Raw genomic sequence first — 57,671 nt, forward strand, 5'->3', positions numbered from 1 at the left:
TGATTTATGAAAGAGATCTAATAAAAAACCGCCTTAAAAAAGGCGGTTTTTTGTAGAGATTACACAGCTTAGATATGAGCGCTGCAGCTTTGACTAATATTATTGATTACGCAAATTTTGCTGCTGGTTATCTTGTTGTGGCTGTTGCTGTTGTTGCTGATTGCGTTGCTGGTCCTGTTGGCCCTGCTGACGCTGTTGGTTTTGCTGTCCCTGCGGCTGTTGTTGCTGCTGGTTCGGCTGTTGCTGATTTTGATTCTGGTTTTGCTGACGTTGTTGGTCTTGCTGTTGCTGTTGTTGTTGGTTCTGTTGGTCTTGCTGATTTTGCTGTTGATTATTAGCCATGGTGTAACTCCTTACTATTTGCTTTAAATCGCCGATGATTAGGTTTCGACTTAATATTTACTCTACCTATTTTTAAAAATTCGCCAAGTTATTACCTGTTACATATTAATTCAATGTAAAAAAAGGTAAGTTAAGTAATTGAAGTCTGGATTTATAAGAAACATAAATTACTTTTAATAATAGAATGGACACATATTGAAAGCTTTCTATCTTCTATAAATTTTATTTTTCATTTAAAGTCATAACTTAATCAAAAAATTTTATATAAACTTAAATTTAAAATAAAATTTAGAAATACATTTTGATACTTATATAAAATATGATTATATTTATAAGGTATTGAATTTTATTAATTATTTAAAATTATAATTTCTTATACATGTTTAACCTAATTTTCTAAAAATTAGATCATTAAATATAAAAACGAAAAAAACCATTTTTAAATAGCAGACTATATTACATAGAATCACAAACAAGGCCTTTTCAGTTGCAAATTTACCTTGACTTTATATTTTTAAAATTATTATTAGATTTTTTATTAAATCTAATCAAATTCTATTTTAATGACCTTTATCTAATAAATAAGCCTCTTATTTTAAGAGGCTTATTTTCAATAAGTTATTTTTAGATTGCGACCACTTTTACAATAATGGTTTGGCTTTCTTCTTGCTCTTCGGCCAGATATAAACGCTTTAATTCTTTGCTTTTGACTTTAAACTTTAAATTCTGGTAATGAATGATGCTTGGGATCTGATCAAAATATTGACCATCTGCCTCAATTTCTTCCTGAAATAAAGGAGTACCCAGTTGATAATCTAGACTTTTTAATACGGAATACTTTACTGTGGTTTTCATTCTTACAACCTACTTTCCTTACGCACTTTATTTTTATTTTTACCACTGATCAGAGCAAGTTAAAACCATTAATTTCAAATATTGTCCAAGCATTAAGCAATCAGTTTAACAACTGCCAAACTTACGTTTGGAATACTAAAATTACAAAAAATATTTTACCTTTCATCATAATAAAGAAATAATCTCACAGTTGATACAAAAGCAAAATGGGACTACATTGGAATAAAGATTACCTTCTAAGACAAAATAGACATTATGATTAAAACATGTTGTGGCCTGCTGGAACAAAGAAACATCAAGATTGCTTTTATTGAAAGTGCAAGTTCTGGCTATTTAACCAGTCAGTTTTCAATTTGCAAAAATGAAGGTGCTGAAATCTTGTTGGGAGGTCTGGTATGCTACGATCCGTCCGTGAAGATCAATGTTTTGGGAATTTCTCCGAATCTAATTAGCACCCATTCAGCCGAATCTATGCCTGTAACGGTTGCTCTGGCTGAGGCAGGTAAAAAAATGTTTCAGGAGGCGGACTGGATTATTGCTTGTACAGGCTTGCTTAAACCAGGCGGTAGTGCAACACCTGATAAACCGGAAGGTACTTTCTTCGCCGCTGTTTATGATGGTCTTCAGACTCACCAGTTCCAGTATTATATTAAAGGCACACCACAGGAACGTCTCAATAAACTGGCAGCCGTCATCGCACATGACATGATTAATCTACTCAACACCTAAAGCCAAAACTGTTTATATAAATGCTGATCAAACTTCATTATTTCTACTGTATTTATAGTTAAATTATTTCTTATAAAAACACGTTGTTTCAATGAGGCCTGATCAGTGATGAAAATAAGATTTGCAGCCCTTTTGCTCGCACTTGGCATTCCTGTATCCGCTTTCGCCACTGTCGGTGGCCCACAGAATATTGAAGTTTTGGGGTATGAAGTCAAAGACCAGAAACTTTATCTGTTGCGGCATTATCTCGATGGTCGCGGACGCCTACCTCAACTGTATTATTATCATTTTAAATCCAAAACTCCGAATCAGCTAATTCAGGTGAACTCCCTGTATATCAATCCAAAAACCAAGCAGATTGACTACGATCAGGACAGCCGTAAGTTTGACCAGGAAATTGCCAAAATTAAAAAGCGTCTGATTCCGTTAGTACCTTTGCAAAAGCAAAACATTCAGCTCAAGCTATTAAAGACCAGCAAAGGTACTGCCCCTGCATGGCATGATCCTAAACAGAAAGTTCCAAAATGGACTTATCAATATCAGGTGCAATCTAGCCAGTATAAAAGTCCTGTTCAACAAGCAGTCAGTTATAAAGCAGATTTAAGATTAAGCCAAACTTATCAAGTACCGAAACAGAATAAAATACTGGTGACGGTAAAATACTTAGGCCTCCCATTCGAAACTGGTTATCACATTGAAGATCCAGCATTATTAAGTCGGTAAACCGACGTCAATCAACAATCAGCAAAAAATAAGGCCTCATGGAGACCTTATTTTCATATTTAGAATATCTCTGGCTTACGCAGCAGAAGTGCGCTCAGCAATTGGAACCACTTTACGCAACTCTGGACCAGTATAATCCGCGCTCGGACGGATAATACGGTTATCTGCACGTTGTTCCATCACATGCGCCGCCCAACCTGTGACGCGTGACATTACAAAGATTGGCGTAAACAGTTTGGTTGGAATACCCATAAAGTGATAAGCAGAAGCATGGAAAAAGTCCGCATTACAGAACAGTTTTTTCTCGCGCCACATGACTTCTTCACAACGCACTGATACTGGGTAGAGCACAGTATCACCTACATCTTTTGCCAGTTTTTCAGACCATTGCTTGATAATGCCATTACGCGGATCATTGTCTTTATAAATCGCATGACCAAAGCCCATGATTTTTTCTTTACGCTCCAGCATGCCCAGCATTTCGCGCTCAGCTTCTTCTGGAGATTTCCAGTTTTCAATCATATCCATTGCCGCTTCATTGGCACCACCGTGTAATGGGCCACGTAGTGAACCAATTGCACCGGTAATACATGAATGCAAGTCAGACAAAGTTGATGCACAAACACGCGCTGTGAAGGTTGAAGCATTAAATTCATGCTCTGCGTACAGGATCAGGGATACATTCATCACTTGCTCATGTAGCTGATTCGGTTTCTTGCCATGTAGCAAATGAAGGAACTGAGCACCTATTGAATCATCATCGGTATTTTCATCAATGCGTACGCCGTCATGGCTATAGCGATACCAGTAGCAGATAATTGCTGGCAACGTCACCAGAATACGGTCTGCGACATCCTGTTGCTGATCAAAAGACTGTTCAGTCTCAAGGTTGCCCAGCATCGATACGCCAGTACGCATCACATCCATTGGATGTGAATCAGCAGGAATACGCTCAAGTATTTCTTTCAGCGCTTGTGGTAGTACACGCAAAGATTTCAGTTTTGCTTTATAGGCAGCCAACTGTTCTGAAGTTGGTAATTCACCAAAGAAAATCAGGTAAGCGACTTCTTCAAACTGACAGTTTTCTGCCAGATCCTGTACGTCATAGCCGCGATAGGTCAGGCCTGCACCACTTTTGCCTACTGTTGAAAGTGCAGTTTTTCCTGCAACTTGTCCGCGCAATCCTGCGCCAGTGAGTACTTTTCCTTCAGCCATTGTTTTAATTCTCCTGCTTGAACAGTTTATCTAATGTGTTTTCAAAGCTGTGATAATCTAAAAATTCGTATAATTCTTTACGCGGTTGCATTTTATCCAGCACATGCACCTGTGTACCATTTTCACGCACTGAGCGCATCACTTCCAGTGCCGCCTTTTGCATCGCACGGGTAGCTGATAGCGGGTAAAGTACCATGCGAATACCCTGCTCAGCCAGTTCTTCAGTGGTGTAATATGGTGTGTCACCAAATTCCGTAATATTGGCCAAAACCGGTACACCAACTGCATCGCATACAGTACGATACATGGTAATGTCTGTCATCGCTTCAGCAAAAATGGCATCTGCACCTGCTTCGACACAGGCACAAGCGCGGTCAATCACTGCCTGCAAACCTTCTTTCTGAAGTGCATCGGTACGTGCCATCACTACAAAGTTTGAATCGGTTTTGGCATCGACTGCCGCCTTAATCCGGTCAACCATTTCCTGTTGGGTCACAATTTCCTTATTCAGACGATGACCACAACGTTTTTGTGCAACCTGATCTTCGATATGCACAGCAGCAGCGCCAGCAGCAATCATCTGCTTGATGCTACGTGCGATATTAAATGCACCGCCCCAGCCTGTATCTATATCAACCAGTAAGGGTGTATCTACACGTTCAGTAATGCGACGCACATCTTCCAGAACATTATCCAGACTCGTCATGCCTAGATCAGGTAGACCATAAGAATAGTTTGCAACACCGGCACCAGAGAGATAAATGGCTTTATAGCCGACCTGTTTGGCCATCATGGCAGCATAGGCATTCACTGTGCCCATAATTTGTAATGGTTTTTCGACTTCAAGCGCTTGTCTAAACTTTAAACCTGCAGACATTTGTTCTGTCATCTTCCTTTCCACAGTCTTGGCTATAATTATTGAGATCTGAGTATACCGATTTGAAACCATGATGCTATAAACCAATAGAATAAAAACTCTAAAACTTTAGTCAAACTTTTAAGTTTTACTTGATTCACTGAATAAATTCCGCCTTCATTCGGTGTGATTGTGAAATCTGCGGATATATTTGTTATGATGAACTACCAAGTTTATATAACCTGTTGATATACCATCCTCTATGCAAAACCTTGTTCATCTGGAACCACTCGCCAAAGATCTGCCTCAAACCAAACGTGGTCATGAGCGCTGCGTTGCGCTGTTGGTCTCTGCGACCGAACTGTTTCTGGAACATGGTTATGAGGCAGTTTCTCTAGATGATATTGTCCAGCATGCAGGCGGTTCCAAAGCTTCCATTTACAAGTACTTTGGCAATAAAGAAGGCCTGTTTGAAGCTATTTGTGATTATCGACGTACCAAGTTTTTTGAAGATATCAGCATTCCGATTGAACTGATGGCGCTAGATTTTCGTAGTTATTTGGTACAGACATTATTGACCTTCTACCGTCAAATCATGCAGCCGGAAAATGCAGCCTTTATGCGTCTGGTACTGGAACAAAGTCAGCGTAATCCTCAACTGGCCCGCAATATTCATGAACGCGGCCCGGTTCAGGTACAAAGTTCCATTGCTACCGCACTGGAACAGGCCCATGAACAAGGTTTGCTATATTGTGAAAATCCGCAATATTCTGCCCAGTTATATTTTGGTATTTTGCGTAATCTGGAATGGCGGATTCTAATGGGGATTACCATAGAGGAAGATGATCAAGAAATTGACAAATACATCAGTTATTGCGTGGATCGATTTTTAGACGGTCATCAAAAAGTCTAGTTTTTTTGCAATTTCCTGTTCATATAGTATATTAGCCGATTCCGTATTTTTTTCTTAAACTAACCAACAACTGATTGTTGATCGAGTTTTCGGCAATTATTGTGGAGTAACGAATGGCTCTCCGTCACTTTCTCACCTTACGCGATTTATCAACTTTAGAACTGAACCAGATTTTACAGCGCGCAATCGAGCTTAAGCGCAAACAGCACAATAATGAAGTGTTCCAACCCTTTGTTGGTAAAGTCATGGGAATGATTTTTGAAAAATCGAGTACCCGTACGCGTGTTTCGTTTGAAGCAGGCATGAGCCAGTTCGGTGGTAGTGCCATCTTCCTGTCTTCACGTGATACCCAGCTGGGTCGCGGTGAGCCAATTGAAGATTCTGCACGTGTGATTTCCAGCATGCTGGATATTGTGATGATCCGTACTTTCGGTCATGATATCGTAGAACGCTTTGCTTCTTATTCAAAAGTTCCAGTGATCAACGCTTTGACTGATGATCATCACCCTTGCCAGTTACTTGCTGACATGCAGACTTATCTGGAACATCGTGGTTCGATCGAAGGTAAAACTGTTGCCTGGATTGGCGATGGCAATAACATGTGTAACTCTTATATTGAAGCAGCGCACATGTGGGGCTTCAAGCTAAAAGTTGCAGCACCGAAAGGCTATGAACCTCAAGAACAGTTCCTGTCTGAATTCGCACATTGTGTAGAACTAGTCGATACTGCTGAAGATGCAGCAGTCAATGCCGACCTGATCGTAACTGACGTTTGGGCAAGTATGGGTCAGGAAGAAGAACAGAAAATCCGTGAGAAAGCTTTTGCGGACTATCAGGTGAATGAATGCCTAATGGATCTTGCACATCCAGACTGCCTGTTCATGCATTGCCTGCCTGCGCATCGTGGTGAAGAAATTTCTGAAAACATGCTGGATCACAAAAATGCTGTGGTTTGGGATGAAGCAGAAAACCGTCTTCATGCACAAAAAGCACTGGTTGAATTTCTGTTGAATGAAAACCTGAAAAAAGACTGATTTTCTCAAAAAAAATCTTCACAAATTAAGCACCAATCTCTGGTGCTTTTTTTGTTTCAGCTCTTATAATCAGAATTGAAACGACATAAAAAGTGATGCGATACAATGCAAAAAAAATATTGGGTTTTGGCACTCCTGGCAGGTTTTAGTAGTGCTGCTTTACCGGTGTATGCTTCTGAATTCGACCAGTATCTCCAAGGAAAAGGCATTCTAGACAGCAAGTTTAAAATTGAGAAAAAAGCTGAGCTGAACGAGCTGCTTACTGTCCTGAGTGCAGAAGATTCCAAGACTTTGCCGCTACAGATCGATCAGAATACAATCATAGAACAGTTACAACTTACTGCCAATAAAACCACACTTAAAGGCATGATCACTACACCCGACTTTAGTCAGTTTGAGAAAGACCTAGGTCGTAAAGAAGTCCTTAAGGTGATTCGTAATAATCTTCTAAATAACTGTCAGATCTTTTTTGAACATCGCTATCAAATCGTCAATCCTTATAAAATCGAACTTAGCCTTAGCTCCCAAACGCATACTTATAATGTAGATCTCTCCCAGAAAGACTGTAATGTAAAATAATCTTGTCCAGAATCAATAAAGGCAGCTATAGCTGCCTTTTATATTTAGATTAGTTCTAATTGCTAAACACACCTAGACGATTAACGAATCAAACCTTGTGGCTGTAAAATAATAATCAGCGCACCTAGAATGACCACCACTCCACCCAGCAGATCCCAACGTGAAAGGCTGACCTGATCCACGAATCTCAGCCACATCAACGCTGAGAAAATATAAATTCCCCCATAAGCGGCATAAATACGCCCAGAAGCGGCTGGATGCAAAGTCAAAAGCCAGACGAACGCAGCTAAGGCTAATGCCGCCGGAACCCACAACCACTGACTCTTAGCCTGATTTAAAATCAGGTAAGGAAAATAACAGCCCAAAATTTCCATCAATGCCGTTAATAAAAACAGAAAAAACGTAGTTAAAAGCTTGCTAATCTGGATATCCATATATTTCTCTAAATCAGAAACTTTTTAAACCAAGAGTACATAAATTAAGGGTAAATAAAACAACAAAACCCGTGAGAACACGGGTCTGATGATGATCTATTCAATGATTAAGCTGGTTCAGCAGTCTGGTCTTCGAAGACTTCAAGTTTCAGACCGACAGACTTACCATTTTCTTTCTTCACAGAAACTGAAACGTTACCACCATTTTCAGCCAATTCACCAAACAGGATCATTTCAGCCAGTGGTTTTTTCAGATGTTCCTGAATCAGACGCTGCATTGGTCGAGCACCCATCAAACGGTCATAGCCATTTTCAGCCATCCATTCGCGTGCGCTTTGATCCACCTCCAGCACCACTTTCTTCTCATCCAGTTGTGCCTGAAGTTCAGTCAGGAATTTATCCACGACATTTTCAATAATGGTATTCGGCAATGCCTTGAACTGAATTACACCGTCCAGACGGTTACGGAATTCTGGCGAGAAGGCTTTCTTCATCGCTTCCTGGTTGTCATTACTGTTGTCCTGTTCCATGAAACCAATGCTGACACGAGAAATACTTTCCGCACCAATATTAGTCGTTAGAACCAGCACCACATTACGGAAATCGGACTTACGACCATTATTATCCGTTAATGAACCATGATCCATGATTTGTAATAACAGGTTAAATACATCTGGATGGGCTTTTTCAATCTCATCCAGCAGCAATACACAGTGCGGATTTTTGTGAATTGCATCGGTCAACAAACCACCTTGGTCAAAACCAACATAGCCAGGAGGCGCACCGATCAGACGAGAGACTGCGTGACGTTCCATATATTCAGACATATCGAAACGAACCAGCTCTACACCCAGAATTTTCGCCAATTGCTTGGTGACTTCAGTTTTACCCACACCGGTAGGACCAGCGAAGACAAAACTACCCACTGGCTTATCTGGAGATTTCAAACCTGCACGAGACAGTTTGATCGCAGAAGCCAAAGCTTCAATTGCTTCATCCTGACCGAAGACCACACGTTTCAGATCACGCTCAAGGTTCTCCAGTACAGACTTGTCATCTTTAGAGACGGTTTTCGGTGGAATACGGGCAATCTTGGACACAATATCTTCGATGTTTTCAACCGTAATCAGGCTGTCATCTTGCTCAGCTTTCAAACGNNGCTGACAGCTCAACCGCAGAAACCAGTGCCTGATCGTCATACTGTACATGATGGAAATCTTCAAATTTAGATTTCAGGCCACGCAAGATATCAATCGTTTCTGTAATCGAAGGTTCATTCACATCTATTTTTTGGAACCGACGTGACAAGGCATGATCTTTTTCAAAGACCTGACGGTATTCCTGGAATGTGGTTGAACCGATGCAACGTAAAGATCCGTTCGCCAATGCTGGTTTGATCAGGTTCGATGCATCCATAGTGCTGCCCATGCTTGAACCTGCACCGATGATCATATGAATTTCATCAATGAACAGCACTGCATCCGGTTTTTTCTTCAAGGCATTTAATAGTTGTTTTAAACGCTTTTCGAAATCACCACGGTATTTAGTTCCCGCCACCAGCGCACCGATATCTAGGCTATAGATTTCAGCATTTTCTAGCGGTTTTGGTGCCTTACCATTTACGATCAACCAAGCCAGACCTTCAGCAATCGACGTTTTACCCACGCCTGGATCACCGACCAGCAATGGGTTATTTTTTCGGCGACGGCATAAAATTTGCGCTGCCCGCTCAATTTCTTTTTCACGGCCAATCAATGGATCTGTCTTGCCGCGTTGAGCTTCCAGATTCAGGTTTGTCGTATATAACTCTAGCGGACCAGAATTATTGGAAGAAGCCGATTCACCGTCCAGTTCTTCAATTTCTTCTTCAGACTGTACTTCGTCTTTACGCGTACCATGAGATAGGTACTGAGTTAAAGTCAGACGGTTAATCTGATGACGTTTAAGCAGATAAACTGCAAAAGAATCACGCTCAGAATACATCGCAACCAGAATATCTGCACCTTCTACAGTACGATCACCGCCACTGGATTGAACATGGAAAATTGCACGTTGCAAAATCCGGTCAAAACTTTCTGTAGGATGAGGTGCCTGATCACTATTTTCACCGAGTTTAGGGGTATGTTGTTCTACGTACTCTTCTAATTCTTTACGCAAAACGATAATATCTGCACCACATGCTTTTAAGGCATTCACGGCAGAATCATTGTCGAGTAAAGCTAATAATAAATGTTCTACGGTCAGGAACTCATGTCTCTTTTGACGAGCCATGCTGACAGCCAAACGTAGTGATACTTCTAATTGACGACTGAGCATGCAACCCCCTTAATCTTTCGGCTCAATCTGGCAAAGTAAAGGATGACCTTGAGATCGAGCGTAATTATTGACTTGGTTCGCTTTGGTTTCCGCAATGTCTCGAGGATAGACCCCAGCTACACCTTTTCCTTCATAATGTACAGTTAGCATTACTTGTGTAGCTTGGTCAAGATTCATTGCAAAGTATTGTTGTAAAATTTCAATTACAAACTCCATGGGAGTGTAGTCGTCATTCAATAACACCACTGCATACATCGGTGGACGCTTCAGTTCAGGAGGTGCTGTCTGGACTGCAAGGTCAGCGTCATCATCGTGAAAAGGCTCGTCTGTTAAACGCGGGCTAATATGCCAATCAACCATGCCGGACTCGTAAAAAGAATTTTTAATCTCACTTAAACATTTTGGACGTTTATTGCTTGGCATACGATTTCTATTTCACACTTAATTTGCATTTGCTTCAGTTTTTGGAATCTCTGACAGGACTGTTGACTGGCTTTCAACAGCTTTCCCTTGATCCCAGCTAAAACGGCGAATTACAGGCTTAGCACCTGAGAGACGCACTTCAATAAATTCTGGTTTAAAGCCTTTAGGCATGGTCCAGCGACCAGTCAAACGTTCGTAATTGTCGAAATTAAAGTTTTTATCTTCAAGCGGCACGACCAGAATTTCAGTGCCCTTAATCAAGCGCAGTTCCACTGTACCAGAGGCGCGATTTTTGCCCGGGCTGACCTGAACCAGATCAATCTGATATTCAAAAGCATTATCAGGTAAAGCTTTAATCCCCAGATGTTGAACTGTTAGTGCTAAACCACCGCGTTGACGCAAAATCTCGCGGTAGATCGTACCAACGCTTTCAGCCTGCTCTTGGGCATCACGCGCCTTATTTGCAGCCAGATAAAGATCATTAGCATTGCTAACGGCCAGATCACGTTCCTGAACCGCTGTATTCAGAGATTTATTCAGTGTTTCCAAACTGGTTTTCTGTTTTTGTACTACTTCAACCAGTTGTTCCGCATCCGCCTCAAAACCCACCGCAGTCAAACCTTGCCGATGCCCAACCGTATAGCCCAGCAAGCCACTACCCAGAATCAACACAGCAGCACCGATTACCAAAGGTGTATTGCCTTTCATCAATGGTTTCTTTGTAGAGGGTTCCTGGATCGTCATGTTTGACTCATTATTCGGCATTTTGATCTCTGTATACTTTGTTCAAGACACACATTTAAATCCAAATCTAAATGTGTGTGAAGTTCTAATACGTTTTTTTATGGTAATAAACCAATATTATTCAAGCCTGCATTTTCTGCAAAGCCAAACATCAGGTTCATGTTTTGTACTGCCTGACCAGCTGCACCTTTGACCAGATTGTCCTGGGCCACCAGAATCACCAGTTTGGTTGGTTGTGGCTTATACAGTGCGATACGCAACTGGTTAGCACCACGCACCGAACGGGTTTCTGGCGAACTGCCTGCTGGCATCACATCAACAAACTGTTCATTGGCATAGAATTGCTCGTACAGTGACTGCAAGTCAGCTTCCTGGCCTGCTTCAGTCAAGTCGATATAAATCGTTGATAACATGCCACGAATCATCGGCACCAGATGCGGCACAAACAAGATATGGTCAAATACGCCTTTTTGACCTGAAATGTTTTCCAATGCTTCTACGATTTCAGGATGGTGACGATGGCCTGCAACGCCATAAGCCTTAAAGTTATCAGCATTTTCAGAATAGATCATGCCCAGGCTTGCTTTACGACCTGCACCTGATACGCCTGATTTCGCATCGATAATAATGCTTTCTGGTTTTACCAAGGCTTCGTTTGATTTCAATACGGGTGCTAGACCAAGCTGAACCGTCGTTGGATAACAGCCCGGATTACCAATCACACTCGCCTGTTTGATCTGTTCACGATTAAGTTCAGACAGACCATAAACAGAATCTTTTAATACTTCTGGGCAAGCATGTTCCATGCTATACCATTTTTCGAATTGTTCTAGATTTTGCAAACGGAAATCTGCTGCAAGGTCAATTACCTTGGTATTAGCTGCAATAAGTTCTTCAGCATGTTTCATGGCAACGCCATGTGGTGTCGCGAAAAATACCACATCACATGATTTTAAAAGATCAAGGCTAAGGTCAGAAAATTGAAGATCCGTATGTCCACGCAGACTCGGGAACATATCGTCAACACGACGGCCTGCTTCAGTACGTGATGTCAGTGCTTTAACTTCTACATTCGGATGTCGCAGTAATAGACGTAAAAGTTCAACGCCTGTATAACCTGTACCACCCACAATACCCACTGAAATCACGATGATTACCTCAAACTAGATGTTTCCTTTATGGGCTGTAGTATGACAGGAACTTGAGGTTTTCTAAACTGTTTCACTAGGGATTGATGGTTTTTTATTTACGCTTCTATTTTGAGTGTTTTTAAAAACTTTAAGAGAATTATATCTTTTGCCTAGGCTATTTAGAAGTAAGTAAATACTATCTTCGTTCCTATAAAGATATTCTTAAGCTGCCCACCAATATGGCATGACAGTATTTTTCAGAATTTTGCGGTGAGTTAAATAGTTTGGATCATGCTTTGCCACTTCCGCCCAGAAACGAGCACTATGGTCAAAATGCCGGGTATGGGCCAATTCATGCACACATAAATAACGCACGATATTTTCAGGAAACAGAATGATGCCACTATTTAGCATGATGTCATGTTTGGCAGAACAACTGCCCCATCGTGTTTTCGGTTGGCGAACATTACAAATGTTAAATGATAATCCTGTTTCTTGGCTTACTTTATCCAGATAAACAGGCAACTGTTCTTTAGCATAAGAAATGGCAAAGGCTTTTAAATAGGTTTCAGGATGACGGTCACTGATCGATAGCTGTAATAATTTAGCATCAAAAACAAAATTCTGCTTTTGACTTTGATACACGATCTGGATTGGCTGAGCCTGATCGAAAAGCTGCAATTCTGCTGGTAAAGATCTATCAATACTTTGATTTTTTTCCTGCTGCAATTTCCATGTTTTCAGTAGCCAGCTTTCAGCTTGATCAATAAAATTCTGAATCTGTTTTTTGCTACAAAACACAGGTGCGGTTAAACGGATTTGATCACCTTCTACACGCAGTCTGAGACGTGTTGAGCGAACATTTCGAGTAATTTGAATTTCAGGTAGGTCGTTTAGGGTCATTTTTTATATTTAATCGTTATTTAAATCTTCCTCCTTGCGCAGCAGTGCTGCTCACCTTTTCAAAGGAGGGAGAAAGCCCCTCTTTTTTAAAGAGAGGTTTGGGGAGATTAGCTCTTCAATGAGTTAAAATTAAACAGCAGTACGCTCTTCAATACCATTATTGGTCGCAACAATCGCAATATCCGCTTTATTGATCGCGAAAATACCGTTACATACGACGCCTGGAATGTCATTAATCGTTTTTTCCAGCTCAAGCGCATTCAGAATATTCAGGTTATGCACATCCAAAATAACATTTCCATTATCAGTCACTACACCTTCACGGTAAGCAGGATCACCACCTAATGCCACCAACTTACGTGCGACTGCTGAACGTGCCATTGGAATCACTTCAACAGGTAGTGGGAAATCACGACCCAACTGCTCTACCCATTTCGAATCATCGACGATACATACGAATTTTTTCGCAATCGACGCCACGATTTTTTCACGTGTAAGCGCAGCACCACCACCTTTGATCATGTGCATATGACGGTCAATTTCATCCGCACCATCGACATAGGCATCCAGACCACCTACGCTATTCATATCGACAACTTCAATGCCTAATTTTTTCAGACGCTGTGCAGTCGCTTCAGAACTTGCAACAGCAGCTTCCAATTGCAGTTCAGGCAAAAGTTCGATTAAGAAGTTAACAGTACTCCCAGTACCGACGCCTAAAATGCCCCCTTTTGGTAAGTGCTTTAACGCAGCTTTTGCTGCAGCTTGCTTTTTCTCATCTTGGGTTGCATATAGACTCATGACATCACTCAACTATTTTGGACTTTCGCAGTATTTTTAAACCGCAAAGCCGCGTGGTTTGTTACAATAAGTGCTTATTTTAAACTGTTAGATGGAAAATTAACATGCTGTCTCGTTTGGTTCGACAAATTTTACAAGCAACTGTGTACGATGTTGCAATCGAAACCCCACTCGAAGCAGCGCCACGAATTAGCGAGCGCTTAAATAATAACATTCGCTTTAAACGTGAAGATTTACAACCGGTTTTTTCATTCAAGCTACGCGGTGCCTATAACCGTATTAGTCAATTACCGAAATCACAACTCGAACGTGGCGTTATCACAGCTTCAGCAGGCAACCATGCCCAAGGCGTGGCGCTGTCAGGGAAAAAGCTGGGGATTCGCGCGATTATTGTGATGCCAAAGACCACGCCCGACATTAAAGTCCAAGCGGTAAAACGTTTAGGCGGTGAAGTAGTATTACATGGCGATTCATTTGACGTTGCCAATAAATATGCCATTCAGCGTGCCCAAGAAGATGGCATGACTTTCATTCCGCCTTATGACGACGAACTGGTGATAGCAGGTCAAGGTACGATTGCCAATGAAATCCTGCGCCAATGGCGTGATGTAGAATATGTTTTTGTTGCAGTTGGCGGTGGCGGCCTGATCGCAGGTGTTGCAGCTTACTTAGGTGATGTTGCACCGCATGTCAAAGTGATTCCTGTAGAATATGAAGAATCTGCATGTTTAAAAGCCGCTTTTGATGCAAATGACCGCGTGATTCTGCCATCAGTCGGTTTATTTGCCGATGGTACTGCTGTGGCACAAATCGGTGAAAAACCATTTGACGTGATCCGTCTACAAAAATCAGACAATTCTGGCCCGATCGTAGAACCAGAAGTCGTACTGGTCAATACCGATGAAGTCTGTGCAGCAATTAAAGATACTTATGATGAATGCCGTAGCATCGTAGAACCGTCAGGTGCAATGGCATTGGCTGGTATCAAAAAATATGTAGCGGAACACGGCATTGAAGGCAAGAATATCGTATCGATTGTTTGCGGTGCGAACATGAACTTCGACCGTCTGCGCTATATTGCCGAACGCACCGAGCTGGGCGAACGCAAAGAGGCCATCTTTGCCGTAACCATTCCAGAAGAAAAAGGCTCATTCCTGAAATTCTGTCGCGCCCTTCAAGGCCGTAATATCACCGAGTTCAATTACCGCTCTAGTGATGCTTCTGCAGCTCAGGTCTTTGTCGGCATCAGCCTGAAAAATGGCGAGAAAGAACGTCAGGAAATCTATGAAAACCTGAAATTCGACTACGACATTGATGATCTGTCTGATGATGAAGTTGCAAAACTGCATATCCGTTACCTGATTGGCGGTCATGCCGATATTGAAAATGAGCGTCTGTTCCGCGTGGAATTCCCGGAACGTCCAGGTGCCCTGCTAATGTTCCTGGAACGCCTCGGCCCAACGCATAACATTACCCTGTTCCATTACCGTAACCATGGCGCTGCAGAAGGTCGTGTACTGGTCGGTCTGGAAGCAGAAGATGCACAGCAGAATCCAGATGGTTTGATCGAAACTTTGGAAAGCATCACTTATCCATATGAAGAAATCACCAATAACCTGGGTTATCAGCGTTTCTTGAAATAATTAGTTTGATATAAACCGCCTTTCGAGGCGGTTTTTTTATGTCCAGCTAAAAAAATGTATGAAGTATTTATGTAAGGCCAGATAGATGAAAACTATAAAAATCTTTAAGATACGTACTTAGACATGAACTGATTTGAAATAAAAAGATTTAGGGAAATATGCATGGCATTATTTGCAGTCATCGGGCTGGGCAGCTTCGGTGCAACAGTGGCGACTCAACTGATCAGCCTGAAACATGATGTGATTGGAATCGATATCGATAAAAAATATGTGGAAAATATTTCTGATCAGCTCACCCATGCGGTGATTGCCGATGCAACCGATGAGCATGTCCTTGATGAGCTGGATATCCAGCGCTGTGAAGCAGTCGTAGTCGCGATTGGTGAAGATATTGAAGCCAGCATTCTGTGTGTACTGCATCTAAAAAATATGGGGGTAAAGAAAATTTGGGCCAAAGCCAAATCCAAAGCCCACCATATGATTTTGACTCATCTGAATGTCGAAAAAATTATTCACCCAGAAGAAGATATGGGCGTTCGTGTGGCACAATCACTCAGCTACCCGATGGTTAGCCGTTATATGTCACTTGAAGATGATCACTATATTATCAAAATCGAGATTCATGCCGATCATCATGACACTCCCTTACACCAGTTAATGAGTCAGGTTTCCGAAATTAAAGTTCTCTTGCATAAACGCGGCACTGAAATACAACATATCGTAGATCTTGGACTATTACTTAAGGAAGGTGACACTCTGGTGGTCGAAGGATTGCTGGACCCTCTACGCCGTTTGTCCAAGCATTTTAAGGCCATATGAAAAGCTCAAATTTAAACCAGAACAGGATTGTCAATCTCAGTCCACCGAGTCTGCTGGCCTTAGGTTTTCTCGGGCTGATTTTTATTGGTTCTTTATTGCTGATGCTGCCCTTTGCCCATCAAACTGAAATCAGCTGGTTAGAAGCGATTTTTACAGCAACTTCTGCAGTGACGATTACCGGGCTATCTGTGGTCAATGTTGGTGAAGCTTATACACCTTTTGGGCAGGTCGTGATTATGTTCCTGCTGCAATGTGGTGGCCTCGGCTTTATGACCTTTGCCATACTCGCTTTCATGAGCCTGTCGCCTAAACTTGGCTTAAGACAGCAAGTGATGGCACAGGAATCTATTGGCCAGACCAGTTTGAAGAAAGTCAGTTTTACCATTAAAGCGGTATTCCTATATTCCCTGTTTTTTGAAGCGATTGGCACCCTGATTTTAACCTTGGCTTGGCTGGAAGATTATCCTTTTGGTGAAGCGCTGTTTTACGCAGCTTTCTATAGTGTTTCTGCGTTTAATAATGGCGGGTTTTCTCTTTTCCCAAATAGTTTAATGAGCTTTTCCGGCCAGTATTTCGTGACCTTCACGATCAGCATGCTCTATATCATTGGCGGGATCGGATTTCTGGTTCTGATGGATGTAAAACAGAAAAAAAGCTGGCGCAAGCTCAGTCCGAATAGCAAACTCATTCTAACGACGATTATGGGCCTTAACCTGAGCGCTTTTATTGTACTCTGGCTATTAGAGGCCTCTAATCCACAAACATTAGCGCTGATGAGCGTAGGTGATCAGGCGCTCAACGCCTGGTTTCATGCCACAGTTCCCCGCTCCTCGGGTTTTTATAGTCTGCCCATGGACCAGATGAGCGATGCCTCTAGTCTAGTCACCATTTTTTTAATGTTTATTGGTGGCGGCTCATTAAGTACGGCGGGCGGAATTAAAGTCGGCACCTTTATTATTGTGGTGATCAGCGTAATCAGTTTTCTACGCCGTGAAGATGAAATCCGCTTGTTCAATCATTCTATTTCTGAGAAAACTACTTTTAAAGCCTTAGCGGTTGTGTGTATTACTGCAAGTCTGGTCATGACCGGTTTTATGAGTTTACTCATTCTAGAACCCGATCATGATTTTTTAGATTTGCTGTTTGAGGCGGTTTCTGCCGCCTGTACAGTTGGATTAACACGTGGTGTCACTGGAGAATTGCAGCCAGCAAGTTTAATCATTCTGATGCTAATGATGTATGCGGGTCGTCTAGGACCTTTGACCCTTGCTTATTTAATTGCAACACCGAAAAAGAGCCGTCTTAAACATCCGCCTTCAGAAATTCAGATTGGTTAAGATTTAAATGAATACGCATAAGCAAAAAACCACGCCTAAGCGTGGTTTTTTACATGAAACAGATTAGTACCAGTTCATTAATGACACACCTAGACCCACATAGGTCGCACGGTGATTGTAATCAATCAGACTTTCACCATAACCATCAAAGAGCTGGAATTGACCGCGTAGACGCCCACTGATCGGAAATGACCAATCGAACTGTACTGCACCACGGTTATCATCACCACCTTTAAGTGTATGACGCAACATCAAAGAAAAATCGTGGGCATTATGACGATAAAACGCAGTTAAATCCCCACGTCCGATATAATTTTTAATCTCGGGATTATTGTCATCTGCACGATCTTCTTCAATACGATACCAAGGACGCAGCATCATGGCAAAGTTGTCTTTTTCAAAACCGAGATTCAGCATTACCCGGTTCCAGCTACGAGATAATGGATCGGAACGGCCATTTGATTGATGATTCAGGGTTAGTCCCAGCATGCGCCAGTTCAAACCAAACAGATCATAATTGGTACGGAAGATCAGGCTTGCTTCAGGCTCATAATTAGTTTCACGAAATGGTCGGGACTCTTCCGAGTTATATACCTGCCAGCGTGAAGACTGAGTATAGCCCAGCCAGAGATCCCCATTGTCACCCAAGATATTCTCAACCGCCTTGGTTTTTAAAGATAACTGGAATTTCCCCTCAATCGAGGTCAAATTCTGGTCTTCTTCAACGGTGTTATTTGGGTTTTCACTTTGCGGAAACTCGTTTTTCTTGGAAGTCCAGAATCCTGGCATCAGATAAATCGGCTGATAGGAACGGATATTCCAGGTACCCAGTTTACTTTCCGGCGACAGTTCCCAACGACTATCCAGCAAAGATAAAGCTGGAGTCAGCTTTGATCCTTCTGAAGCATAGATATTGGAAACGGTCTGTTCAATTTTCGCTTTGAGGTTATCGGGTTCGGGCGCAATTTCTATGGCTGCACGCCGTTCAGAAACAATCTCAGGCTTACTATCAGCCGGTATTTTAAATACCGCATCATAACAGGCCAAGCGTTCTGAATTAGTTTCAACCGCGGAGCAAGCCTCCGCCGTTGCCGGCATCGGACTACTCGCTACAGTTTTATCTTCCGCATTTACTTGCGTCCCAACTACACAGCCAAGCAAAACGCCCAGCTGCAAAGTTGAGCGCTTAATAGAATTAAGCGCCATCCTCTATCCTCATTGTTTTTATTTATTGAACTTGCTGAATTGTAAAGCCGAGTTGTTCTAAAGTTTCTCGTTTGGCAAATGGCGCAACCACCGCTTTTGAAGCTTGCTGTTCAACCAGATAAGTCTGTGCGACACGTTTCAAATCATCTAAAGTGACATGCAACAAACGTTCCCGAAGCTGTTTACGGAACGCTGGTGTACGTTGATGTAAATAGGCATAACAGGCGGTAATCGCTTCACCTGCTGGTGAACCCGGTTTGTCCATACTAGCAATTAAACCCAAGATGGCTTCTTCCAGCTGATGCGGTTGTTGAGGTGCGTTAAGTAACCATTGGATACTTGCATCAAAGTCCTGGAAAGTTTCTGCTAAGCGTGGATCGCGATAACTATAGAAGCGGAATGAACATGCATTGCCGTCATAGCTTGCGCCACCACCATAAGCACCGCCTTTTTCACGGATTGCGCTATGCAGATAACCATTACGCAAGTAGCCTGCCAATACCATCAAGGCAGCAGCATCAGGATGTGAAACTTCCACCGCAGGATAAGCTGCTGCACAGAACTGCACATTAGTCTGAATCAACCAGGCTTCATCATTGCTATGATTAACTTTTTCAACCTGAGTCAATTCTGCAGGTGCGGTATTCACTTCCAGTTTGTCCCACACGTTTTGAATTTCTTCAATCAGACGCTCAGACTGCTGTTCTTCACATACCAACAGGAATTGTTTTGGTGCTTGCAGCAAGACTGCATGAATGCGTTTTAATTCATCAATCATGGCGTCATAAGCTGCTGGCTCTTTTTCAGCCTGATTGACCAAGTTAATCAGCCAGTTCAAAGCACCCAGACCGGTATTATGATAATCACGCAAGGCTAGAGCGCTATGCTGACGTGATGCCACTTGCATCGCATAGCTATGACCCGAACCGGAAATACGTGATTGCCAGCGAGTTTTACGCTGTTGTAATAACTCAATAATACGGCCTTTTTCATCAAAGCGTAGCTGCTCAAAACCGATCTTTAACAGACGGATCGCATCCAGATGGCTAGCCAAAGATTTAGTCGTTAAAGTTAACCACGCACTGATCTTGTTTTTGTCATCCACTTTAGAACGCAATGAAGCGCCCATGCCCAGACCACCACTGACTGCTGTTTGCAGTTGCTGGAATTGCAGGTAATCATATTCACCCGCACCGACTTCACCCATTAAAATAGACAATAGGTTGAAATACGGTGATTGCACCACTTCATCTGGAATTTTCACCAATACCTGTTGGTAATAAATCCCATTAGTACCTGCATGATAAAGATTCAACGGCGTATCTACGCGGTTACAGATAATCTCACGCAACTGGCCTTGAACAATCTGCAATTCCGCAGGCACATCTTCCAGACCGACTTTAGGTAACAGATTCAAATCGTCTGGGGTATCTTGGCGGATCTTTAATGCTTCAGTTTGGGCATTGATCTCTGCTTTTTGCTCTTCAGTTAAAGCTTTACCAATTTCAGCCAGACGTGCTTTTTCTTCTTCCGCTTCTTTGGTAGATTTGCTTGCATCTGGAACTAAAGTCAGTTGAACACGGTGCGGGTTATCTAAAAGATGATCTTTAATCAGATTTGATAACCACATTGGATCCTGTAGCTCTTCTTTTACTGAAGCAATCGCAGAATCAACATCCCAGACTTCAACCGGATCACGATGATGAATTGCACTGCTTAAACCGCTCAAGATCAGGCTTAGACCATAAGGTGTACCATCACCATTGATTTCACGCTGATGCAGCTCAATCTGATGCAGGATCGCATCTACTGCCTGTTGATCAACAGGTTTAGATGCAACATCTTCCAGAACTTTGAAAACACCATTTTTGAATTCTTCAGCATGTTCAGGATTTGAACCTTGAACCGCACAGTAGAAAGTCATTTCAAAGTTGGAATCATCTACGCCCATGAATGGACCAGTTGACTGTGCATAACCACAGGTTTCCAAGTAATGACGTAGTGGAGATGCTGAATCTTCCAGCAAAATCCCTTCAACCAGACGCAAGCCTAAACGTAGCTTGATATCACTCGCCTCCGGCAATAACCATGACAATACGTGATAAGTCTTGTCCTTCAGATCCTCAGCATCAACTGCATAGGTTTCTGTTACATTGAGTGGCGCAGTTAAACGGGTTTCTGGCGTTGAATAAAGTGTTTCACCTTTTCCAAATTTAGACAGCGCCAGATTTTCAAACTGTTCCTGTAACTCAGCAGCAGACTTATTGCCAAAGGTCATAAATACAGCATTACTTGGATGGTAATGCGTTTTATAGAAGTTGACCAGCTCCTCATAAGTCAGGTCTGGAATATCTTTAGGATCGCCGCCTGAGTTGTAGTGATAAGTGGTGTCCGGGAATAAGTGATGCGCCAAAGTATGATAAAGCTGATCTGAAGGTGAGCTCATTGCCCCTTTCATTTCATTAAATACCACGCCTTTATATACCGGTTCGCCATTTTCCAGTTCAATACGGATACCTTCCTGAGCAAAATCCAGCGGATTCAGGTTCGCAGCGAAAGCCGCATCCATATACACTTCTAATAAGTTCTGGAAGTCTTTATCGTTTTGAGTTGCGAATGGATAAGCCGTCCAGTCTGCCGCTGTAAAGGCATTCATAAAAGTATTAAGCGAACGGCGAATCATCAGAAAGAACGGATCACGTACCGGGAATTTTTCTGAACCGCACAGTGCAGTATGTTCCAGAATGTGCGCTTCACCTTTTGAATCCATTGGCTGAGTGCGAAACGCAACCAGAAAAACATTTTCATCATGATTGGTCGCCAGATGATAATGGGTGGCGCCAGTCACTTTATGCTTATATTCAGACACTAAAATGTCTAAAGCTTCAACATGTTGTTGACGTACCAACTGAAACGCAGGATGTACAGTTTGAGAAATGGTTTCAGTGACATCTACAGTCATGCGATCTCCTAATGCTTAAATTAAAAAATTATTATTCGCATTATAGCTGTAGTTGTTTGAATTATTCACGCAGAAAACCGAGGATTTTGATCGAATTAAGTAAACCTGATCATCTGATTTTTAAATGATCAGGTCTGGCAATGATCTCTAGATCATATACTTGAAATAGTTATAACTCGGGTGATTTTCAACAAAGACGTAGTTCTGTTTCTGATAGAAACTGGCTGCCAGTTTGGTATCGGTCTGTAAACAAAGTGCTGAATAAAATGGGCGTGCCAATTGCTCCAGATAAGCCAGAAGCTGCTTACCTACACCATGTTGACGATATTTTGGATGCACATAGAAACGACGTACTCGGCCGATTCTTTCTTCAATGCCGTTATCACCCCATTGCTGGTTTAAGCCGCCACAGGCAATCAGCTTAATGCCATCATAGGCACAGGCCAGAAATTCATTATTTTGACTGAAACAGTTTTTTCCAGTGCGGTATTCTTCAATTAACTTATCAATCAGGTCATAACCTTCTTTACGCGCCAGTGTCGCTAGAGTGTCAATCTGATCAGGGAGTTGCTCGGCTGTTACAATCTTAATATCCATATACCCACACCACTGTTTTAGATGATTGTTCAAATGTCGCACCAGTATAACTGCTTGGTACTCTAATCTTATAAATAAAATCCAACCTTTAAATCAATGCCTGTACTCTCCACCGTTTAAAAATAAACCAATTCTTAGACCAAAGATTCAAGCTGAATAAGTTACAGTATTTTTTAAAGTATTCTGAAAATGTTTCAGTGAACTACAGCAAACCCGAGCAATCGTGTAAACTTAGCACTTTCATTTTTAATGTGATATTTGAATATGTCTACTGTTGACCTTTTTGCGATTGGCAATGCGCTGATTGACCAGGAATTTAAAGTTTCTGATGAGTTTTTAACTGCACATCACTTGCAAAAAGGCACCATGCAACTTGCGGATGGTGAAGCTCAGGCTACTCTGTATCAAAATTTAAAAGCAACTCAAACCTATAAAGGTCAGGCTTCAGGCGGTTCAGCAGCCAATACTACGGTTGCATTTGCAGCTTTGGGCGGCTCTGCATTCTATGCCTGCCGTGTCGGTAATGATGATCTGGGGCATATCTATCTGCATGGCTTAAATGAAGCTGGCATTAAAACTACAACCCAATCGATCAGCGAAGGTGTAACTGGCACCTGTATGGTTCTGGTCAGCCCAGATTCTGAACGTACCATGCATACCTATTTAGGTATTACTGCTGAACTCACAGATAAACAGATTGATTTCCAGCCATTAACAACCGCTAAATGGCTCTATATCGAAGGTTATCTGTCCACATCAGAAACAGCGCGTCAGGCCGTAAAACAGGCGCGTGAAATTGCCAAAGCCAATGGGGTTAAAATCGCATTTACTCTTTCTGACCCTGCCATGGTGCAATATGCCCGTGCCGGTCTAGATGAAATGATTGCAGATGGTGTAGATCTCTTATTCTGCAACCAGCAAGAAGCATTGATGTACACCGAAACAGATACCATCGAAGCAGCTTTGGCTAAACTCAAAGAATTAAGCCAATACGTTGTCATTACAATGTCAGCTGAGGGTGCGCTTATTTCTAATAATGGTGAAAGCTTTACTGTACCGGGCCGTGCTGTAACTGCAGTAGATGCCAATGGTGCTGGCGATGCTTTTGCGGGTGCTTTTTTATATGCACTTAACGCAGGTCTTGGCTTAAAAACAGCAGCAGAACTGGCAATTTTAGTGTCTAGCCAAGTGGTAGCGCAATTTGGTCCACGTCTGGCTGTTTCAGAATACGCAGCATTATTGAAAGATGTTCTTAAGGAATGTGCTTAATGTTTAAAATTTGCATGACTGACGATATTCCAGAGCGTGAAGCACGCTCTTTTGAACTTCCAAATGGGGATACAATTTTTATCACCCAGCGTGATGGTTCGTTTTATGCTTACCAGAATATTTGTCCACATTTACAGGTAGAACTGGAATTTCTGGAAAACCAGTTTCTGGACCGTGATCAGGAGTTTATTGAATGCTCTACTCATGGTGCGCTGTTCGTAGTAGAAAGCGGTGAATGTATTTCTGGACCTTGCCAAGGTCAATCACTTGAAAAAGTTGATATTACCGTGCATTCTGATGGCGGAATTTATCTTTCAGAATAATAGCTAAAACGGATTTTGCCATGCCTGAGTTTTTACTTGACTATAACCTGATGCCATTTCATCTCAGTTTATTGTTCATCATTCTGCTTGGTATGGCAAAAACAGTTGCCTTCTATTTTAAGCTTAAACCCAGTCAACTCCTGAAACGCATTTCCCCATATGACTTTCAGAATGTTGAATGGCTAAATGTTAAATTTTCCAAAACCCTGATTGTTTTTTTCTTCTTGATGAATTTTAGCTTTGCCGGCTATTTGCTTCAGTTTCTGATCTATTCACAGGAATATCATTTCTTACCAGCCTATTACATCATTCTACCGGCATTGATCATTGCGATTTTCTTTACCGTATTTATGATTCATTGTCTGGATCAGGTCATTCCACCTAAATATAAAAAGAATGATGTAAACCTGTTAGGCCGTTTAGCCACAATTTCGAGCGGTAATGCCCGACCCGGGTTTTCTGCCCAAGCGCGAGTTCGGGATGAGTATGGTCAGTTACACTATGTTCAGGTCGAACCTGAATTTGGCGAACTGGAATTTCAGTCTCAGATTATTTTAATCCGTCTTAGAAAATCGCATTATGTGGCCAAGAAGATCTGTAAATCCAACCGACTCTTTAGCTTGAATCTGGAAGAAGCTTAAAGAATTCAATAGAAAAAATCCCGGCTAAAAGTCGGGATTTTTTATTGGATAGATAGATTTATTTTTTAAACAAGCCTGAGACCATATTCAATACATTCTGAATATCATTATTGGCTTCCTGCTTGCTGGTTTGCTCACCTTGTGGTGTCAGTGAATCAATAATCTGCGGCAAGACCTGAGAAATGGCGCTATAGACATCCTGTTTAGGCACATGGGTCTGTTCTGCGACCTGTTCTACTTCCTGGTCATCAAACAGGTTTTGTACCTGCTGCGGATCAACATTGGCATTTTCACCCGGGCCAGTAGAGACCCAGTCATCGACCTGGCTATTTAAACCTTGTCCTTTGAGTTTGTCCAAGGCTCCTTGCAAACCGCCCTGTTTCTGAATCCAGGCCAAGACCAGAGGCAAGACAGCAATCAATAAAGTCTTTGTCGTTGAACTGCCACCCAGTCCAGAACTCGGTCGAGCGGAAGATTGGCTCCCACCTCCGAGCTGACTGAGTACAGAACCTAAAATTGCACCTAGACCATTTTGCTTGTTTTGCTGTTGTGAGTTTTGATGCTGCTGATTTGGATTCTGGTTTTGCTGACTGGCATTATTGATATGACCCAATACTGATCCAAGAATATCTGCCAATCCCCCTTGCTGGGATGAACGCTGCTGGGATTGCGACTGGTTATTTCCCAAGGCTTGCTTGGCCAGCATTTCCACAATACTACTAAGATTGGTCATAACTCATTCCTGTATACGGCTTCTCTACAGAATAGAGTCTTGGCTCCTATTTTCCATGCAGGATTTTGTTAATATTTGCAATACTGATATAAGACCTTATCAGCCCTCCAGTTTTACCAGCGATATTTATCCCAGTTTTCAGGGTTAGCCCAGAATTTAGAGTTAAACCAATCCGGCACATGTTTATAAGTCAAAATATTGAATTGCCAGAGTGCAAAATCTGTCCCATGAACCGTCTTGTCAATCAACTGGGTCAAACCTAGAGACCTGAGCAGTTTCTCATCCTGCAAGCGACTCACCACCACCAGACGTTTTGCAAATAAATCACGCATTTTAACCAGAATTTGACTCTTCTGCTGTTCTGACAATGCTAAGGTTTCAGGAGTATCCAGCATCACTACTGCCAGGTCATAACGCTGTTGAAAAGGCAGATTTAAAACCTCAGATACGTTAAAATAGTGCCATTGAATAGATTGCTGAAATTGAGATTGGGTTAAATCCTGCCCGATACAAATAGCAGTATGAATTGGCTGTTCCTTAGCGAAATCGTCTAGCATTGAAGTGATGACATTCTGTTCAGCCATGACTGCATCCTTATGATTTAAGTGAGTAATTTTTTATGGAACTTCAGGGCATTTGCCATAAAATGCACGTCGGTCTTATAGAGCTTAGTGTAACTGATCAAAATACCCAGCGGGCAAATGTTGAATATAAATTAATATTAGATGGATCAGAAATTAACCTTCCATTCCAGTTAGGTCAGGAAATCGAGATTGAATGGACAGGAAATATCTATTGTGTTTCTTGCGGCAAAAAAACTTCTAAATCATTCTCACAAGGCCACTGTTTTAAATGTTTTAAAACTAAAGCTTCATGTGATATGTGCATCATGAAACCGGAAACCTGCCATTATCATTTAGGTACCTGCCGGGAAGATGAATTTGCACAGAATGTCTGCTTCCAGCCACATATTGTTTATCTGGCCAATTCCAGTGCATTGAAAGTCGGAATTACCCGTATCAATCAAATGCCGACTCGTTGGCTGGATCAAGGTGCGACTCAGGCGCTTCCTATCATGAAAGTAGGTTCTCGCCGGCTTTCCGGTAAACTGGAAGTGATGTTTGGTACTCAGGTCGCAGATAAAACTGACTGGCGTAAATTACTCAAAGGCGAAGCGGAACCTTTAAATCTGATTGAGGTTCGCGATCAGCTGATTGAAGAATTTGCACCAAAAATCCAAACCATTCGTGAAGAGTTTAATCAGAATCTACAGTTTAATGAGAATATTGAAGTACTGGACAAGGAATTACCGCGTGAGTTCATTTATCCGGTAGAGCAATATCCAGACAAAATCAAATCTCACAATCTGGACAAAACTCCAGTGATCCGAGGCAAATTACAAGGAATTAAAGGTCAATATCTGATTCTAGATACTGGCGTGATTAATATCCGAAAATATACAGGTTATGAGCTGATTTTTAGAGCGGAATAAAATAGCCGGATTTTAAAAGAAAGCTATATGCTCTCTTTTTTATTTTCGATATGATTTATTTCACTACTCAGAATAATAAAAAAAACCAGCCCTCAGGCTGGTTTTTTACAATCGAATCTTATTTGATTTTTGCGTGAGATTTTAAGTAACGCGTATAGTCATCAAATTCTTGTTGACCACGAAGCTGTTGATATAATTTCACCAGTTCACTACGTTGCTCTGCACTTAAAACATCGATCGGATTTTTCTTCACTTCAGAAACTGCCACAACAACCAATTCATTTGGCATATTTGCTGTCGTTACTGACCAGTGACCTGCTTTAGGCGCTGGTACGCTAAATGCTGCACGTTGTACATCACGCTTAAGCAGACCTTCTGCGCGTGTATAGATGCCTGCATCTTCAAATACCAGTTTACCTTTCGCAACTGATGCTGCAGGCTTGGTTTTAAACTCATTTAATGCAGTTTGCACTTCAGCTTTAGCCGCAGCAAATGCTTTATCTTGAATCAGTTTCGCTTTTACTGCTGGTTTAGCTTCTGCCAGTGTCTGCTCACCCGCTGCATGATAATTGCGAACTTTTACCCAAGCCACATCACCATTGGCTAACTGAATGCTTGACGATGCATTACGGTCGCCATTTTTCACGTCATCATTAAATAGTTTAACTTTGACAGCCGCATTACTTAGCAATGGATCACGTGTCGCAAGGGTCACACCATTTGCTTTCTGAACCTGAACACCCTTCACTTCCTGAGCAACAACATCCAGCGAGTCCGCACTTACGACCATGTCATTCAGACTGTTTACCGTATCAGAGAATGCATTAGATTTTTTTGCTGCCAATACTTCTTCAGATAAACGTGCTTTTTGAGATTCAAAAGATGGAACTGCCACGTCAGGCAATTGGACTGAAATAATATGGTAGCCATAATCTGTTTTAACAGGCGCTGAAACTTGACCAGATTTTAAAGATGCAACAGTCTGATCAAAAGTAGTACCGAACACGCCTTTTTCATACACAGCAATAGCACCGCCTTTAGATTTAGATTCAGGATCTTCAGAGTATTGAGCTGCTGCTTGTGTAAAAGTGGTACCGGCTTTGATTTTAGCTGCAATTTCGCTTGCCAGTTTTTTGGCTTCAGCATCGCTACGACTATCAGCAGTCACCAGAATATGTTTAACCTCTGGTTTCACATTCTGCTTCTGGTCAGCCACAAATTTATTATAGGCTTCCTGCAATTCTGCATCAGTAACCGCTACATTGGCAGTATCAATATTGCTCGCCTTGATCACCACATAATCCACATCAACGCTAGTTGGTTGCTTGAACTGGGATTTGTGCTTTTCATAATATGCTGCAATATCAGCTTCTGATACTTTTACTGCTTTTTTATAGCTGTCCAGATTCACGCTAGCGATATGAATATGACGCTGTTCAGTTTGCAGATCTGCAATTTGCTGCATTTCTACCGGACTGACCAGTGGATAATCCATAAAAGTAGAAGACAGCATTTTCAGTGCATGGTCTTTACGTAAACTTTCTACTAAAGCATTGTTTGTCATGCCAATTGATTTCAGATAATTTTCATATAAAGCATTAGAAAATTTGCCATTCTCCTGAAAAGAAGGCTGCTGTGAAATCATTTGTGCGATCTGCTGGTCACTCAGGCTAATTCCCAGTTTTTCTGCTTGTTGCAAAAGCAAGGTACGCGCAACCAGGGTATCCATCGCTTTTTGATCGATGAAGCTTTGATTTAATAAGGTTTCATCACCATTAGCATAACTTAAGTATTGTTGTTTGAATGATTTTGTCAGTGACTCTAATTCTTGTTTAGAGATATCAGTTCCATTGACTGATTTTGCTGCATCAGAATTTCCGCCGCTAAAATATCCTTCAATACCTACAAGCGCTAAAGGGGTTAAAAACAGAACGAGCAAGACCTTGCCCAACCAACCCTTAATAACTTTACGAAAAGATTCCATAAGTATTCCAATATTTTATTTGCAGAGGATTTTAACCGAAAAAACCCATTGAATGAATGTGTTAATCAAAACAATTAAATCTATCAATAAAAAACGCGCCAAAGAAGGCGCGTTTTAGGATTGAAGCAGCTTAAGCAACAGCGTCTTTTAAGCCTTTACCTGCTTTGAAGCTAGGTACTTTGCTTGCTTTAATTTCAAGAGTAGCACCAGTTTGTGGATTACGGCCAGTACGTGCAGCACGCTCTTTAACGCCGAAAGTACCGAAACCAACTAGAGTTACTGTATCACCCGCTTTTAAAGCTTCAGTAACAGAAGCAATTGTAGCATCTAAAGCTTTACCTGCGTCAGCCTTAGATAATCCCCCTTTCTCTGCAATTGCATCAATTAATTCTGATTTATTCATGAAAACTACGTCCTCTTAATATCGTTTATTTAAGGTCCAAGAATTTGTTTAAACTACCATAACGCCTTTATAGCAATGCTTTAGGTATAAACGCAATACTTATAAACCTCTTTTTTTTCAAAATATATGCGAAAAAAACATTGAATTATGAAGAAAGTCATTTTGTGTGTATTTTTTCCGATAATTCTTTCTGTATTTTTTCTTGCTGCAAGGTCAATTCATCAACCTTGGCATGCAACTGAAGAATTAAACGCTCCAGATGTTGTACATCCTTCAGTGTGACTAATCCTATACGATTCAAGGAATGATGAACAGAGTTGTCGACCAATTTTTCAACCTTATCTTTGGTATCTGTCACAGATTCACGTGCTTTTTCGGAGACTTTTTCCACAGTTTGATCTGCAATATCGACTGTTTTGGATTCCAGCTCTTCTCCGACCTTGACCAGCGAGTCAAACAGTTTATTGCCTTCTTCCTCCGCCCGGGAAAATGCCCCAAGGCCAGCTAACCAGATCTGCTTGGTATATTTGCGAAAGTCCAGCATCGAACGTCGCTCGGAAGCAGACTTTGATTTACTCTTCACTGGTCTTTCAATCAATTCCTGATCTGTATCTTGTGTCGTTTTTGTTTTATCCATGTACACGACTCCTGCTTATTCTCTATGCAAATATCATAAAATTATCTACAAAATCACCGCATAATAGCAAATTTAGGGCTTGATAGATTTGCTAAACTGTTCTACAAAGCACTTTATTTCAAGTCTAATTTGATTTAACCCTGAAATCTTTTACTCAGCAGGATGCTTTTTCATTTTAATTTTCAGGTAAGGATTGGTTGTATATATGAGTGAATCGCAACAAAGTCAAAATCAACCACATTTGTTGCTTACGATGACTTTGATCGTTTTAGAAACAATATTCACGTTCATTCTCAAACATGACCGTGTTGTTGCACTTCAGGCGAAGAAGTTTGTAGATGAGAATATTACAATAAAAATCAATAGTTATATTCCATATTTTGATTTCTATATTCAGTTTACCAAAGACGGGCTGTTATTTGATTATAAAGCACCAAGCAGAGTTATTGATCTGGATGTTCGCACCACTTTAATGGATCTGATTAAAATTTTTATCTTTGGCAATCGCAGAAGCATTCGTGCGATGCGTATTGACGGAAATCAAGTTTTAAAAGACGAGTTCCGTGATTTACTGACTTTATTTGCCTTACCTAAAGTATTGTCCGACTGGAAACACTGGTTATCTGAACCACCAGCAGATGAGACCGATATTCGTTCATCAAGAAAACGTATTGCGCCTTTATTAAAGAAAATTGAAGATCAACGTTCTAAAATTAATAGCCTGCAAGTTGAAGTTAAACAGTATCGCAACCGCATTAAACGTATGGAACGCCGTCAAAAGCAGATCAATATGGCCTTTAGTATAATCACAGTACTTTTGATTGCGTTATTAGTGTATAATTGGATCAGCGCGTAATTCTTTCAATTTCAGAAAATTAAATACGCTCGCCATTCACAAAAATAACTTGACTAATTTAGTCGGGATTCATAAAATCTACACATCTAGTCTAACCATGTGTATCGAATCATGCGCCTAACCACTCGCGGTCGCTACGCAGTGACTGCTCTACTTGATTTAGCTTTGCAGCCATCTGAACAAACGATCACGCTTGCTGAAATTGCAGCACGTCAAACCATTTCTGTTGCCTATCTCGAGCAGTTATTTGCGAAACTAAAACGTCATGGTCTAGTTTCGAGTGTTCGCGGTGCCAATGGTGGATACCATTTAGCACGCAGCGCAGATGAAATTACTGTGTTAGCAATTATTGAAGCTGTAAACGAAACAGTTGATGCGACTCGCTGTGACCATAAAGGCAACTGCCAAAATGGCGCGATGTGCTTGACTCATGATTTATGGCAAGAACTCTCCCATCACATTGCCGATTATCTCGCAAAAATCACCCTTGCTGACCTTGTAGCCCGTGACAACGTACAAACCGTGTCATTACGCCAAAATTCAGCAAACATTGATTCAGCCCTTTTATCGGTTACAGGTATTTGACATGAAACGTCCGATTTATCTTGACTATGCAGCAACAACTCCGGTAGATCCTCAAGTTGCAGAACGTATGATGGAATGCTTAACTTTCGAAGGCACCTTCGGTAATGCAGCATCTCGTTCACATGCTTATGGTTGGCAAGCGGAAGAAAAAGTTGAATACGCCCGTGAACAAGTGGCGAATTTAGTAAAAGCTGATCCGCGTGAAATCGTATGGACTTCAGGTGCAACAGAATCTGACAACCTTGCATTGAAAGGTGTGGCTCAGTTCTATGCTTCTAAAGGCAAACACATCATTACTTCTAAAATTGAACATAAAGCAATTTTGGATACATGTCGTGAGCTAGAGTCTGAAGGTTTTGAGATTACTTATCTTGAGCCGCAACCAAAAACTGGCTTAATTACTCCAGAAATGGTTGAAGCAGCGATTCGTCCAGACACCATTCTTGTTTCCCTGATGATGGTAAACAACGAAATCGGCACGACAACTGATGTTGCTGCGATTGGTGAAATCACCCGTGCGAAAAAGATTTTCTTCCACGTCGATGCTGCACAGGCTGCGGGTAAAGTTGAAATTGATCTTTCTCAATTGAAAGTCGATTTGATGAGCTTCTCTGCACATAAAATCTATGGTCCTAAAGGTATTGGTGCCCTGTTCGTACGTCGTTCACCACGTGTACGTCTAAAAGCACAAATGCATGGTGGCGGTCATGAACGTGGTATGCGTTCAGGTACTCTTGCAACTCACCAGATCGTTGGTATGGGTGAAGCATTTGAACTTGCAGGCAAAAATTTACAATCTGAACAAACTCGTTTACGTGTACTTCGTGACAAGCTTTGGAATGGCTTACAAGATCTTGAACAGGTATTCCTGAACGGCCACCCAACTCAAAACGTTGCAAACTACTTAAACGTAAGTTTCAACTTTGTTGAAGGTGAATCATTGATGATGGCACTGAAAGATGCAGCGGTATCTTCAGGTTCAGCATGTACATCTGCAACACTTGAACCATCTTATGTACTTCGTGCATTAGGTCTTTCTGATGAGCTTGCACACAGTTCGATCCGCTTCAGCTTTGGTAAGTACACCACTGAAGAAGATATCGATCACGTTTTAAATATCACTAAAGCTGCTGTTGAGAAATTACGTGAACTTTCTCCGCTTTGGGATATGTACAAAGAAGGTATCGACCTTTCTACAGTTGAATGGGCTGAGCACTAATTTTTGACTCTGAGATAGCTGCATTTATACCGCTATCTTATTGATAAAAAATTTTTAATCCCCATATTTATATTAAGGCTGACCCCGAGTTTTGGAGAAGCAACATGGCTTATAGCGAAAAAGTAATTGATCATTACGAAAACCCACGTAACGTTGGTGTTTTAGACAAAAATGCAGAAAACGTTGGTACTGGTATGGTCGGTGCACCTGCTTGTGGCGACGTAATGCGTTTACAGATCCAGGTTAATGATGAAGGCGTGATTGAAGAAGCACGTTTTAAAACTTATGGTTGCGGTTCTGCAATTGCATCAAGTTCATTAGTGACTGAATGGTTAAAAGGTAAAACCTTAGACCAGGCACAAGCGATCAAAAACATTGATATCGCAAATGAATTGGCTCTTCCACCAGTAAAAGTACACTGCTCTGTATTGGCTGAAGATGCAATTAAAGCGGCTGTTGAAGACTACCGTAACAAGAAGTCTAAAGCTTAATCATTCGTTTTTTGAAGAAAGATTCACGGAGTTTTCATGATCCACTTAACTGAAAATGCAGCAACTCATATCAGCAATTACCTCAAAAGTCGCGGTAAGGGTGAAGGCATTCGTGTTGGTGTGAAAACTTCAGGCTGTTCTGGTCTTGCTTATGTTCTTGAGTTTGTTGACGAAGTCGATACTCATGACCAAGTCTTTGAACAGTTTGGTGTTAAAGTTTTCGTAGACCCAAAAAGTCTGGTTTATCTCGAAGGTCTAGAAATGGACTACGTGAAAAACGGCTTGAACGAAGGCTTCGAATTTAATAACCCAAATAAAAAAGGCGAATGTGGTTGTGGTGAGTCATTCACTGTCTGATTGCAACAATAATTCTCTTTTTTCAGCATTAAAACAGTGTGAAATACACTGTTTTAATTGCATTTAGGCAGTTATTTTAATTGTCATCAAGCTTAATCATTTTTGCATATTAATCGCGGACTCTATCTCCCATGAATCATTTTGAGTTGTTCAATCTTCCTGTAGCACTCGATATTGATTTAGCCACTTTAAAAGCAGAATTTTTAAAGTTGCAGCAACAATATCACCCCGATAAAGCTGAAGATAAAGATCAGGCTTTGATTAAATCAAGCGAGATCAACCAAGCATTCAAGGCTTTGTCAGCGGTTGATAGCCGTGCAGCTTATTTACTGTCTTTAAAAAAACAGGACTATCATCTGGATCAGTCTATTAGCGATTTTGAATTTCTTCAGGATGCGCTGGAAATTCGCGAGCAATTAGATGAAGCCTCATCTGCTGAAGATCTTTCTTCTCTGAAAGTTGAAGTTCAGCAATGGATTGATGGTCTGGTTCGTGAGTTCAAAATCGACTATGAAGATGAAGACTGGGGTGAAGCTCGCGATACCGTGCGTAAACTGCGTTTCTTTGTTAAAGTCATGGCGGACATCGACAAAGCGGAAGACCGTTTCCTGGATGATGACAGCTTTGATCTTGATGATGAATTTTAATTTTTCTATTTAATTTTAACGTGCAAAGGATGTAACACTATGGCTCTCTTGCAGATTGCAGAACCAGGTCAATCAAGTGCACCACATGAACACCGCATTGCGATTGGTATCGATTTAGGCACCACCCACTCTTTGGTTGCCACGGTTCTTTCAGGTCAAGCCAAAGTACTCAAAGATGAACAAGGTCGTGTGTTACTTCCTTCTATCGTTCATTATGCAGCACAAAGCACTGAATATGGCGATGATGCCAAACCTTTTATTACCACCGATCCTAAAAATACGATTGTATCCGTAAAACGTTTTATGGGTCGCTCCCAAGCAGATATTAAATTCCAGCATCCTTATGCCTTGGTGGGCGAAGCGAATGAAATGCCGGCATTTGAAACTGCGCAAGGCCGTAAAACGCCAGTTGAGATTTCTGCGGAAATTTTAAAGCAGCTTAAAGAACGTGCTGAAGCCAGCTTAAAAAATGAGATTAATGGTACCGTGATTACGGTTCCTGCATATTTCGATGAAGCACAGCGTCAGGCAACACGCGATGCTGCGCAACTGGCTGGTTTAAACGTTCTGCGTTTACTGAATGAACCAACGGCTGCTGCGGTAGCTTATGGATTGGATCAGGAAACCAACTTGAGCACAGATCGCAACTATGTGATTTATGACCTGGGTGGCGGTACCTTTGACGTTTCAATTCTGCGTTTCTCTCAAGGTGTGTTCGAAGTATTAGCGACTGGCGGCCATACTGCCCTGGGTGGTGATGACCTGGATCGTCTGATTTTAAAATGGGCTAAAAAACAGCTTAATATCGAAACCCTAGATGATGCTGAATATGCGCATTTCATTACTGCTGCGCGTAAAGCTAAAGAAGCATTATCTGATGCTGACTCAGTTGAATTAAAGCTGCTTGACCAAAGCCTGACTTTAGATCGTCCAACCTTTGAAGAAATCATCAAGGTTGCCTTGGATAAAACCATCAGTGTATGTAAGCGTGTCATGCGTGATGCCAAACTGGAACTGGATGATATTCAAAACGTGGTTCTGGTAGGTGGTTCTACCCGCTCCTATGCCGTTCAGAAAGCAGTGCGTGAAGTGTTCAACCAAGAACCTCTATGTACCATCAATCCAGATGAAGTAGTTGCAATTGGTGCCTCGATTACTGCGAATCAATTGATTGGTAATTCAACCGACGGTTCATTATTATTAGACGTAACACCATTGTCTCTGGGTCTTGAAACCATGGGTGGTCTGGTAGAACGTCTGATTTCACGTAATACTGCGATTCCTGTGGCACGCCGTCAAGAATTTACCACCTATCAAGATGGTCAGACCGCGATGTTGATCCATGTAGTTCAAGGTGAACGTGATCTGGTAGAACATTGTCGTAGCTTAGGCCGTTTTGTACTGCATGGTATTCCTCCAATGACTGCAGGTCAAGCACGCATTGAAGTGACTTTCCAAGTGGATGCAGATGGCCTGTTAACCGTTTCTGCCAAAGAAATGACTTCAGGTGTGACTGCACAAATCGATATCAAACCATCTTATGGTCTGTCGAGTGAAGATACTGAACGTCTGCTGTTAGAAGGTTATCAGTTTGCTGAAGAAGATAAAAATCTTCGTCATCTGCAGGAAACCAAGGTGGAAGCACAACGTGAACTTGAAGCACTGGTTCAGGCACTGAAAGTAGATGCTCAATTGATGAATGAACAGCAATTGGCAGAACTGACTGTTGCGCAAGCACGACTTGAGTCCGAGCTACAAGGTACAGATATCAAAGCCATTGAATCTGCAGTAGAACAGCTTAAAATACATAGTGATGCATTTGCTGCTCTGCGCATGAATCAACATATTGATGCTGCCCTTAAAGGCACTAAACTCGACGATTGGTCAAACTCAAACTAATTTAAGGTAAAGACTATGCCACGTATTAAAGTTCTTCCACATGCGCAAATTTGCCCTGAAGGCGCTGAGTTTGAAGTTGAACAAGATGCCAATCTATGTGAAAGCATGCTGAAAAACGGAATCAAGATTGAACATGCGTGTGATATGTCATGTGCATGTACCACTTGCCACGTAATTGTTCGTCGCGGTTTCGACAGCCTTGAAGAAATGAATGATGTCGAAGCTGACTTGCTCGATCGTGCTTGGGGATTAGAGCCTGATTCCCGTCTGTCTTGCCAAGTGAAGATTGTAGATGAAGATCTGGAAGTTGAAATTCCAAAATACACCATCAACCATGCTTCAGAAAATCATTAAGATTCTAAAATCAAAAAAACCACGCTTAGGCGTGGTTTTTTATGGTCTTTATTATTTATTTAAATCATAAAAATTAGATGACTTTTGATCGTTCAGCTGCTCGAAATGCTTCATCAGTAGATAAAGGCTCAATCACTTCATCTTCAAGTTTTAATTTCACAATTCCTTGAGAGTTGGTCAGTTGCTGCTGGGTTTGAATGCGTTTAATCATTTTCTCCAGCACATGCAGCAACTCTGGGTAATCATAGTTTTGCACTTCATCCAGATTTAACAGTAAATGGAAACCTTTATATTCATAATCAAACCAGCGTTGATATTCAACTTTCTGGAAGGCATATTTTTCCATCACCTGCCAGGTGCGAACTGGTGCCTTAATCCCTTTCAGGAAAATTGGCTCTTTAGGTGCACATAGATAGTCATTTTTGATCAGGTTATGGGTATCTTCAGAAATCAGGATTTCATCAACTTCCGCAGCACTTTGTAAGCGTGCAGCCAGATTGGCATCACGACCAACAATCGTATAGGCCATACGGTGATTGGCGCCATAGTTCCCCACGTGGCAATAACCGGTTGAAATCCCCATACGGATATGTAATGGCGGATAACCCATTTTGATCCAGCGTTCGCGTAACAATTTCATTTGCTGACGCATTGAAATNNGCTTCATATTTCTTGGCGATTTCAGTCATATGACTTAAATAGTCATTCAGCAGGAAAGCCAAGTCATCCGGAATCAGAGTTTCAGAAAGCTCTGTAAATCCCTGAATATCCGAAAAGAAAATCGTGAGTTTTTTACGTTTGTATTCGATCTTAGCTTCAGATTCGCCTTTCATGATGGATTGCCATAACTGCACTGGCGCATAACGGCTGAGCTGATTGGCGAATTCCATATAACGGTTCATCTGGTCGAAATAATGGTTTTTCTTCTGGGTCATATATTGCATACGACCGCTTTGATAGAAATTTCCAACACCAAAATAAGTAATCAGACAGATGAAACCTAGTACGGTGAGTTCGGTACTGGTTGGACTGAAATAGCTGGTAAATCCAAAAATACCAATGGTAGACAGATAAAAGATCATCGTGCCAATCAGGCCAGCCAGTGACACCATCATGAATGAAATCTTGTTATTAATGGCAGTATACAGCAATGTGACCACTGCCAGCAGGGACAACACCAGATCCAGATGCACAGCTGCAAGTACAACCGATACGATAATCACATCTAGAACAAAGAAGAAATTACGTTTTAAATTATAGTCGTATTTATAAATCATCCACCGGGATAATTTCGGTGTGATCACCAAGACCAGTGCCAGAAACAACGGAACGAAAATCTGGTAATTGGTATCCGGCTCCGTATAGTGATAGACGATCAGAACCAGAGACAGCATGATATATCCCATCATCCGATGGAAATATTCAAACTGTTTCGGTTCCTGATGAATCCAGTCGTCTAATTGCACTCAATTACTCTCTTAAAGTCCAGAATCCTGAATGGACCATAAAATGTATGTCAACGCTTAGTCCATACGCCAGTCAAATGGCATATCCCCTTGACCGCGTAAAGCCAGCATCAAGGTTTGACGCATATGTGCCAATACTTCACTGCTATAAGGAACTGCTGGAGTACCCCATACCGGCTTAGGCCATGCTACATCATTTTGATAACGCACCACATGATGAAAATGCAGTTGTGGCACCATATTGCCCAAAGCTGCGACATTCATTTTATCGGCACGGAATACACGCGCTAACTGGCTAGATAACCAGCTTGATTCACGTAAAAACTGTTCTTGGTCAGCTTGGCTCAATTCATATAATTCGGTAATGCCTGGTACACGCGGAACCAGAATCAACCATGGAAATTGCATATCATTCATCAAACGACATGTTGATAAAGGAAAGTCGCCTACAAAAAACGTATCTTGAGCAAGTTGTGGATGCAAACTAAACATATCTTTATAAATGATGCAAAATTAGAATGATGGCTAATACTACCATATACAATTGCGACTGAGTATTGTAAGCGGGCGCTTTAGGGCAATTTTGTATGAATTGTGAAGGACAAAACGGCAAACTATTAGCTTAAATAATTTCATATGAAAACAAGCTGATATTCACACTATATTTATAAAAATGAAATATAGCGTGAATATTCATATTCCATGAAATCTAAAACTATTAATTTAGCTCTTTTAATAGACTATCCAGTAAATCGCTGATGAACTGGATTCGTTTTTGATAATCTTCCAGCATCACCATCACTTTTAATCGCTGGCCGCCTTCCATCCTGAAATATGTCGGATGTTTCTGCATCATCTGGATAATACTCATAGCCTGAACTGGCGTATCTGGCGCAAACTCGATATGGCCACCCTGCCCACCAATGTCAATTTTAGTGATGCCCAATTGCTCGGCTTTAAGACGTAGCTGATGCACAGCAAATAATTGTTTCACCGGTTGCGGCGGAATGCCAAAACGGTCAATCAGTTCCATACGGATATTATCGAGTTTTTCCTGAGTATCAGTATTACTGATGCGTTTGTAGAACAGCAAGCGCTGATGTACATCACCCAGATAATCGTCTGGAATCAGGGCTGGCATATGCAGGTTGATTTCCGCAGTTAAAGACAGTGGCGTATCAAAATTCGGCGTTTTACCTTTTTGAATCGCTTTAGTCGCCTTTTCCAGCATTTCCATATACAGGCTATAGCCGATCGCCTGCATCGAACCACTTTGCTGCTCACCTAGAAGTTCACCTGCACCGCGAATTTCCAGATCTTCGGTGGCCAGCATAAAGCCTGCACCCAAAGTCGAGGCACGTTGGATCGCTTCCAGACGTTTTTCTGCATCACCTTTCAAGGCTTTTAGGGATGGCACTAACAGATAGGCATAAGCCTGGTGATGCGAACGCCCAACCCGACCACGCAACTGGTGTAACTGTGCAAGACCGAGCTTGTCTGCCCGCTCAATGATAATCGTATTGGCATTCGGCACATCAATCCCGGTCTCAATAATAGTCGAGCACACCAGGACATTGTATTCCTTGTGATAGAACTGCTGCATGACCTGCTCAAGCTCACGTTCACGCATTTGCCCATGTGCCACAATGACACGTGCTTCCGGCACCAGATTCCGGATATTTTCTGCAGCACGTTCAATGGTATCGACTTCATTATGCAGGAAATAGACCTGACCACCACGCAGCAATTCACGCAGAATCGCCTCTCGAATGGTGTCGCTGGTATGTTCCTGCACAAAAGTTTTTACAGCCAGACGGCGTGCTGGTGGCGTCGCGATAATCGACAGATCACGCATTCCACTAAAGGCCATATTCAGTGTACGTGGAATTGGCGTTGCTGTTAGGGTCAGCATATCAACATCGGCACGCAAAGCCTTAATACGTTCCTTATCACGCACCCCGAAACGGTGTTCTTCATCGACAATCATCAGTCCCAGATTATGGAACTGGACATTTTCCTGTAAAAGCTTATGGGTGCCGATGACAATATCAACTTTGCCATCTGCTAGGTCTTCAATGGTTTTGGTATGCGCTTTAGAAGAACCGAAACGGGAAAGTACTTCAATGCGTACAGGCCAATCTGCAAAACGGTCTTTAAAAGATTCATAATGCTGCTGTGCCAGCAAAGTAGTGGGTACTAATACCGCAACCTGGCGATTATTCTGTACTGCGACAAAGGCTGCACGCATGGCGACTTCAGTTTTACCAAACCCGACATCACCACAGACCAGACGGTCCATTGGTTTGGCCAGTTGCATATCATATAACGTGGCTTCAATCGCATTGGCCTGATCCGGTGTTTCTTCATAGGCAAAGCCGCTAGCAAACTGCATATACAGGCTTTGATCAACCTCAAAACTGATACCTGGTTTAGATGAACGACGTGCCTGAATATGTAATAACTCGGCTGCGACATCATGAATCTGTTCCAAAGCTTTACGCTTGGCTTTATTCCAGGCATCTGTACCCAGTTTATGTAAAGGTGCCAGATCTGGATCACCGCCACTATAGCGGCTGATCAGATGCAGGTTAGTCACCGGCACGTAGACTTTAGCACCTTCTGCATAATCCAGTTGCAGAAATTCATGATCCTGATCATCAATACTTAAAGTAATTAAGCCTGCATAACGTCCTACACCATAATCAATGTGTACCACTGGCGCACCAATGCTCAGCTCGGTCAGACTGCGGATCAGGAATTCTTCTGACACTTCCTGCTGACGCTTGCGACGACGTTGAACTACACGATGTTCATAGAGCTGATTTTCCGAGATCACACTGATCCGATTTGTCAGAACCAGACCACGTTCTAATGGTGCACTGGTAATCGCAATCGCATGCAGAGATTCAACAAAAGCATCGAAGTTTTCTACGGTCGGAATATCACCCAGACTTGGACGCAGCGCATCTTTTAAGGTTTCACGCCGACCGGCACTTTCAGCGACCAGTAAAACCGGATGATTGGCCGCATCAATATATTTTTTGACTTCGGTAAAGGGCTTTTCACGTTTTGGATCAACAGGCAAGCGTGGTGGTAACTGGGTATCCAGATTAATCACGCCGGCTTTCTCATCAAAAGCTTCTTGTGCCGCAATGATGCGACTAAACTGATTTAGCTGTTCTAAAAGCAGATTGGTCGGACAGAACAGTGCTTCAGGCGGCAGAATCGGCTGATCAATATTATGGCGGCGATCTTCATAACGGCGAGTTACGTCCTGCCAGAACTGTTCTAAACTCTGCTCTAATGCCTTATCTGTAATTACAATGCCATTCTTTGGTAAATACGAAATCAAGGTACTTTGCTCTTGCATCGCTTCATGACTAAAGAATAAAGGCTGGTAGAACTCAATTCCAGGTGAAGCAATGCCATCCATCACATCCTGATAAATTGGATTTTTCTTTGGATTAGCTGTCGGGAAAAATTCTGCATAACGGTCACGGAAAGTAGCACGACCTTCCTTAAGGGGAAATTCTTGTGCGGGTAATACCGTAAATTGTTCTAGAGTTTGCGTAGTACGCTGGGTTTCCGGATCAAAAAATTTCAGGGTCTCAATTTCGTCATCGAACAGGTCAATCCGGATCGGTGCATCCTGACCTGAAGCATATATATCGATAATGCTACCGCGAACTGCAAATTCACCATGGTCATAAACGGTATCGACCAGATGATAACCAGCCTGAATCAGTTTTTTCTTTTGCTGTTCCAGATCCAGCTTTTGTCCAACTCGAATATCGAAGTGTTCACCCAGCACCCATGAAGTAGGTGCAACACGCTGTGCCAATGTAGAAGCTGCCAGCAACAATACGCCACTTTGAGGCATATTAGATAAAATTGCCAGACGTTCGGAAACGATATCCTGATGCGGTGACAGACGGTCATAAGGCAAAATTTCCCAATCTGGAAATATGGTTGGTTTAATCCCATAAAATTCCAGTTCGCTTTCCAGTTGACCCAAATGCTGGTTATTACGTGCAACAATAACAAATAGGCGCGATTGCTGCTTGATAATTTCTTTCAGCAATAATGCAGTAGACGAGCCTTGCAGATTGCCTAACCAGCGTTTCTCGCCTGCCTTGAGCTTGGGTAAATTAAGTTGGGAAATTTCTTGTTGGAACATGTATATAGCTTTAAAGTCTAAACAACATGAAGCTTATACTATCACGATGATCTGGTGCTATTTCGTTATTTTTATGCAGTCGTTACAGATTGACTGCACAGGATAAAATCAGCCTATGATTCATCTATTTTTTGTCGCGTAAAAAGTTACGATAATAGTCATTTAACTTTTTCACAATCAATTTAAATTGCAGCAAGTTTTCTTCAGTATTTCCTAATCTTGCATTAAAACGTTGATTGGCAATTTCCAGATCAATTTTTTCATTAATGATCATTGCAGTTGAATATAGCGATTTTAAATCATCAAATGTTTTCATACGTCGGTTAGACAAGTATTCCAGCCGCTCACCCAGCTCCTGATTTAAATTAATCCCATCCACAATATAACCAGTCCCTTCTATATATTGGATATGATTCTCTTCCAAAAAAGCCTGAGCCGGATCAGGTTTGTTTGATTTAAATAAGTTACTGATTTTATCAAACATGCTATACACTCAATTCATCGTATGATCGATATAGTCTAGATGAAAATGCCCCAAACCCACAGACGGGATTTGAGGCAAATGGTTAAAATCAGCACGAATCTATATTCGGCTCATCTTTAAGCTTTCAGGATACCTGTTCCCATTGATTCATCATTGGGACTTCTGAAACCAAATTTTCAAAGGCAAAGATTTCATCCAGCTGAATTTTACTCAACAAACCCAGCTCCAGCACCACTTCGGGTACAGTTTTATTTTCACGAATACATTGCTTGCCAATTTCATCGCAAGTGGCATGACCTAAAAGTGGCTCCAGTAAGGTGATAATCCCGATACTACGCATCACTGCATTTAAACAGTTCTGTTCGTTGGCCTGAATCCCGGCAATACATTTTTGTTGTAGGGTCTGCATACCTTGAGTTAATAATTGGATGGATTCATTTAAGGATACTGCAATGACCGGTTCCATGACATTGAGCTGTAATTGCCCTGCTTCTGCTGCCATCGTTATAGTCAAGTCATTGCCAATCACGCGAAATGCAATCTGATTGACTACTTCTGGAATAACCGGATTGACTTTGGCTGGCATGATAGAAGAACCTGCCTGCAATTCTGGCAAACGGATTTCTGCCAGACCGGTACGTGGGCCAGAACTCAAAAGACGCAAGTCATTACAGATCTTGGATAATTTAACGGCCAGACGTTTCAGACTACTCGATAGAATAATAAACACACCACAATCGCTGGTCGCTTCGACATAATCTTCCGCGCCTTTTAAAGGTAGGCCAGTAATTTTCGCTAAAGTGTGTACTGCATGTTTGGCATAACCATCAGGAGTATTCACGCCGGTTCCAATNNTTTAATAGAGTCGCGAAAGCACGGAATTCCTGTTCCAGGGTCATTGGAACCGCATCCTGTAACTGGGTACGCCCCATCTTGATCACATACTGAAACTCTGATGCCTTGCTATATAAAGTATCAATCAACGATTTTTGTACATGAAGCAGTTCATCCAGACGTGTATATGTCGCTAGACGTAGTGCCGTGGGATAGACATCATTGGTCGATTGCGAAGTATTCACATGATCATTCGGATGCAAGATATGGTAATCGCCTTTACGATGCCCGAGCAATTCTAGCGCCCGATTTGCAATAACCTCATTCGCATTCATATTAATAGAAGTACCGGCTCCCCCCTGATAAGGATCAAGCGGAAATGCTTCCTGCCAATCCTGAGGTTGATGAATCAACTCATCACAGGCTTGTTGAATAGCAGTACTTTGTTGTTCTGATATTTTCTGAAAATGTAAATTTGTTTGTGCTGCTGCTTTTTTAACTTGCGCCAATGCGCGAATAAAGTGTGCTTGCTGGCCTACTGCCAGACCTGAAATCTGAAAATTTTCAATCGCACGCAAAGTATGAATACCATAATAGCTGTGCTGGGGAATCTGCTTCTTACCCAATAAATCCTGTTCAATTCGGCTTGATTCTATTTGCAACATATTGTCCATGTCATATTACTCTTAGCGATGATGCGCCATTCAGAATGGCATTACTGCACTATGAAGAGAGGCTCTAAAAACAAATAGAAGGGATTTAAGCAGGATTTGAAACAAAATATGACTAATTCGAGCTTGTTGTTAGTTTTGTAAATTTGTGTAATTAAAATACAAAATTTCAATGAATTTAACCGTTTATTAAAATTACCTATTTTTCTTCAAAACCATGTGTAACTTTGCATTTTACGACCCTCTACTAATTCTGCATTTTTATGAGAAAACCATTAATTTACACAAAATATACATAAAAGCTGATCAACTGTTACAGAGTGTAATTTTTAAACCGTGTTTGAATCACTGCCCTGTAAACGCAGTTCAAAAAATCATCCCGGATGATGATGTTCAAAATTTAAGGATACTCTGCCTATGAGCTCGCTAAACCCGACACTGATTACTTTTATGTTTTATATCGTCGCCATGATTGGGATCGGTTTATACGCCTATCGTGCGACGTCCAATTTTGATGAATATATTCTGGGTGGGCGAAGTCTGGGCAGTGTAGTGACTGCGCTTTCCGCAGGTGCTTCCGATATGAGCGGCTGGTTGCTGATGGGTTTACCCGGAGCCATTTATCTGTCTGGCCTGTCTGAAGTCTGGATTGCGATTGGCCTGATTATTGGCGCCTGGCTGAACTGGTTACTGGTTGCTGGCCGTCTACGGGCGCATACCGAGTACCAGAACAATGCCCTGACCCTGCCGGATTATTTCACCAGCCGTTTTGCGGATAAGAAACGGATTTTACGCTTACTATCAGCCATTGTGATTTTGGTGTTCTTTGCAATTTACTGTGCTTCCGGCATGGTCGCAGGTGCACGTCTGTTCGAAAGCCTGTTTGGCTGGGATTACACCACGGCGCTCTGGCTTGGTGCAGTGGCTACGATTCTATATGTGTGTATTGGCGGCTTCCTGGCAATCAGTTGGACCGATACTTTCCAGGCAGGATTGATGATCTTTGCCCTGCTCATTACACCGATCATTACCTATTTGGCATTGAGTGATAATGCTCAACAAGTAGGTGCTCTATTAGAAACCGCCCGTCCACAAGCCTCTAATATGCTGGAAGGTCTAAGTTTTGTGGCGATTATTTCCAGCCTAGCTTGGGGCTTAGGCTATTTTGGTCAGCCACATATTCTGGTGCGCTTTATGGCGGCAGATTCGGTTAAAACCATTCCTGCTGCACGCCGGATCGGGATGGCCTGGATGATTCTGTGTCTGGTGGGTGCGATGTCTGCGGGCTATATCGGAATTGCTTATTTTGCGGCAAATCCTGATTTGCCAGCTGCTGCAATCGTGAACCAGAATCCTGAAACCGTGTTTATGGAACTGACTAAAATTCTGTTTAATCCCTGGATTGCAGGCATTATATTGGCGGCAATTCTGGCTGCGATTATGAGTACATTGAGCTGTCAGTTGCTGGTCTGCTCCACTACCCTGACTGAAGATTTATATAAGGGTTTCCTACGTAAAAATGCGTCGCAAAAAGAATTGATCTGGGTCGGTCGTGGCATGGTGATTGTGATTGCCTTGATTGCAATCTCCTTGGCCATTAATCCGAATAGTAAAGTTCTGGGTCTGGTGGCTTATGCGTGGGCTGGCTTTGGTGCTGCCTTTGGTCCACTGATCATTTTCTCATTGTTCTGGAAACGCATGACCCTCAATGGCGCGATTGTCGGAATGGTAGTTGGTGCTGTAACCGTAATTGCCTGGAAAAATTATATGGGTGATACCGGTCTATATGAGATTATCCCGGGCTTTATTCTGGCAGCGTTAAGTATTGTGATTGTGAGCCTATTGGATAAAGCGCCAAGTCACGATGTCGTTAATCGTTTTGAACTGGCGAAAGCTGAATATCAAAAAGAAATGGCTGAAATGAATAAATAATCTTTCTATTTCAAATTAAAAAGGGACTTTATGTCCCTTTTGTTTTGTCTGAATTTATACCTTAGCTTTAGCCGGCATTTTCAACTTGATCTGCTGGGTTTCCTTGATCACTTCCATGACCGGATAACTACGGGTTTCTTTTACCCCCGGTAATTGCCACAAAATATCACCGGAGATTTTTCGGAATTCATCCATATTGGCACAGCGAATTTTCACTACGAAATCAAAGCCTCCACTGATCATATGACATTCCACAATATCGGGAATATGCTGTACCGCCTCGGAAAATTCTTCCAATACATTCGGTGTGGTTTTATCCAGCAGGATTTCGACAAAGACCACAAAACCGTTATTCAGCATAATTGGATTGAGCCGCGCTTCATAACCGAGAATAAATCCCTCCTTGGTTAGTTTTTGTACACGCGCCAGTACCGCAGTTGGTGATAGATTCACCATTTCTGCCAGTTTAATATTGGAAATTTTCGATTCAGACTGCAGCAAATCAAGGATGCGAATATCTATTCGGTCAAGGCTTAAATAAGGGCTATTCATTAGCATTATTCTCTAAAAATGATACAAACTATAGTGAGATATTCGTCAATTATTTTGGGATTATAGATTAAAACTCATTCAACTCAAAGAACCGTTTGACGCAGTACAGGAAGTCACTATGTCCACCACCCTACGCCCAAATTCGCACTCGAATGCCATGCAGCAGTCGAATTATATTGCTGAATTTAAGGATAAAAATGAATATGAACAGCGCATTAATTCTGCATGGCGACGTGCAGAATCCGAGTGCGTGGAAACCCTGCTGGAACATAGTGAAATTTCCTCTGAACTGACGGACAAAATCCAAAACCTGGCTTTTGATCTGGCGCATTCCTTGCGTGAACGTAAAGGTTCAGGTGGCAAGGCCGGCATTGTACAAGGGCTATTACAGGAATTTTCGCTGTCTTCTCAGGAAGGTATCGCATTGATGTGTCTGGCAGAAGCTTTGCTGCGTATTCCGGATACGGCGACCCGCGACCTGCTGATTCGTGACAAGATCAATCAGGGCAACTGGAAAGAACATCTCGGGCAAAGCCAGCTGATGTTTGTCAATGCTGCGGCCTGGGGACTGATGCTGACCGGAAAGCTGATGGAAACCCCACAACAGAAAAGCCTGTCAAGTCTGTTAACTGGCCTTTTGGCACGCAGTGGCCGTGGCATTATCCGCAAGGCGGTCGATGTGGCGATGCGTATGATGGGTGAACAGTTTGTGACTGGCGAAACCATTGATGAAGCACTGAAAAATGCCGAACGTCTGGAAGAAAAAGGTTTCCAATATTCTTATGACATGCTGGGTGAAGCAGCACTAACCGATCCGGATGCAGAACGTTATTATCAGGATTATCAAAATGCAATTCATGCCATCGGTCAGGCATCAACAGATAAAGATGTTTATAACGGCCCGGGTATTTCCATTAAACTGTCTGCGCTGCATCCACGTTATCAACGCTCACAGATGGATCGTGTGAATGATGAACTGTATAGCAAAGTACTGAATCTGGCGGTTCTGGCGAAAAAGTACAATATCGGTCTGAATATCGATGCGGAAGAAACCGAGCGTCTGGAAATTTCCTTAGAGCTTTTAGAACGCCTGTGTTTTGAACCTGAACTCAATAACTGGAAAGGCATTGGTTTCGTGATTCAGGCTTACCAGAAACGCTGCTTCTATGTCGTGGATTACATCATTGATCTGGCTAAACGCAGCCAGAAACGCCTGATGATTCGTCTGGTGAAAGGCGCTTACTGGGATAGCGAAATCAAGAAAGCTCAAATTGAAGGCATGTCAGATTATCCGGTATTTACCCGTAAAGTGCATACTGACCTATCCTATATTGCCTGTGCACGAAAACTATTAGCAGAACCGGACTATATCTACCCGCAATTTGCGACGCATAATGCGCAGACTGTTGCCACTATTTACCAACTAGCCAATCCAGAACGTTATTATACCGGTCAATACGAATTCCAGTGTCTGCATGGCATGGGTGAACCACTATACGAAAATGTGGTGGGTGACAAAGCTGCTGGAAAACTCGGTGTTCCATGCCGGATCTATGCACCTGTCGGGAACCATGAAACTCTACTGGCTTATCTGGTGCGTCGTCTGTTAGAAAATGGCGCCAATACTTCATTCGTGAATCGCATTGCCGACAAAAATTTAAAAGTCGAAGACCTGATTGAGAATCCACGTCAAACCATTTTAAAAGCAGCCCAACAGGAAAATGCCTTAGGTGCTAAACATCCGAAAATCCCTTATCCAAAAGATTTATACGGTGCTCTGCGATCAAATTCGTCCGGATTGGACCTGGCCAATGATGCAAACCTGCAAGCCTTAAATGAAGTTGCAACAGACTTAGCGAATAGTCAATTCCAGGCTGCTGCAATGGGTACTGCTTTCTCAGAAATCGATAGTAGTCATCCAGTACAGATTATCAATCCAGCACAGCATCAGGACGTTGTTGGTACTGTCTATGAAGCCACCACTGAACAGGCAGAAATTGCCCTGACTCAGGCAGTGAATGCACAAAGTTTTTGGAGTAATCTGCCAAAGAATGAACGTGCTGCTTGCCTAAACAAAGCCGCCGACCTGATGCAACAACGTTTACTGCCACTGATGGTTCTACTGTCTCGTGAAGCCGGTAAAACCTATGCCAATGCGATTGCCGAAGTTCGTGAAGCGATTGACTTCCTACGCTACTATGCTGGCCAGATGCTGGACCTGTCTAATGATGTACATATTCAGCCTTTAGGAACTGTACTCTGCATTAGTCCTTGGAACTTCCCGTTAGCGATCTTTACCGGACAGATTTCGGCGGCATTGGTTGCTGGCAATACAGTCATCGCAAAACCTGCTGAACAGACTCCGTTGATTGCCGCTCAAGCTGTGCAGATTCTCTGGGAAGCGGGTATTCCACAAGATGTACTGCAATTATTACCGGGTCGTGGTGAAACCATTGGTGCTCAACTCAGCCAAGATTCACGCATCCAGGGCATCATGTTTACCGGTTCAACCGAAGTAGCGAAGATTCTGCAAAAAACTGTCGCAGCACGCCTGAATCAGTTTGGCGAAAGCGTCACTTTAATTGCCGAAACTGGTGGTCAGAATGCCATGATCGTAGATTCGTCTGCGCTCACCGAACAGGTTGTGCTGGATGTAGTTAACTCAGCCTTTGACAGTGCTGGTCAGCGCTGTTCTGCCCTGCGTGTGCTCTGCGTACAGGAAGATAATCTAGATACCGTACGTAAGATGCTAAAAGGTGCAATGCAGCAATTGCGAGTCGGTAATCCGGTTCTACTCAAAATGGATATCGGTCCTGTGATTGATGCCGAAGCACAGCAAAACATCCAGGAACATATTGAGCAGATGCGCAGTAAAGGTCATAAAGTTCATCAACTAATGTTTAATCAGGATGCTTTTGATCTAGCTCAAGGTACCTTCATCCCACCAACTTTGATTGAACTGCCGAATTTGAATGATCTTGAACGTGAAGTCTTTGGTCCAGTGCTGCATCTGATTAGCTATAAAGCCGGTGAGCTGCCACAACTTCTAGATCAGATCAATAGTAAAGGTTATGGCCTAACCATGGGCCTACATACCCGGATTGATGAAACCATGCAAACCGTGATTTCAAAAGCGCATGTCGGGAACTTGTATATCAACCGCAATATTGTCGGTGCTGTGGTGGGTGTACAACCCTTCGGTGGTGAAGGTCTGTCTGGGACTGGTCCTAAAGCTGGCGGTCCACTTTATATCTACCGTTTAATGCATCAGGTGTCTGAGAAGAAACTGGCTCAGCCTTATGCCATGCAGCCTGCCCAAGCTTCCTTTGGAAATCCGGTGTTAGAGGACTTTAAGGCCTGGGTAAACAAGACTTTCCCAAGAGTTTCTTTGCAAGCTCCTGCTCAGATTACAACGGTACATAGCTTTAGCCTACAAGGTCCAACGGGTGAAGAAAACCAGTACATGATCTTGCCGCGTGAGAGTGTGTTATCACTAGCAGAAAATGATATGGATCAGATTCAGCAAATCTTGTCAATTTTATCGGTCGGTAGCCGTCCGGCTGTACTGGCAGACAATACTTTTATACTCAAGTATCTGCAAAGTATGCCCGCGAGTGTGGTGAAGGCCATTAAAGTTATCAAGGATATTGAATCAGGTGATTTTGAAGCTGTACTGCATCATGGCGAGACCTCTGCATTGATGGATTTGCAGCAACGTATTGCAAGACGACAAGGAGCTATTGTAGGTATCACGCATTTAAGCTCAGGAGATTATGAGATTCCAGTGGAGCGTTTCGTAATTGAACGTGCAATCAGTATCAATACCGCAGCTGCAGGTGGCAATGCCAGTCTCATGACCATGTCAGGTCTGTAAAAAGCTTTAGTACTGAGATTATTTTAATCCCTTTCCTCTTATGGCCAAATCTCTCCCCTTTGAAGATTTGGCCTTTTTTTTACTGCTTTTCCAACCTGTTTCCCTGAATAGTCTTAGGCAGAACAGCAAATTTTTGCTACCATCTTGGCTTTCAAAATATTTGCGATTTTTTACTGCATATGACCTCATCTTATCAGCAACAACTGGATGCCAAAGTTGAACGCATTAGCGCGCAATTTGCCGAATATCAACCACCTGCCCTTGAAGTATTTGAGTCGCCTGAACAGTACTATCGCATGCGTGCTGAATTCCGGATCTGGCATACTGAAGATGACCTGTTCTATGCCATGTTTGAGCGTGATGAGAACAATAATAAGAAAGTGATCCGTATTAATGAATTCCCTGTGGCTGACCGCAGTATTAATGACTTAATGCCGCAATTACTAGAAGCCTTCAAAGCCGATGCAACTCTGGGTCACCGCCTATTTGAAGTGCATTTCCTGGCAACACTCAAAGGTGAAGTACTGGTTTCCCTGATCTATCACCGCAAGCTGGATGAAAGCTGGGAACCTGCAGCTAAAGCACTAGCTGAAAAATTAAAGATCAAGCTGATTGGTCGTAGCCGTGGCCAGAAATTTGTCTTGAGCGATGAGTTTGTCGTAGAGGAACTCAGTGTATTTGACCGCAAATATCAGTACAAACAGATCGAAAGTAGCTTCACCCAGCCGAATGCACAAGTCTGCCAGAAAATGCTGGAATGGGCATGTAATGCCGCGCAGCAGTCTGATAAAGACCTGTTAGAGCTTTACTGTGGCAATGGTAACTTTACCCTGCCATTGTCTACCCGTTTCCGTCGTGCATTGGCAACTGAGTTGGCCAAGTCATCTGTGTATGCGGCTGAATGGAATATCGAGCAGAACGGTATCGACAATATTCAGGTAGCACGTCTATCTGCGGAAGAATTTACACAAGCTTTTAATGGTGATCGTACTTTCCGCCGTCTACAAGAAGCCAATATTGACCTGTCAACTTATGACTTCGATACGGTATTCGTCGATCCCCCACGTGCAGGGATCGATGATGAAACACTGAAACTGCTACAGCGCTTTGAACGAATCATCTACATTTCTTGCAATCCGGACACATTACATGACAATCTGAAACAACTGTCCCAAACCCATAAAATTACCAAGTTTGCCCTATTCGATCAGTTCCCTTATACCCATCATGTAGAGTCCGGAGTACTACTGGAAAAACGCTAAAAATATTGTTTCAATTTATTTTTTTGTTACATAAATGGAGCTTTTGTTAGCTCCATTTTTTATACATAAAATTAGTAACTTATCCATGAATTATCTTGTTTCAATCAAATAATATCGTTTAAAATCTCTTCTACAATCGAAAATTTAAAATACTGACTGCTGCTTTTATCACATAGGTCCTATTGCTTTATTTATTAAATTGGATATATTTCACCCTATGTTAGGTTGTGTATGAAGGCTCTATGAGTTTCTGGCAGAAGTTGTTTTCAGATGAACAACAAAATGAACACAAGAACCAGATTGCTTGTGTTGAAAATGATTGCTCTTGCAAGACAAATGAACAGCTCCTTGAAGCACTGTCTAAAGCAACTGATGAAGATATCATTATAGGAATCAAAAAAGTTCTAGCTTCTCGCGGTTACAGCCGTAAAGAACTCAATGAACTTCAGCACCTGCCGCTGCAATAAGCAGCTTAGGTCTTGATAAAAAGCATTTGCATACGCAAATGCTTTTTTTTATATCTATCATTTGGATTTTTGCCTACCCCTCTCTGCTTTCAATCAAATGGAACCTACTCCTTATATCTAAACCTAAGTGTCTATATCTTTATTTCTTTTCAAATATGCAGATTAGTGGCTTTCATCTTTGCTTAGGCTATTTAAATATTATAATTTTAGGTCTGCCTTAATCAGTTCACATACAGCATTTATAAGATTCAAGAAATTTAAGAATGACTGTCTAGATAACGAATTCTGGATAGAATTAAGCCCTAAAACATCGATTAATTCACAAAAAAACAGTACACTTGCTGTTTAAAATACACTTGTTGTTAAATGGCTTAATCTTTACATGCAGCGAACTAAACGGTTTCCCATAGGTGCGCATCTTATGGTTAAACATTTCGGTTATACTCATCACGGGATTTATGCCGGGCGTGGTCGTGTCATCCACTATTCCGGTTTTGCACATTTATTTAAGAAGCATCCAATTGAAATCACCTCAATTGAGAAATTCAGCAACGGCAAACCGATTCAGATCCAGTATTATGCTTCAGCAAAATACAAAGGCCGTAAAGTGGTTCGTCGTATGCGTTCCAGAATGCATGAAAATAACTATCACCTGATTATTAATAATTGTGAACATCTCTGTACTTGGGCAATCACTGGTGTAGAAAGCAGCCCGCAAGTCATTCAGATGATGAACCGTCTGACGACGATCGGTTATATCAGCTCCATGATGAGCTTTATGAATAGCCTTTTCCTGACCTTGACGACCACCTGTTTCGCTCTAGCCCTCTATATCAAGAAAAAGCTTCGTGACAAGGCCAAACAACGTTTAGAGCGATATCGTGAGCTACATGAGCAGGTCAAAAACAATAGCCCAGATCTTGGTAATCATTTAAAACATCGTTAAGGTTTTAGTTTCTTGCTATTAAAGTTTTTAAGATAGCTATTCAAAAATAATTTAAAAATAAGATGACTTTCATTTGATTTATTTAATGATTAGCCTTTCAATAAAATTTGATTTATTTAATGATTAGCCTTTCAATAAAATCAGTTTAAACCTAAGTTAAATAAGCTTTTTGGACTTTAATCGCTTCAGGTAGTTCTTGTCCTAAAGAACTCAGGGTTTCACGTTCGATCAATCTCACAATAGAGTCTAAAGGCAGATCATTATCCTGAAGCCCAAAAGGCTCTTCCAGTTCCGCACTCAGCTCATCTAACCCTAACAGCATATAAGCAATCAGGCCGACTAGAATCGGAGTCCATAAACCAAGACTGGCTTCCAGACTAAATGGCAGGATAAAACAGAAAGAATAAACAGCACGATGCAACAGCACCGAATAGGAAAATGGTAACGGCGTCGACAGGATCCGGTCACAACCCGCCTGTATATCGCCTAAAGTCACTGTATGCTGATTCAGGTTATTATAAATAATATCTGTGATTTTGCCCTGTTTATAGAGCAGAACCAAATCTTTCTGGATCTGTTCCAGTACCCATTGTGATGCATTGATATGCGTGGGCAATTGTTCATATGTAGCAGCTTCAAAACTAGTGTGGGCCTGGTAATGCTGAATACTTTGCTGTTGCTGTCTCAAACGGTCACGTAATAAATGAGTGAACAGCATCATTCGATACAACAGGATTTCACGTGACTGATCATCAAGGACGTAACTATCACGACATAAATGACGTGTCGTAGCAATCAGCGCTCCCCACAGCTTGCGTCCTTCCCACCAGCGGTCATAACAGGCGGTATTACGAAAGCTGAGAAAGATCGACAGAATCACCCCGAAGATGGTAAAGCCAATGGCTGGCACTGCAGGAAAGCTAAAAAAATGCGCCTGACGCAGATAAACTAGCAAGCCTGAAAGAAAAATTACCAGCCCCAAGGCAGGCAAAACTTTAGGCAAAATTGTGCCATGCCATGCAAACAGCAGACTAAAGCTATTACTTTTATCACGAACAATCATTCATTCTTCCCTGCCACGATTGAAAAAGCCCAACCTGAGTTGGGCTTTTTAGAGATTTAGCTTAAATTATTTGCCAGGTTTAAAGCTGTCTTTCAAATCCAGGATACGGTTGAATACTGGTTTGTTGCTTGTATGATCATATTGATCCGCTACAAAATAGCCTTCACGTTCAAACTGGAAACGATCTTCCGGTTTTGCTTGAGCCAGTGCAGGCTCAATAACTGCTTGAACCACTTTCAATGATTCAGGATTCAGATTCGCCAGGAAGTCATCACCAGTTTCTGGATCAGATTCAGTGAACAGACGATCGTAAATGCGAACTTCAGCAGGAACACCTTTGCTTGCAGATACCCAGTGAATCACACCTTTTACCTTACGGCCTTCAGGATTTTTACCTAAAGTTTCAGGATCGATTGAGCACTTCAGTTCAACTACTTCACCGTTCGCATCTTTAATCACTTCATCACATTTGATGACATAAGCATGACGAAGACGCACTTCACCGCCCAGAATCAGACGTTTGAAGCCTTTAGGTGGCTCTTCCTCAAAGTCTTTACGGTCGATATAGATTTCTGAAGTGAGCGGAATAATACGTTCGCCCATATCCACGTTTGGATGACGTGAATGAGTAAGATCCATATCCGCTGGCAGATTGGTTAAAGTCACTTTTAATGGATTCAATACTGCCATACCGCGAGCTGCAGTATTTTCTAAAGATTGACGGATGCAATATTCAAGCATTGCTACATCAACGATACTGCCATCGACTTTAGACACACCTACACGCTTACAGAAATCACGCAGACCTTCAGGGGTGAAACCACGACGGCGCATACCCACAACAGTCGGCATACGTGGATCATCCCACCCATTGACATAACCACCTTCAACCAGCTTGCGCAGCTTACGTTTAGAAGTGATGGTGTAATCAACATTCAGGCGGCTAGATTCGTACTGACGTGGCACAGATGGCGATTTAACTTTTTCCACCACCCAGTCATAGAATGGACGGTGATCTTGGAATTCCAGTGTACAAAGTGAGTGTGTAATGCCTTCAATCGCATCTGATAATGGATGCGCATAGTCGTACATTGGATAAATTTTCCATTTATCGCCAGTCTGGTGATGCGCAGAATGCAGAATACGATACAGAATCGGATCACGCATATGCACATTTGGCGAGTTCATATCTATCTTGGCACGCAATACCGCTTCGCCTTCAGCATATTCACCAGTGCGCATTTTTTCGAAACGCTCAAGGTTTTCTTCCACAGTCGCATCGCGTTGTGGCGAGTTTTTACCTGGCTCTACGAAGTTACCGCGGTTTAGCTTGATCTCTTCCGGAGTTTGTAGATCCACATAGGCATCGCCCTGTTCAATCAGTTGAATTGCCCATGCATATAACTGGTCAAAATAACTTGATGCATAGCGTGGTTCACCATTCCACTGGAAGCCCAGCCATTTCACATCATTGGCAATACCATCCACATATTCCTGCTCTTCTGCATCGGGGTTGGTATCATCAAAACGCAGGTTGCACAGGCCACCAAATTCTTCAGCAATACCAAAGTTCAGGCAGATCGCTTTAACATGACCAATATGCAAATAACCATTTGGTTCAGGCGGAAAACGGGTGACCACTTGCTGGGTACGGCCAGCTGCTAGATCGTCAGTAATCACCTGACGTACAAAGTCTAAGCCTGGTTGTTGTTCCTGCTGCTGCGCTGAATCGACTGCATTCTTATTTTGGGTCGGGTTGTCGGGCAGAGACGTCACAACATCATTTGGCTTCATGATTAATCATTCACTTCTAAAGTTAAAAAGGGATTAATGAATATGCAGTAGCTCACGCGGCCTAACTGTATTCACTAAATAAAGGTTCTTTAGTTTAACTATAGGTGAATGATCTCTCAACCGTTAACTTAGGTATTTGATTTCAATTCGTTCATTTTCAAATTGGAAAATACAATAGCTTACCAAATCGTAAAATATCCGCTTTTGACTGAGCCAACAGATCAGTGCATGCTCTTAGGGTCAGACAAGCTTTATAAAGACGAATGATCTCGAAGAAATGACTTTGTAAATCAATGCATAAATAAGATACGATTTTTATGTTTTTAACAAAGAAAATTATGTTTTTGCTTGCCTTGTCGATTGTAGTTTGCTTATGCTTCCTTCATTCAGAAAAAACCATGGCATTAGTCCATGATTAGGAGATTACACAATGAGTTTTCCTCAAGTCGAATTAAACACCAATAAAGGTCGTATTGTTCTTGAATTAAACGCTGAAAAAGCACCTAAAACAGTAGCTAACTTCTTGCAATATGTACGTGACGGTTTTTATGACGGCGTAATTTTCCACCGCGTTATTGATGGTTTCATGATTCAGGGCGGCGGCATGGATGAAAACTTCAAAGAAAAAGCAACACGGGATGCGATTGAAAACGAAGCTGACAACGGTTTAAGCAACGATGTAGGTACCATTGCAATGGCACGTACTCAAGCACCTCACTCTGCTTCTGCTCAGTTCTTCATTAACGTGAAAAACAACTCTTTCCTTAACCACACTGGCAAAACTGCACAAGGTTGGGGTTATGCCGTATTTGGTAAAGTAGTTGAAGGCATGGACGTTGTTGATGCAATCAAAGGCGTTCGCACTGGGAACCGTGGCTACCACGCTGACGTTCCTTTAGAGAACGTTGTGATCGAATCTGCAAAAATCATTTCTGAGTAATTTTAAATCCTCCCTAACCCTCCCTTAATAAAGGAGGGAACCACCATTTTTAAAGATGGTTTTTCTCCTCACTTTTACAGAGGGAGGTCGGGAGGGATTAAAAAAATAAGGAAAAGATTCGTGACCTATCTGTTTATCTCAGATTTACATTTGTCACCTGATCACCCTCGACTTGTTCGGGGGTTTTTAGATTTATTGGCAGCTTATCAGCATAAAAATACCCAACTGTATATTTTGGGCGACTGGTTCAATGCCTGGATTGGAGATGACTACACTGCTCCCTGGCTGGATGAAATCATCAGTGCTTTAAAACAGTTTAATCAAGCCGGCAATCAAATCTATTTTCTCATCGGTAACCGTGACTTTGCCTTAGGCCAAGATTTTCTGGATCAATTTTCCGGACAGCTTTTACCTGAAATGACCAGCTTAAATATAGGTTCACTCCGATATCGGATCGAACATGGTGATGCACTCTGTACCGATGATGTGTCCTATCAGCGTTTCAGAAAAGTCATCCGCCATCCCTGGATTTTAGGTTTTTTAAGAAAAATGCCACTTAGCTTTCGTACCAGACTCGCTAATGGTTTCCGCAAGAAAAGCCATGAAGCACAGCAATTGAAAAGCTATGAGGTTATGGATGTAAATCTAACTGCGGTAGAAGCTGCTCTCAAAGAAGCAGATGTACTGATTCACGGACATACTCACCGCGCAGCAATGCATGATGTAAATGGTAAAAAAAGAATTGTTTTAGGAGATTG

Annotated in this window: 51 protein-coding genes and 3 pseudogenes (1 of these 54 running past the window's edge); 27 read left to right on the forward strand and 27 right to left on the reverse strand. The window is 42.0% G+C overall.

Translation table 11 applies throughout. The features are described from left to right. Positions 1-99: 99 nt before the first annotated feature. Both B3J29_RS00625 and B3J29_RS00630 read right to left on the reverse strand, forming a co-directional pair. Complete coding sequence (locus B3J29_RS00625) at positions 100-342, reverse strand: hypothetical protein (protein WP_034705379.1); 243 nt, start codon at positions 340-342, stop codon at positions 100-102. A 624-nt stretch (positions 343-966) separates the two neighbouring features. After that, positions 967-1,197 carry a hypothetical protein gene (locus tag B3J29_RS00630; RefSeq protein ID WP_034702487.1) on the reverse strand — a complete coding sequence of 77 codons (231 nt, stop codon included), beginning with the start codon at positions 1,195-1,197 and terminating at the stop codon, positions 967-969. Positions 1,198-1,452: 255 nt separating this feature from the next. Here B3J29_RS00630 and B3J29_RS00635 point away from each other — a divergent pair, with 255 nt between their 5' ends. Together B3J29_RS00635 and B3J29_RS00640 are read left to right on the forward strand one after the other, a co-directional pair. Next, positions 1,453-1,926 (forward strand): CinA family protein, encoded by a 474-nt coding sequence (locus tag B3J29_RS00635; protein ID WP_034702490.1) that lies wholly within the window; start codon positions 1,453-1,455, stop codon positions 1,924-1,926. Positions 1,927-2,034: 108 nt separating this feature from the next. After that, positions 2,035-2,649: an aminotransferase gene (locus B3J29_RS00640; RefSeq protein ID WP_286964176.1), complete on the forward strand. Its 615-nt coding sequence runs from the start codon at positions 2,035-2,037 to the stop codon at positions 2,647-2,649. Between the two features lie 75 nt (positions 2,650-2,724). Here the strand turns inward: B3J29_RS00640 and prpC are convergent, their stop codons facing one another. Together prpC and prpB are read right to left on the reverse strand one after the other, a co-directional pair. Beyond that, the gene (gene prpC / locus B3J29_RS00645) at positions 2,725-3,864 is read right to left on the reverse strand and encodes a bifunctional 2-methylcitrate synthase/citrate synthase (protein ID WP_286964177.1); all 1,140 of its coding nucleotides are present in this window, start codon (positions 3,862-3,864) and stop codon (positions 2,725-2,727) included. 4 nt (positions 3,865-3,868) lie between these two features. Continuing rightward, positions 3,869-4,753 carry a methylisocitrate lyase gene (prpB, locus tag B3J29_RS00650; protein ID WP_286964179.1) on the reverse strand — a complete coding sequence of 295 codons (885 nt, stop codon included), beginning with the start codon at positions 4,751-4,753 and terminating at the stop codon, positions 3,869-3,871. Positions 4,754-4,982: 229 nt separating this feature from the next. Here prpB and B3J29_RS00655 point away from each other — a divergent pair, with 229 nt between their 5' ends. The 3 genes from B3J29_RS00655 to B3J29_RS00665 all read left to right on the forward strand — a co-directional run bounded on the left by B3J29_RS00655 (position 4,983) and on the right by B3J29_RS00665 (position 7,246). Further along, positions 4,983-5,633: a TetR/AcrR family transcriptional regulator gene (locus B3J29_RS00655; RefSeq protein ID WP_286964180.1), complete on the forward strand. Its 651-nt coding sequence runs from the start codon at positions 4,983-4,985 to the stop codon at positions 5,631-5,633. 113 nt (positions 5,634-5,746) lie between these two features. Then, positions 5,747-6,667: an ornithine carbamoyltransferase gene (gene argF, locus B3J29_RS00660; RefSeq protein WP_286964181.1), complete on the forward strand. Its 921-nt coding sequence runs from the start codon at positions 5,747-5,749 to the stop codon at positions 6,665-6,667. Between the two features lie 105 nt (positions 6,668-6,772). Next, the gene (locus tag B3J29_RS00665) at positions 6,773-7,246 is read left to right on the forward strand and encodes a hypothetical protein (RefSeq protein ID WP_004786005.1); all 474 of its coding nucleotides are present in this window, start codon (positions 6,773-6,775) and stop codon (positions 7,244-7,246) included. An 80-nt stretch (positions 7,247-7,326) separates the two neighbouring features. Here the strand turns inward: B3J29_RS00665 and B3J29_RS00670 are convergent, their stop codons facing one another. The 7 genes and pseudogenes from B3J29_RS00670 to rpiA form a co-directional block, all read right to left on the reverse strand. Further along, positions 7,327-7,680: a YnfA family protein gene (locus B3J29_RS00670; RefSeq protein ID WP_005235392.1), complete on the reverse strand. Its 354-nt coding sequence runs from the start codon at positions 7,678-7,680 to the stop codon at positions 7,327-7,329. Positions 7,681-7,787: 107 nt separating this feature from the next. Further along, a pseudogene (locus B3J29_RS00675) lies at positions 7,788-9,996 on the reverse strand (AAA family ATPase). 9 nt (positions 9,997-10,005) lie between these two features. Beyond that, positions 10,006-10,419 (reverse strand): ATP-dependent Clp protease adapter ClpS, encoded by a 414-nt coding sequence (gene clpS / locus B3J29_RS00680; protein WP_034170359.1) that lies wholly within the window; start codon positions 10,417-10,419, stop codon positions 10,006-10,008. An 18-nt stretch (positions 10,420-10,437) separates the two neighbouring features. Further along, a complete protein-coding gene (locus tag B3J29_RS00685) occupies positions 10,438-11,184 on the reverse strand; it encodes a DUF6776 family protein (protein ID WP_004786014.1) in 747 nt (248 codons plus the stop codon). 77 nt (positions 11,185-11,261) lie between these two features. Beyond that, positions 11,262-12,317 (reverse strand): N-acetyl-gamma-glutamyl-phosphate reductase, encoded by a 1,056-nt coding sequence (gene argC, locus B3J29_RS00690; protein ID WP_286964199.1) that lies wholly within the window; start codon positions 12,315-12,317, stop codon positions 11,262-11,264. Positions 12,318-12,515: 198 nt separating this feature from the next. Next, the gene (locus tag B3J29_RS00695) at positions 12,516-13,196 is read right to left on the reverse strand and encodes a M48 family metallopeptidase (RefSeq protein WP_286964182.1); all 681 of its coding nucleotides are present in this window, start codon (positions 13,194-13,196) and stop codon (positions 12,516-12,518) included. 129 nt (positions 13,197-13,325) lie between these two features. Continuing rightward, complete coding sequence (gene rpiA, locus B3J29_RS00700; RefSeq protein WP_004786020.1) at positions 13,326-13,997, reverse strand: ribose-5-phosphate isomerase RpiA; 672 nt, start codon at positions 13,995-13,997, stop codon at positions 13,326-13,328. 104 nt (positions 13,998-14,101) lie between these two features. Here rpiA and ilvA point away from each other — a divergent pair, with 104 nt between their 5' ends. The 3 genes from ilvA to B3J29_RS00715 all read left to right on the forward strand — a co-directional run bounded on the left by ilvA (position 14,102) and on the right by B3J29_RS00715 (position 17,796). Next, entirely contained in the window at positions 14,102-15,640 is a 1,539-nt protein-coding gene (ilvA, locus tag B3J29_RS00705) for a threonine ammonia-lyase, biosynthetic (protein WP_286964184.1), read from the forward strand. Positions 15,641-15,802: 162 nt separating this feature from the next. After that, entirely contained in the window at positions 15,803-16,459 is a 657-nt protein-coding gene (locus tag B3J29_RS00710; RefSeq protein WP_286964186.1) for a potassium channel family protein, read from the forward strand. Continuing rightward, positions 16,456-17,796 carry a TrkH family potassium uptake protein gene (locus B3J29_RS00715; RefSeq protein ID WP_286964188.1) on the forward strand — a complete coding sequence of 447 codons (1,341 nt, stop codon included), beginning with the start codon at positions 16,456-16,458 and terminating at the stop codon, positions 17,794-17,796. The genes B3J29_RS00710 and B3J29_RS00715 overlap by 4 nt, the downstream gene beginning before the upstream one ends. A 63-nt stretch (positions 17,797-17,859) precedes the next feature. Here the strand turns inward: B3J29_RS00715 and B3J29_RS00720 are convergent, their stop codons facing one another. The 3 genes from B3J29_RS00720 to B3J29_RS00730 all read right to left on the reverse strand — a co-directional run bounded on the left by B3J29_RS00720 (position 17,860) and on the right by B3J29_RS00730 (position 22,561). Next, positions 17,860-19,002 (reverse strand): phospholipase A, encoded by a 1,143-nt coding sequence (locus B3J29_RS00720; RefSeq protein WP_034702538.1) that lies wholly within the window; start codon positions 19,000-19,002, stop codon positions 17,860-17,862. Between the two features lie 22 nt (positions 19,003-19,024). Then, complete coding sequence (locus B3J29_RS00725) at positions 19,025-21,964, reverse strand: insulinase family protein (RefSeq protein WP_175967504.1); 2,940 nt, start codon at positions 21,962-21,964, stop codon at positions 19,025-19,027. A 147-nt stretch (positions 21,965-22,111) separates the two neighbouring features. Beyond that, entirely contained in the window at positions 22,112-22,561 is a 450-nt protein-coding gene (locus tag B3J29_RS00730; RefSeq protein ID WP_175967502.1) for a GNAT family N-acetyltransferase, read from the reverse strand. Between the two features lie 264 nt (positions 22,562-22,825). Here B3J29_RS00730 and B3J29_RS00735 point away from each other — a divergent pair, with 264 nt between their 5' ends. The 3 genes from B3J29_RS00735 to B3J29_RS00745 are packed head-to-tail and all read left to right on the forward strand — an operon-like array spanning position 22,826 to position 24,794. Next, the gene (locus B3J29_RS00735; protein ID WP_286964191.1) at positions 22,826-23,830 is read left to right on the forward strand and encodes an adenosine kinase; all 1,005 of its coding nucleotides are present in this window, start codon (positions 22,826-22,828) and stop codon (positions 23,828-23,830) included. A 14-nt stretch (positions 23,831-23,844) separates the two neighbouring features. After that, positions 23,845-24,153: a Rieske (2Fe-2S) protein gene (locus B3J29_RS00740; RefSeq protein ID WP_373684488.1), complete on the forward strand. Its 309-nt coding sequence runs from the start codon at positions 23,845-23,847 to the stop codon at positions 24,151-24,153. A gap of 20 nt (positions 24,154-24,173) precedes the next feature. After that, positions 24,174-24,794 (forward strand): OB-fold-containig protein, encoded by a 621-nt coding sequence (locus tag B3J29_RS00745; protein ID WP_005235372.1) that lies wholly within the window; start codon positions 24,174-24,176, stop codon positions 24,792-24,794. Positions 24,795-24,852: 58 nt separating this feature from the next. On the opposite strand, the gene B3J29_RS00750 is transcribed toward B3J29_RS00745, so the two are convergent. After that, entirely contained in the window at positions 24,853-25,527 is a 675-nt protein-coding gene (locus tag B3J29_RS00750; protein ID WP_004786041.1) for a YidB family protein, read from the reverse strand. 113 nt (positions 25,528-25,640) lie between these two features. Further along, positions 25,641-26,111 carry a DUF6231 family protein gene (locus B3J29_RS00755; protein ID WP_175967498.1) on the reverse strand — a complete coding sequence of 157 codons (471 nt, stop codon included), beginning with the start codon at positions 26,109-26,111 and terminating at the stop codon, positions 25,641-25,643. Between the two features lie 35 nt (positions 26,112-26,146). On the opposite strand from B3J29_RS00755, the gene B3J29_RS00760 reads away from it, so the two are divergent. Then, positions 26,147-27,019 (forward strand): DUF2797 domain-containing protein, encoded by an 873-nt coding sequence (locus tag B3J29_RS00760; RefSeq protein ID WP_175967497.1) that lies wholly within the window; start codon positions 26,147-26,149, stop codon positions 27,017-27,019. A gap of 118 nt (positions 27,020-27,137) precedes the next feature. Here the strand turns inward: B3J29_RS00760 and B3J29_RS00765 are convergent, their stop codons facing one another. From B3J29_RS00765 to B3J29_RS00775, 3 genes are all read right to left on the reverse strand, one after another. Further along, positions 27,138-29,003, reverse strand: coding sequence for a SurA N-terminal domain-containing protein (locus B3J29_RS00765; protein ID WP_175967495.1), 1,866 nt, complete (start codon positions 29,001-29,003; stop codon positions 27,138-27,140). 130 nt (positions 29,004-29,133) lie between these two features. Then, the gene (locus B3J29_RS00770) at positions 29,134-29,406 is read right to left on the reverse strand and encodes an HU family DNA-binding protein (RefSeq protein WP_004786051.1); all 273 of its coding nucleotides are present in this window, start codon (positions 29,404-29,406) and stop codon (positions 29,134-29,136) included. A gap of 157 nt (positions 29,407-29,563) precedes the next feature. Then, positions 29,564-30,043 (reverse strand): phasin family protein, encoded by a 480-nt coding sequence (locus B3J29_RS00775; RefSeq protein ID WP_175967493.1) that lies wholly within the window; start codon positions 30,041-30,043, stop codon positions 29,564-29,566. 205 nt (positions 30,044-30,248) lie between these two features. On the opposite strand from B3J29_RS00775, the gene B3J29_RS00780 reads away from it, so the two are divergent. The 8 genes from B3J29_RS00780 to fdx all read left to right on the forward strand — a co-directional run bounded on the left by B3J29_RS00780 (position 30,249) and on the right by fdx (position 36,451). Next, entirely contained in the window at positions 30,249-30,899 is a 651-nt protein-coding gene (locus B3J29_RS00780; RefSeq protein ID WP_175967491.1) for a hypothetical protein, read from the forward strand. Positions 30,900-31,010: 111 nt separating this feature from the next. Beyond that, complete coding sequence (locus B3J29_RS00785; protein ID WP_004786058.1) at positions 31,011-31,484, forward strand: Rrf2 family transcriptional regulator; 474 nt, start codon at positions 31,011-31,013, stop codon at positions 31,482-31,484. Between the two features lies 1 nt (position 31,485). Further along, positions 31,486-32,703, forward strand: a complete 1,218-nt coding sequence (locus tag B3J29_RS00790) for an IscS subfamily cysteine desulfurase (protein ID WP_175967490.1) — start codon at positions 31,486-31,488, stop codon at positions 32,701-32,703. A gap of 104 nt (positions 32,704-32,807) precedes the next feature. Continuing rightward, positions 32,808-33,194: a Fe-S cluster assembly scaffold IscU gene (iscU, locus tag B3J29_RS00795; protein WP_004786061.1), complete on the forward strand. Its 387-nt coding sequence runs from the start codon at positions 32,808-32,810 to the stop codon at positions 33,192-33,194. Between the two features lie 36 nt (positions 33,195-33,230). Continuing rightward, positions 33,231-33,551 carry an iron-sulfur cluster assembly protein IscA gene (gene iscA / locus B3J29_RS00800; protein ID WP_004786063.1) on the forward strand — a complete coding sequence of 107 codons (321 nt, stop codon included), beginning with the start codon at positions 33,231-33,233 and terminating at the stop codon, positions 33,549-33,551. A gap of 131 nt (positions 33,552-33,682) precedes the next feature. Further along, positions 33,683-34,198, forward strand: coding sequence for a Fe-S protein assembly co-chaperone HscB (hscB, locus tag B3J29_RS00805; RefSeq protein WP_004786065.1), 516 nt, complete (start codon positions 33,683-33,685; stop codon positions 34,196-34,198). A 39-nt stretch (positions 34,199-34,237) separates the two neighbouring features. Then, complete coding sequence (gene hscA, locus B3J29_RS00810; RefSeq protein ID WP_034170341.1) at positions 34,238-36,097, forward strand: Fe-S protein assembly chaperone HscA; 1,860 nt, start codon at positions 34,238-34,240, stop codon at positions 36,095-36,097. Between the two features lie 15 nt (positions 36,098-36,112). Further along, entirely contained in the window at positions 36,113-36,451 is a 339-nt protein-coding gene (fdx, locus tag B3J29_RS00815; protein WP_034702567.1) for an ISC system 2Fe-2S type ferredoxin, read from the forward strand. A gap of 73 nt (positions 36,452-36,524) precedes the next feature. On the opposite strand, the pseudogene B3J29_RS00820 reads toward fdx, so the two are convergent. The 5 genes and pseudogenes from B3J29_RS00820 to B3J29_RS00840 form a co-directional block, all read right to left on the reverse strand. After that, positions 36,525-37,917 (reverse strand): annotated as a pseudogene (locus B3J29_RS00820) (adenylate/guanylate cyclase domain-containing protein). Positions 37,918-37,974: 57 nt separating this feature from the next. Further along, positions 37,975-38,409 (reverse strand): HIT domain-containing protein, encoded by a 435-nt coding sequence (locus B3J29_RS00825; RefSeq protein WP_004786072.1) that lies wholly within the window; start codon positions 38,407-38,409, stop codon positions 37,975-37,977. A gap of 226 nt (positions 38,410-38,635) precedes the next feature. Continuing rightward, a complete protein-coding gene (gene mfd / locus B3J29_RS00830) occupies positions 38,636-42,094 on the reverse strand; it encodes a transcription-repair coupling factor (protein ID WP_175967488.1) in 3,459 nt (1,152 codons plus the stop codon). Between the two features lie 124 nt (positions 42,095-42,218). Further along, positions 42,219-42,578 (reverse strand): hypothetical protein, encoded by a 360-nt coding sequence (locus B3J29_RS00835; protein WP_175967486.1) that lies wholly within the window; start codon positions 42,576-42,578, stop codon positions 42,219-42,221. Positions 42,579-42,702: 124 nt separating this feature from the next. Then, positions 42,703-44,086, reverse strand: a pseudogene (locus tag B3J29_RS00840) (aspartate ammonia-lyase). A gap of 414 nt (positions 44,087-44,500) precedes the next feature. Here B3J29_RS00840 and putP point away from each other — a divergent pair. Continuing rightward, a complete protein-coding gene (gene putP / locus B3J29_RS00845) occupies positions 44,501-46,015 on the forward strand; it encodes a sodium/proline symporter PutP (RefSeq protein WP_175967482.1) in 1,515 nt (504 codons plus the stop codon). Positions 46,016-46,069: 54 nt separating this feature from the next. Here the strand turns inward: putP and B3J29_RS00850 are convergent, their stop codons facing one another. After that, on the reverse strand, positions 46,070-46,567 hold the full coding sequence (locus B3J29_RS00850; RefSeq protein ID WP_004786082.1) for an Lrp/AsnC ligand binding domain-containing protein: 498 nt from the start codon (positions 46,565-46,567) through the stop codon (positions 46,070-46,072). A gap of 118 nt (positions 46,568-46,685) precedes the next feature. Between B3J29_RS00850 and putA the strand changes: the two genes are divergently transcribed. From putA to B3J29_RS00870, 4 genes are all read left to right on the forward strand, one after another. After that, complete coding sequence (putA, locus tag B3J29_RS00855; RefSeq protein ID WP_175967480.1) at positions 46,686-50,441, forward strand: trifunctional transcriptional regulator/proline dehydrogenase/L-glutamate gamma-semialdehyde dehydrogenase; 3,756 nt, start codon at positions 46,686-46,688, stop codon at positions 50,439-50,441. Positions 50,442-50,620: 179 nt separating this feature from the next. Continuing rightward, on the forward strand, positions 50,621-51,703 hold the full coding sequence (trmA, locus tag B3J29_RS00860) for a tRNA (uridine(54)-C5)-methyltransferase TrmA (RefSeq protein ID WP_262735461.1): 1,083 nt from the start codon (positions 50,621-50,623) through the stop codon (positions 51,701-51,703). 242 nt (positions 51,704-51,945) lie between these two features. Further along, positions 51,946-52,170 carry a hypothetical protein gene (locus B3J29_RS00865; protein WP_004786091.1) on the forward strand — a complete coding sequence of 75 codons (225 nt, stop codon included), beginning with the start codon at positions 51,946-51,948 and terminating at the stop codon, positions 52,168-52,170. 382 nt (positions 52,171-52,552) lie between these two features. Continuing rightward, positions 52,553-53,116: a lecithin retinol acyltransferase family protein gene (locus B3J29_RS00870; RefSeq protein ID WP_175967476.1), complete on the forward strand. Its 564-nt coding sequence runs from the start codon at positions 52,553-52,555 to the stop codon at positions 53,114-53,116. A gap of 151 nt (positions 53,117-53,267) precedes the next feature. Here B3J29_RS00870 and B3J29_RS00875 read toward each other — a convergent pair whose 3' ends face one another. Then, positions 53,268-54,179: a bestrophin family protein gene (locus tag B3J29_RS00875; protein ID WP_175967474.1), complete on the reverse strand. Its 912-nt coding sequence runs from the start codon at positions 54,177-54,179 to the stop codon at positions 53,268-53,270. Between the two features lie 66 nt (positions 54,180-54,245). Further along, positions 54,246-55,973: a glutamine--tRNA ligase/YqeY domain fusion protein gene (locus tag B3J29_RS00880; RefSeq protein WP_175967472.1), complete on the reverse strand. Its 1,728-nt coding sequence runs from the start codon at positions 55,971-55,973 to the stop codon at positions 54,246-54,248. 430 nt (positions 55,974-56,403) lie between these two features. Between B3J29_RS00880 and B3J29_RS00885 the strand changes: the two genes are divergently transcribed. After that, positions 56,404-56,913 (forward strand): peptidylprolyl isomerase, encoded by a 510-nt coding sequence (locus tag B3J29_RS00885; protein WP_004786097.1) that lies wholly within the window; start codon positions 56,404-56,406, stop codon positions 56,911-56,913. A 120-nt stretch (positions 56,914-57,033) separates the two neighbouring features. Beyond that, positions 57,034-57,671, forward strand: partial view of a UDP-2,3-diacylglucosamine diphosphatase gene (locus tag B3J29_RS00890; protein WP_175967471.1) — the 5' portion only. Its footprint extends 88 nt past the window's final position; only the first 638 of its 726 coding nucleotides appear in the window; its start codon is at positions 57,034-57,036; the stop codon falls past the right edge of the window.

It is taken from the genome of Acinetobacter sp. UBA5984 (genome assembly GCF_002429925.1).
Lineage (GTDB): Bacteria > Pseudomonadota > Gammaproteobacteria > Pseudomonadales > Moraxellaceae > Acinetobacter > Acinetobacter variabilis.

Bases quoted from the DNA above. Each gene is read 5' to 3' on its own strand.
- B3J29_RS00685 (WP_004786014.1), bottom strand. From the start codon at position 11,184: ATGCCGAATAATGAGTCAAACATGACGATCCAGGAACCCTCTACAAAG.
- B3J29_RS00630 (WP_034702487.1), bottom strand. From the start codon at position 1,197: ATGAAAACCACAGTAAAGTATTCCGTATTAAAAAGTCTAGATTATCAA.
- iscU (WP_004786061.1), top strand. From the start codon at position 32,808: ATGGCTTATAGCGAAAAAGTAATTGATCATTACGAAAACCCACGTAAC.
- B3J29_RS00695 (WP_286964182.1), bottom strand. From the start codon at position 13,196: ATGACCCTAAACGACCTACCTGAAATTCAAATTACTCGAAATGTTCGC.
- putP (WP_175967482.1), top strand. From the start codon at position 44,501: ATGAGCTCGCTAAACCCGACACTGATTACTTTTATGTTTTATATCGTC.
- B3J29_RS00670 (WP_005235392.1), bottom strand. From the start codon at position 7,680: ATGGATATCCAGATTAGCAAGCTTTTAACTACGTTTTTTCTGTTTTTA.
- B3J29_RS00735 (WP_286964191.1), top strand. From the start codon at position 22,826: ATGTCTACTGTTGACCTTTTTGCGATTGGCAATGCGCTGATTGACCAG.
- B3J29_RS00755 (WP_175967498.1), bottom strand. From the start codon at position 26,111: ATGGCTGAACAGAATGTCATCACTTCAATGCTAGACGATTTCGCTAAG.
- B3J29_RS00730 (WP_175967502.1), bottom strand. From the start codon at position 22,561: ATGGATATTAAGATTGTAACAGCCGAGCAACTCCCTGATCAGATTGAC.
- B3J29_RS00770 (WP_004786051.1), bottom strand. From the start codon at position 29,406: ATGAATAAATCAGAATTAATTGATGCAATTGCAGAGAAAGGGGGATTA.
- B3J29_RS00875 (WP_175967474.1), bottom strand. From the start codon at position 54,179: ATGATTGTTCGTGATAAAAGTAATAGCTTTAGTCTGCTGTTTGCATGG.
- B3J29_RS00850 (WP_004786082.1), bottom strand. From the start codon at position 46,567: ATGAATAGCCCTTATTTAAGCCTTGACCGAATAGATATTCGCATCCTT.
- B3J29_RS00825 (WP_004786072.1), bottom strand. From the start codon at position 38,409: ATGTTTAGTTTGCATCCACAACTTGCTCAAGATACGTTTTTTGTAGGC.
- B3J29_RS00725 (WP_175967504.1), bottom strand. From the start codon at position 21,964: ATGACTGTAGATGTCACTGAAACCATTTCTCAAACTGTACATCCTGCG.
- B3J29_RS00640 (WP_286964176.1), top strand. From the start codon at position 2,035: ATGAAAATAAGATTTGCAGCCCTTTTGCTCGCACTTGGCATTCCTGTA.
- argF (WP_286964181.1), top strand. From the start codon at position 5,747: ATGGCTCTCCGTCACTTTCTCACCTTACGCGATTTATCAACTTTAGAA.
- putA (WP_175967480.1), top strand. From the start codon at position 46,686: ATGTCCACCACCCTACGCCCAAATTCGCACTCGAATGCCATGCAGCAG.
- B3J29_RS00625 (WP_034705379.1), bottom strand. From the start codon at position 342: ATGGCTAATAATCAACAGCAAAATCAGCAAGACCAACAGAACCAACAA.
- B3J29_RS00765 (WP_175967495.1), bottom strand. From the start codon at position 29,003: ATGGAATCTTTTCGTAAAGTTATTAAGGGTTGGTTGGGCAAGGTCTTG.
- B3J29_RS00710 (WP_286964186.1), top strand. From the start codon at position 15,803: ATGGCATTATTTGCAGTCATCGGGCTGGGCAGCTTCGGTGCAACAGTG.
- B3J29_RS00785 (WP_004786058.1), top strand. From the start codon at position 31,011: ATGCGCCTAACCACTCGCGGTCGCTACGCAGTGACTGCTCTACTTGAT.
- B3J29_RS00720 (WP_034702538.1), bottom strand. From the start codon at position 19,002: ATGGCGCTTAATTCTATTAAGCGCTCAACTTTGCAGCTGGGCGTTTTG.
- B3J29_RS00745 (WP_005235372.1), top strand. From the start codon at position 24,174: ATGCCTGAGTTTTTACTTGACTATAACCTGATGCCATTTCATCTCAGT.
- B3J29_RS00760 (WP_175967497.1), top strand. From the start codon at position 26,147: ATGGAACTTCAGGGCATTTGCCATAAAATGCACGTCGGTCTTATAGAG.
- B3J29_RS00835 (WP_175967486.1), bottom strand. From the start codon at position 42,578: ATGTTTGATAAAATCAGTAACTTATTTAAATCAAACAAACCTGATCCG.
- B3J29_RS00740 (WP_373684488.1), top strand. From the start codon at position 23,845: ATGACTGACGATATTCCAGAGCGTGAAGCACGCTCTTTTGAACTTCCA.
- B3J29_RS00880 (WP_175967472.1), bottom strand. From the start codon at position 55,973: ATGAAGCCAAATGATGTTGTGACGTCTCTGCCCGACAACCCGACCCAA.
- B3J29_RS00865 (WP_004786091.1), top strand. From the start codon at position 51,946: ATGAGTTTCTGGCAGAAGTTGTTTTCAGATGAACAACAAAATGAACAC.
- iscA (WP_004786063.1), top strand. From the start codon at position 33,231: ATGATCCACTTAACTGAAAATGCAGCAACTCATATCAGCAATTACCTC.
- trmA (WP_262735461.1), top strand. From the start codon at position 50,621: ATGACCTCATCTTATCAGCAACAACTGGATGCCAAAGTTGAACGCATT.
- B3J29_RS00750 (WP_004786041.1), bottom strand. From the start codon at position 25,527: ATGACCAATCTTAGTAGTATTGTGGAAATGCTGGCCAAGCAAGCCTTG.
- B3J29_RS00780 (WP_175967491.1), top strand. From the start codon at position 30,249: ATGAGTGAATCGCAACAAAGTCAAAATCAACCACATTTGTTGCTTACG.
- rpiA (WP_004786020.1), bottom strand. From the start codon at position 13,997: ATGAGTCTATATGCAACCCAAGATGAGAAAAAGCAAGCTGCAGCAAAA.
- ilvA (WP_286964184.1), top strand. From the start codon at position 14,102: ATGCTGTCTCGTTTGGTTCGACAAATTTTACAAGCAACTGTGTACGAT.
- B3J29_RS00885 (WP_004786097.1), top strand. From the start codon at position 56,404: ATGAGTTTTCCTCAAGTCGAATTAAACACCAATAAAGGTCGTATTGTT.
- clpS (WP_034170359.1), bottom strand. From the start codon at position 10,419: ATGCCAAGCAATAAACGTCCAAAATGTTTAAGTGAGATTAAAAATTCT.
- B3J29_RS00715 (WP_286964188.1), top strand. From the start codon at position 16,456: ATGAAAAGCTCAAATTTAAACCAGAACAGGATTGTCAATCTCAGTCCA.
- B3J29_RS00665 (WP_004786005.1), top strand. From the start codon at position 6,773: ATGCAAAAAAAATATTGGGTTTTGGCACTCCTGGCAGGTTTTAGTAGT.
- hscA (WP_034170341.1), top strand. From the start codon at position 34,238: ATGGCTCTCTTGCAGATTGCAGAACCAGGTCAATCAAGTGCACCACAT.
- B3J29_RS00870 (WP_175967476.1), top strand. From the start codon at position 52,553: ATGCAGCGAACTAAACGGTTTCCCATAGGTGCGCATCTTATGGTTAAA.
- prpB (WP_286964179.1), bottom strand. From the start codon at position 4,753: ATGACAGAACAAATGTCTGCAGGTTTAAAGTTTAGACAAGCGCTTGAA.
- prpC (WP_286964177.1), bottom strand. From the start codon at position 3,864: ATGGCTGAAGGAAAAGTACTCACTGGCGCAGGATTGCGCGGACAAGTT.
- mfd (WP_175967488.1), bottom strand. From the start codon at position 42,094: ATGTTCCAACAAGAAATTTCCCAACTTAATTTACCCAAGCTCAAGGCA.
- B3J29_RS00775 (WP_175967493.1), bottom strand. From the start codon at position 30,043: ATGGATAAAACAAAAACGACACAAGATACAGATCAGGAATTGATTGAA.
- B3J29_RS00635 (WP_034702490.1), top strand. From the start codon at position 1,453: ATGATTAAAACATGTTGTGGCCTGCTGGAACAAAGAAACATCAAGATT.
- fdx (WP_034702567.1), top strand. From the start codon at position 36,113: ATGCCACGTATTAAAGTTCTTCCACATGCGCAAATTTGCCCTGAAGGC.
- hscB (WP_004786065.1), top strand. From the start codon at position 33,683: ATGAATCATTTTGAGTTGTTCAATCTTCCTGTAGCACTCGATATTGAT.
- B3J29_RS00790 (WP_175967490.1), top strand. From the start codon at position 31,486: ATGAAACGTCCGATTTATCTTGACTATGCAGCAACAACTCCGGTAGAT.
- B3J29_RS00655 (WP_286964180.1), top strand. From the start codon at position 4,983: ATGCAAAACCTTGTTCATCTGGAACCACTCGCCAAAGATCTGCCTCAA.